This window comes from Paenibacillus jiangxiensis (assembly GCF_046098255.1).
GTDB classification, from domain to species: Bacteria; Bacillota; Bacilli; order Paenibacillales; family Paenibacillaceae; genus Paenibacillus; species Paenibacillus jiagnxiensis.
Map to the genome: position 1 here is coordinate 57,672 of NZ_JBJURI010000013.1, position 57,671 is coordinate 115,342.

General features: G+C 51.5%; 50 protein-coding genes and 2 riboswitches (2 of these 52 cut by a window edge). Of the genes, 9 read left to right on the top strand and 41 right to left on the bottom strand.

Going from position 1 to position 57,671, the window contains the following annotated elements; all coding sequences use genetic code 11:
• The 7 genes from ACI1P2_RS14080 to gcvH form a co-directional block, all read right to left on the bottom strand.
• Positions 1 to 259: the 5' end (the start) of a 50S ribosomal protein L25 gene (locus ACI1P2_RS14080; RefSeq protein ID WP_355320496.1), read on the bottom strand. Its footprint begins 374 nt before the window's first position; only the first 259 of its 633 coding nucleotides appear in the window; it begins with the start codon at positions 257 to 259; the stop codon falls past the left edge of the window.
• Positions 260 to 460: 201 nt separating this feature from the next.
• Entirely contained in the window at positions 461 to 2,860 is a 2,400-nt protein-coding gene (gene pulA, locus ACI1P2_RS14085) for a type I pullulanase (RefSeq protein WP_408976226.1), read from the bottom strand.
• A 358-nt stretch (positions 2,861 to 3,218) separates the two neighbouring features.
• Positions 3,219 to 4,364, bottom strand: a complete 1,146-nt coding sequence (locus tag ACI1P2_RS14090) for a mannitol-1-phosphate 5-dehydrogenase (RefSeq protein ID WP_355320497.1) — start codon at positions 4,362 to 4,364, stop codon at positions 3,219 to 3,221.
• Positions 4,361 to 4,795, bottom strand: coding sequence for a PTS sugar transporter subunit IIA (locus ACI1P2_RS14095; protein WP_355320498.1), 435 nt, complete (start codon positions 4,793 to 4,795; stop codon positions 4,361 to 4,363). The genes ACI1P2_RS14090 and ACI1P2_RS14095 overlap by 4 nt, the downstream gene beginning before the upstream one ends.
• Positions 4,792 to 6,870, bottom strand: a complete 2,079-nt coding sequence (locus ACI1P2_RS14100; RefSeq protein WP_355320499.1) for a BglG family transcription antiterminator — start codon at positions 6,868 to 6,870, stop codon at positions 4,792 to 4,794. Before ACI1P2_RS14100 ends, ACI1P2_RS14095 begins: the two co-directional genes overlap by 4 nt.
• 76 nt (positions 6,871 to 6,946) lie before the next feature.
• Positions 6,947 to 8,407 carry a PTS mannitol transporter subunit IICB gene (locus ACI1P2_RS14105; protein WP_355320500.1) on the bottom strand — a complete coding sequence of 487 codons (1,461 nt, stop codon included), beginning with the start codon at positions 8,405 to 8,407 and terminating at the stop codon, positions 6,947 to 6,949.
• A gap of 511 nt (positions 8,408 to 8,918) precedes the next feature.
• Entirely contained in the window at positions 8,919 to 9,314 is a 396-nt protein-coding gene (gene gcvH / locus ACI1P2_RS14110; protein ID WP_355320501.1) for a glycine cleavage system protein GcvH, read from the bottom strand.
• A 377-nt stretch (positions 9,315 to 9,691) separates the two neighbouring features.
• Positions 9,692 to 9,770: riboswitch (glycine riboswitch) on the top strand.
• A gap of 13 nt (positions 9,771 to 9,783) precedes the next feature.
• A riboswitch (glycine riboswitch) is annotated at positions 9,784 to 9,877 on the top strand.
• Between the two features lie 92 nt (positions 9,878 to 9,969).
• Here gcvH and gcvT point away from each other — a divergent pair.
• The 3 genes from gcvT to gcvPB are packed head-to-tail and all read left to right on the top strand — an operon-like array spanning position 9,970 to position 13,930.
• Positions 9,970 to 11,070: a glycine cleavage system aminomethyltransferase GcvT gene (gcvT, locus tag ACI1P2_RS14115; RefSeq protein WP_355320502.1), complete on the top strand. Its 1,101-nt coding sequence runs from the start codon at positions 9,970 to 9,972 to the stop codon at positions 11,068 to 11,070.
• A gap of 41 nt (positions 11,071 to 11,111) precedes the next feature.
• Positions 11,112 to 12,467 (top strand): aminomethyl-transferring glycine dehydrogenase subunit GcvPA, encoded by a 1,356-nt coding sequence (gene gcvPA / locus ACI1P2_RS14120; RefSeq protein ID WP_355320503.1) that lies wholly within the window; start codon positions 11,112 to 11,114, stop codon positions 12,465 to 12,467.
• Positions 12,464 to 13,930 carry an aminomethyl-transferring glycine dehydrogenase subunit GcvPB gene (gene gcvPB, locus ACI1P2_RS14125; protein WP_355320504.1) on the top strand — a complete coding sequence of 489 codons (1,467 nt, stop codon included), beginning with the start codon at positions 12,464 to 12,466 and terminating at the stop codon, positions 13,928 to 13,930. Before gcvPA ends, gcvPB begins: the two co-directional genes overlap by 4 nt.
• Before the next feature lie 112 nt (positions 13,931 to 14,042).
• On the opposite strand, the gene ACI1P2_RS14130 is transcribed toward gcvPB, so the two are convergent.
• Entirely contained in the window at positions 14,043 to 14,705 is a 663-nt protein-coding gene (locus ACI1P2_RS14130; protein ID WP_355320505.1) for a nitroreductase family protein, read from the bottom strand.
• Between the two features lie 206 nt (positions 14,706 to 14,911).
• Here ACI1P2_RS14130 and ACI1P2_RS14135 point away from each other — a divergent pair, with 206 nt between their 5' ends.
• Positions 14,912 to 15,751, top strand: a complete 840-nt coding sequence (locus tag ACI1P2_RS14135) for a helix-turn-helix transcriptional regulator (RefSeq protein WP_355320506.1) — start codon at positions 14,912 to 14,914, stop codon at positions 15,749 to 15,751.
• Between the two features lie 138 nt (positions 15,752 to 15,889).
• Here ACI1P2_RS14135 and ACI1P2_RS14140 read toward each other — a convergent pair whose 3' ends face one another.
• From ACI1P2_RS14140 to ACI1P2_RS14195, 12 genes are all read right to left on the bottom strand, one after another.
• Positions 15,890 to 16,345: a copper amine oxidase N-terminal domain-containing protein gene (locus tag ACI1P2_RS14140; protein ID WP_355320507.1), complete on the bottom strand. Its 456-nt coding sequence runs from the start codon at positions 16,343 to 16,345 to the stop codon at positions 15,890 to 15,892.
• Between the two features lie 273 nt (positions 16,346 to 16,618).
• A complete protein-coding gene (locus ACI1P2_RS14145) occupies positions 16,619 to 16,939 on the bottom strand; it encodes a hypothetical protein (RefSeq protein ID WP_355320508.1) in 321 nt (106 codons plus the stop codon).
• Positions 16,929 to 18,641, bottom strand: a complete 1,713-nt coding sequence (ptsP, locus tag ACI1P2_RS14150) for a phosphoenolpyruvate--protein phosphotransferase (RefSeq protein WP_355320509.1) — start codon at positions 18,639 to 18,641, stop codon at positions 16,929 to 16,931. Before ptsP ends, ACI1P2_RS14145 begins: the two co-directional genes overlap by 11 nt.
• A complete protein-coding gene (locus ACI1P2_RS14155) occupies positions 18,634 to 18,909 on the bottom strand; it encodes an HPr family phosphocarrier protein (protein ID WP_355320510.1) in 276 nt (91 codons plus the stop codon). Before ACI1P2_RS14155 ends, ptsP begins: the two co-directional genes overlap by 8 nt.
• Before the next feature lie 135 nt (positions 18,910 to 19,044).
• Positions 19,045 to 21,090, bottom strand: coding sequence for a glucose-specific PTS transporter subunit IIBC (gene ptsG / locus ACI1P2_RS14160; RefSeq protein WP_355320511.1), 2,046 nt, complete (start codon positions 21,088 to 21,090; stop codon positions 19,045 to 19,047).
• Between the two features lie 261 nt (positions 21,091 to 21,351).
• A complete protein-coding gene (gene glcT, locus ACI1P2_RS14165; RefSeq protein WP_355320512.1) occupies positions 21,352 to 22,200 on the bottom strand; it encodes a glucose PTS transporter transcription antiterminator GlcT in 849 nt (282 codons plus the stop codon).
• A gap of 139 nt (positions 22,201 to 22,339) precedes the next feature.
• On the bottom strand, positions 22,340 to 23,872 hold the full coding sequence (locus tag ACI1P2_RS14170) for a flotillin family protein (RefSeq protein ID WP_355320513.1): 1,533 nt from the start codon (positions 23,870 to 23,872) through the stop codon (positions 22,340 to 22,342).
• Positions 23,873 to 23,916: 44 nt separating this feature from the next.
• Complete coding sequence (locus ACI1P2_RS14175) at positions 23,917 to 24,435, bottom strand: protease (RefSeq protein ID WP_355320514.1); 519 nt, start codon at positions 24,433 to 24,435, stop codon at positions 23,917 to 23,919.
• A gap of 202 nt (positions 24,436 to 24,637) precedes the next feature.
• Positions 24,638 to 25,804: an iron-containing alcohol dehydrogenase gene (locus ACI1P2_RS14180; protein WP_355320515.1), complete on the bottom strand. Its 1,167-nt coding sequence runs from the start codon at positions 25,802 to 25,804 to the stop codon at positions 24,638 to 24,640.
• A gap of 355 nt (positions 25,805 to 26,159) precedes the next feature.
• Positions 26,160 to 27,761, bottom strand: a complete 1,602-nt coding sequence (locus tag ACI1P2_RS14185; RefSeq protein ID WP_355320516.1) for a UDP-glucose--hexose-1-phosphate uridylyltransferase — start codon at positions 27,759 to 27,761, stop codon at positions 26,160 to 26,162.
• 14 nt (positions 27,762 to 27,775) lie between these two features.
• On the bottom strand, positions 27,776 to 28,765 hold the full coding sequence (gene galE / locus ACI1P2_RS14190) for a UDP-glucose 4-epimerase GalE (RefSeq protein WP_355320517.1): 990 nt from the start codon (positions 28,763 to 28,765) through the stop codon (positions 27,776 to 27,778).
• Between the two features lie 2 nt (positions 28,766 to 28,767).
• Positions 28,768 to 29,946, bottom strand: coding sequence for a galactokinase (locus ACI1P2_RS14195; RefSeq protein ID WP_355320518.1), 1,179 nt, complete (start codon positions 29,944 to 29,946; stop codon positions 28,768 to 28,770).
• Positions 29,947 to 30,192: 246 nt separating this feature from the next.
• Here ACI1P2_RS14195 and ACI1P2_RS14200 point away from each other — a divergent pair, with 246 nt between their 5' ends.
• Positions 30,193 to 31,047: an AraC family transcriptional regulator gene (locus ACI1P2_RS14200; RefSeq protein ID WP_355320519.1), complete on the top strand. Its 855-nt coding sequence runs from the start codon at positions 30,193 to 30,195 to the stop codon at positions 31,045 to 31,047.
• An 85-nt stretch (positions 31,048 to 31,132) separates the two neighbouring features.
• On the opposite strand, the gene mgrA is transcribed toward ACI1P2_RS14200, so the two are convergent.
• From mgrA to ACI1P2_RS14215, 3 genes are all read right to left on the bottom strand, one after another.
• Positions 31,133 to 32,149 carry an L-glyceraldehyde 3-phosphate reductase gene (gene mgrA / locus ACI1P2_RS14205; protein WP_355320520.1) on the bottom strand — a complete coding sequence of 339 codons (1,017 nt, stop codon included), beginning with the start codon at positions 32,147 to 32,149 and terminating at the stop codon, positions 31,133 to 31,135.
• Positions 32,150 to 32,272: 123 nt separating this feature from the next.
• A complete protein-coding gene (locus ACI1P2_RS14210; RefSeq protein WP_355320521.1) occupies positions 32,273 to 33,019 on the bottom strand; it encodes an NAD-dependent protein deacylase in 747 nt (248 codons plus the stop codon).
• On the bottom strand, positions 33,016 to 33,819 hold the full coding sequence (locus ACI1P2_RS14215) for an HAD family hydrolase (RefSeq protein ID WP_355320522.1): 804 nt from the start codon (positions 33,817 to 33,819) through the stop codon (positions 33,016 to 33,018). The genes ACI1P2_RS14210 and ACI1P2_RS14215 overlap by 4 nt, the downstream gene beginning before the upstream one ends.
• A gap of 351 nt (positions 33,820 to 34,170) precedes the next feature.
• On the opposite strand from ACI1P2_RS14215, the gene ACI1P2_RS14220 reads away from it, so the two are divergent.
• The 3 genes from ACI1P2_RS14220 (at position 34,171) to ilvD (ending at position 37,487) form a co-directional block, all read left to right on the top strand.
• Positions 34,171 to 35,244, top strand: coding sequence for an acyltransferase family protein (locus ACI1P2_RS14220; RefSeq protein WP_355320523.1), 1,074 nt, complete (start codon positions 34,171 to 34,173; stop codon positions 35,242 to 35,244).
• Between the two features lie 107 nt (positions 35,245 to 35,351).
• The gene (locus ACI1P2_RS14225; RefSeq protein WP_355320524.1) at positions 35,352 to 35,600 is read left to right on the top strand and encodes a general stress protein; all 249 of its coding nucleotides are present in this window, start codon (positions 35,352 to 35,354) and stop codon (positions 35,598 to 35,600) included.
• A 195-nt stretch (positions 35,601 to 35,795) separates the two neighbouring features.
• Positions 35,796 to 37,487, top strand: a complete 1,692-nt coding sequence (gene ilvD / locus ACI1P2_RS14230; protein WP_355320525.1) for a dihydroxy-acid dehydratase — start codon at positions 35,796 to 35,798, stop codon at positions 37,485 to 37,487.
• Positions 37,488 to 37,649: 162 nt separating this feature from the next.
• Here the strand turns inward: ilvD and ACI1P2_RS14235 are convergent, their stop codons facing one another.
• From ACI1P2_RS14235 to ACI1P2_RS14245, 3 genes are all read right to left on the bottom strand, one after another.
• A complete protein-coding gene (locus ACI1P2_RS14235; protein ID WP_355320526.1) occupies positions 37,650 to 38,426 on the bottom strand; it encodes an AraC family transcriptional regulator in 777 nt (258 codons plus the stop codon).
• 21 nt (positions 38,427 to 38,447) lie between these two features.
• Positions 38,448 to 39,029, bottom strand: coding sequence for a LysE family translocator (locus ACI1P2_RS14240; protein WP_355320527.1), 582 nt, complete (start codon positions 39,027 to 39,029; stop codon positions 38,448 to 38,450).
• Positions 39,030 to 39,205: 176 nt separating this feature from the next.
• Positions 39,206 to 40,612, bottom strand: coding sequence for a polysaccharide deacetylase family protein (locus ACI1P2_RS14245; protein ID WP_355320574.1), 1,407 nt, complete (start codon positions 40,610 to 40,612; stop codon positions 39,206 to 39,208).
• A 200-nt stretch (positions 40,613 to 40,812) separates the two neighbouring features.
• Between ACI1P2_RS14245 and ytvI the strand changes: the two genes are divergently transcribed.
• Positions 40,813 to 41,973 carry a sporulation integral membrane protein YtvI gene (gene ytvI, locus ACI1P2_RS14250; protein ID WP_355320528.1) on the top strand — a complete coding sequence of 387 codons (1,161 nt, stop codon included), beginning with the start codon at positions 40,813 to 40,815 and terminating at the stop codon, positions 41,971 to 41,973.
• Here the strand turns inward: ytvI and ACI1P2_RS14255 are convergent.
• The 15 genes from ACI1P2_RS14255 to cymR form a co-directional block, all read right to left on the bottom strand.
• Positions 41,922 to 43,745, bottom strand: coding sequence for a peptidoglycan D,D-transpeptidase FtsI family protein (locus tag ACI1P2_RS14255; RefSeq protein ID WP_355320529.1), 1,824 nt, complete (start codon positions 43,743 to 43,745; stop codon positions 41,922 to 41,924). The genes ytvI and ACI1P2_RS14255 overlap by 52 nt on opposite strands.
• Positions 43,746 to 43,855: 110 nt before the next feature.
• Positions 43,856 to 45,997 (bottom strand): methyl-accepting chemotaxis protein, encoded by a 2,142-nt coding sequence (locus ACI1P2_RS14260; protein WP_355320530.1) that lies wholly within the window; start codon positions 45,995 to 45,997, stop codon positions 43,856 to 43,858.
• A 323-nt stretch (positions 45,998 to 46,320) separates the two neighbouring features.
• The gene (locus ACI1P2_RS14265) at positions 46,321 to 47,649 is read right to left on the bottom strand and encodes a peptidase U32 family protein (RefSeq protein ID WP_355320531.1); all 1,329 of its coding nucleotides are present in this window, start codon (positions 47,647 to 47,649) and stop codon (positions 46,321 to 46,323) included.
• 23 nt (positions 47,650 to 47,672) lie between these two features.
• Positions 47,673 to 48,602, bottom strand: a complete 930-nt coding sequence (locus ACI1P2_RS14270) for a peptidase U32 family protein (RefSeq protein WP_355320532.1) — start codon at positions 48,600 to 48,602, stop codon at positions 47,673 to 47,675.
• A gap of 12 nt (positions 48,603 to 48,614) precedes the next feature.
• Positions 48,615 to 49,664: an endolytic transglycosylase MltG gene (mltG, locus tag ACI1P2_RS14275; RefSeq protein WP_355320533.1), complete on the bottom strand. Its 1,050-nt coding sequence runs from the start codon at positions 49,662 to 49,664 to the stop codon at positions 48,615 to 48,617.
• 89 nt (positions 49,665 to 49,753) lie between these two features.
• Positions 49,754 to 50,050, bottom strand: coding sequence for a DUF1292 domain-containing protein (locus ACI1P2_RS14280; RefSeq protein WP_355320534.1), 297 nt, complete (start codon positions 50,048 to 50,050; stop codon positions 49,754 to 49,756).
• On the bottom strand, positions 50,047 to 50,352 hold the full coding sequence (locus ACI1P2_RS14285; RefSeq protein WP_355320535.1) for a DUF1292 domain-containing protein: 306 nt from the start codon (positions 50,350 to 50,352) through the stop codon (positions 50,047 to 50,049). The genes ACI1P2_RS14280 and ACI1P2_RS14285 overlap by 4 nt, the downstream gene beginning before the upstream one ends.
• A gap of 14 nt (positions 50,353 to 50,366) precedes the next feature.
• The gene (gene ruvX / locus ACI1P2_RS14290; protein WP_355320536.1) at positions 50,367 to 50,783 is read right to left on the bottom strand and encodes a Holliday junction resolvase RuvX; all 417 of its coding nucleotides are present in this window, start codon (positions 50,781 to 50,783) and stop codon (positions 50,367 to 50,369) included.
• Positions 50,780 to 51,055, bottom strand: a complete 276-nt coding sequence (locus ACI1P2_RS14295) for an IreB family regulatory phosphoprotein (protein WP_355320537.1) — start codon at positions 51,053 to 51,055, stop codon at positions 50,780 to 50,782. The genes ruvX and ACI1P2_RS14295 overlap by 4 nt, the downstream gene beginning before the upstream one ends.
• 147 nt (positions 51,056 to 51,202) lie before the next feature.
• Positions 51,203 to 53,836, bottom strand: a complete 2,634-nt coding sequence (gene alaS / locus ACI1P2_RS14300; RefSeq protein WP_355320538.1) for an alanine--tRNA ligase — start codon at positions 53,834 to 53,836, stop codon at positions 51,203 to 51,205.
• A gap of 355 nt (positions 53,837 to 54,191) precedes the next feature.
• Entirely contained in the window at positions 54,192 to 55,259 is a 1,068-nt protein-coding gene (locus ACI1P2_RS14305; protein ID WP_355320539.1) for an AI-2E family transporter, read from the bottom strand.
• A 165-nt stretch (positions 55,260 to 55,424) separates the two neighbouring features.
• Positions 55,425 to 55,634, bottom strand: coding sequence for a hypothetical protein (locus ACI1P2_RS14310; protein WP_355320540.1), 210 nt, complete (start codon positions 55,632 to 55,634; stop codon positions 55,425 to 55,427).
• Positions 55,635 to 55,643: 9 nt separating this feature from the next.
• A complete protein-coding gene (locus ACI1P2_RS14315; protein WP_355320541.1) occupies positions 55,644 to 56,165 on the bottom strand; it encodes a PRC-barrel domain-containing protein in 522 nt (173 codons plus the stop codon).
• A 129-nt stretch (positions 56,166 to 56,294) separates the two neighbouring features.
• A complete protein-coding gene (locus ACI1P2_RS14320) occupies positions 56,295 to 57,446 on the bottom strand; it encodes a cysteine desulfurase family protein (protein ID WP_355320542.1) in 1,152 nt (383 codons plus the stop codon).
• Positions 57,447 to 57,462: 16 nt separating this feature from the next.
• Positions 57,463 to 57,671, bottom strand: the end of a protein-coding gene (cymR, locus tag ACI1P2_RS14325) for a cysteine metabolism transcriptional regulator CymR (RefSeq protein WP_355320543.1). 211 nt of this gene lie beyond the right edge of the window; 209 of the gene's 420 nt are visible here — the last part of the coding sequence; its start codon lies off the right edge, out of view; it ends in the stop codon at positions 57,463 to 57,465.

Sequence of the window (57,671 nt, forward strand, 5' to 3'; positions counted from 1 at the left end):
CGTCACGCTCCTGATAATCCTTAATCAGCACCGGCACCTTGCGGCCGCCTTCCAATACAAGATCCAGCATCTCCGTACGTCCGGTCCGGATCACTTTCTTGAATTCCTTGGCATCCACACTTACCGGAGTCCCCTCCATATCGGAGCCATACACAACCGCCGGAATACGGCCATTCAATCTCAGCTTGCGCAGTTCTGAGCGTTTCGTCTCCGTTCTCGGCTCCGCCGTCAGTTGATTGCTTTTATTGCCGTTAGCCATAGTATATAACCTCCTCCAGGTTCTCTTCACAAGTGGCTGTGCCTTGATATTCGGGCGGCTGCCGCAGCGGCAAGCCTGCAAGCAAAACAAGCCCCATAAATATACCTTAACCATTTTACAGAGCGTTGACACATTTTATGCAAAAAAAAGACGCTTTTTTTCTCATAAAAGAGATAAAGCGTCTTAGCTGCTCCGGACCTGTTATACCGCTCGTACCGCCACCGATCCGCTGTGAATCATGACCCGGATAGGCTCGTTCCCGTCACCAAGCTCCAAATAGCGGTCCATATCGATATCCTTGTCCTCCCACTGGTTCAGCCTGAAAATATACCCGATCCTCCGCACATGCGGTGCCACCCGGATACGTGCTACAGCCCGTCCCTCCCTGGTCATCGTGAGTGGAACATGGCCATCCTGTACACCGGTACCCCAAACCCAGACGTTCCAGCCTTCGTACTGACCGTCCGGACGCTGGTAATACATCTCGACCGTGCGGAAGCGCCCATCCTGCTTATGGATCTTCGTCATTTCACTGTCCGTATTTCCTTCCTCATCGGAATGCTGATCATCCATGCCATCATACAGCACCATCATGGACCAGCGCGGAACCGTCACCCTGTCACCCTCAGCGATGGAAAGCGTCTCCGTGCCTGCCTGGCAATCATTAACGACAATGTGCCACCGCTCCGAATCATCAGGCAAAAACATCGTTTCATCCCGATCAGAGCCGTTATAAATTACCACTATATTTCTCCAGGTGTCCCCGTTGGCATATCCATGAAGCCGGAAGGCAACCACATGATCGGAAGCGCGCAAAATTTCCAGATGCCGCTCCACCTGTTCCCGGGTCCTCATACGGAAAGCGGGGTGGCTGCGCCGCAGCGCAATCAGTCCTTGATAATAGCGGAACACCGGCAAAAAGCGGGCTTTATTGCCCCAACGGATCGCATTGACTTCATCACCGCTGCGGTAGCTGTTGTGATCTCCATACTTGGAGCGCATCATTTCGTCGCCCGCTTGAATAAACGGAATTCCCTGGGAGGTGAGGACCATGCCGTTGGCCAGCAAGGAGCGGCGCACCGACTCTTCTTTCAGCAAATCATCCCCGTTCACCCAGCGGTACGGATCCGCGGCTTCCACCGCCTGCGCCGCACTCCGTCCATCTGCAGGCACACCCTGATTCCATTCCGGAAAAGAACACACATGGCGCAGATGGCGGGCTGTAATAATTTTATCCCACAAATTCAGATTATCGTGGGCAGTAACATAGTTGATTGTCTCGGAGGGAGCCTCGGTAAAATCGTATATAGCCCCGCGGATTCCCTGCACCACATCGTCTTCTTTGCCCCAGGCGCCGGTTGCAAATCCGGTGCCCCAGCCGTCGCTGTCGCCTTTAACCGCATTGCGGTAATTGTCGTTGAAAACGGCAAAGCCTTTGCCCCGCTGCGCTCCCTTCAGCGTTTTGTGCTGCAGGGGCGAATCGCCGCCCGTCCACGGCTCCCCGTAAATCATCATGCCTGGGAACACCTCGCTGCGCAGCTCTTTCGTGAGCTCTTCAACGGTAGGGGTATCGATCAGGCCCATCAGGTCAAAACGGAAGCCGTCCACATGATACTCCTCGGCCCAAAACCGCAGCGAATCCTTGATGAACTTGCGAACCATCGGCCGCTCGGTCGCCAGCTCATTGCCTACCCCCGAACCGTTGGTCAACCTTCCCTGCTCGTCTGTGCGGTAAAAATAACCGGGAACCACCCGTTCAAACGGCCCATCATCCACAGCAAATGTATGATTGTACACCACATCCATAATGACACCGATGCCTGCGGCATGAAGTGCCTGTACCACCTGCTTGAACTCGCGGATTCTTACGGCTGGGTCCGCAGGGTCACTGGCATAAGAGCCTTCAGGCACGTTGTAATGCTGCGGATCATAACCCCAGTTATAGCCTGAGCGGTCCCCCGCGGCCACTGCCAGCTCATTGACCGTCTTGTAATCCGGCACCGGCATCAAATGCACATGCGTAACACCAAGCTCCTGCAAATGATCGATGCCAATGCGATTGCCCTGCGCATCCTTCAGCCCTGTTTGCACAAACATCTGAAAGCCTCCTTGTCCCCCCTTAAAGGGAGCTTCCGGATCGGAGGAAAAATCCCGCACATGCAGCTCGTAAATAACGGCATCCACCGGTTCCCCATGCTGGGGGCGAACGTCATTTTTCCAGCCTGCAGGGTTGGTTTCAGCCAGATCGATAATGGCGGAACGCTGTCCGTTAGCCGAAACGGCGAAGCTGTATGGATCAGCGGCATAATGCGGCTCTAAGCCCGGCAAAGTGACAAGATACATATAAAAATAACCTTTCCAATCCCCTTGCAGCTTCAACGACCATACGCCATATTCATTCCGGGTTAGGGGAAATTCGCGGCCTCCGCTATGATCCGTTACATTACCTTGCTCATCGTATTCACCCGCATCTTCGTACAAAGACAAAACGATACGCTCCGCTGTTGGAGCCCATATGTTAAAAAGACAGTAATCCTTCGTATAGGTCAAACCAAGGTCCCGGCCATAATAAACCGGAATGAGAGATGCTTCATTTCTCATTTGCATCACCACCATTATTTTCAATACTGCGGTATCATACTCACTTTGGAAATCACATAATACCCCGATAAGCCGAATCTGTCCACTGACCAATACTACCATTTATGCTTCCTGAACCTCTTTCGTATACCTTCGCGCCAACAAATATATCAGATATTACGGACTTATTTCCTGCCGCCGTTAGCCTGTCGAATATCGAAGAGGGAATCACTCTTCTATATATTCTATGCCATGCCAAGCATTGCTGCTATAGTCCGGCATAGAGTACCGGCCACAAGCTTAGAGTCACATATGTATATACACAAAAAGCACCCAGGCGTATGAAGGGCCTGAATGCTTTTCTGCTCAGTAAATAATATTAAGCGTTTAATTCCTCGTACTTCTCCAAAATTTGGCGATGCACAGGATGATCCTGCGGAATCGACGTATAACGTGTGATTGCGGCAGCCAATCCTTCGGTGCGGATCGCTTCCTGCAGCTCTGCGGCTTCAGGATCTTCGCTGACATTGAACTTGCAGGCAGCCGCCATGCCAAGGGCAAGATGATCCGGGTTAATGCCGTATTCATAGGCTTGCAGAGCCGGACGAACAAGACGGTCGTTCGGCGACAGCTTCCGCAGCGGGGAGCGGCCCACGCGGGTGACTTCGTCAGTCAGGTTCGGGTTGCGGAAACGGTCCAAAATTTTGCTGATATATTTATCATGCTCCGCCTGATCAAAGCCGAAGCGCTTGACCAGAACAGACCCGGTTTCCTCCAGCGCCCCGCGTACGGAAGCGACCACCTTCTCGTCGGCAATGGCTGTCTGGATTGTTTCGAAACCTGCCACATAACCGAGATAAGCTGCAACACAGTGGCCTGTGTTTACGGTAAACAGCTTGCGTTCAATGTACGGCTCCAAATTGTCCACGTACAGCACTCCTTCGATTTCCGCATGGTCCGGAGCCATTTGGGAACGGTCAACCACCCACTCATAAAAAGGCTCCACCTGCACATGCAGCGGATCCTCGTGGTGCTGGATCGGCACGATCCGGTCTACCGCTGCGTTCGGGAAATATACGGAGGTCTCCGCTTTTGCGCGTACATCCTCTTCCAGCAGGGCAAATACATGCTCCTTCAGCTGCGCGCTGCCGCCGATGGCATTTTCGCAGGCGATCACATGCAGCGGGGATGCCCCGTCTGCAATTCGTTGTGTGATGCCTTTGGCAATTCCCGGTGCAATATGCTTCAGAATATTAACGCCAACCGCCGTCGTCACCAAATCCGCAGAAGCTACCGTGCTGGCTACCTCATCCACATTTTTTCCGTCAATGGCGGTTACATTGGTTACGATTTCCGTGTCCTTGGCATCATTGGCCAATTCCACAGTATACTGCTTGCGGCTGCGCAGCTCGGACACGAGTGTGTCGTTGACATCAGAGAAAATCACTTCATAGCCGGCGCGTGACAACAGCAATCCGATAAATCCGCGCCCGATATTGCCTGCTCCGAAATGGACGGCTCTCATAGTTCCATCTCACTTTCAAACAGATCGATAATTTCCTGTGCACTTGTGGCGTTGCGCAGTTTGTCCATATTCTCTTCCTCGGAGCATACCACAGCGATCCCGGTCAGAATCTCCATGTGCTCCCCTCCCTGTGCTGCGATGCCGATAACCATATATGCTTTCTCCCCGTTAAAATCCACACCCTGCGGGAATTGGATAATGGAGATGCCTGTTGAGTTGATAAATTCCTTGGATTCTTTCGTTCCGTGCGGAATCGCAAGTCCATTGCCTACATAGGTGGATACGATTTCTTCACGCTCGACCATCTTGTCAATGTACGCTTCCGTAATGTGGCCGGCGTCCAGCAGAATCTGGCCCGCCATACGGATTGCCTCGTATTTGTCACTCGCTGTTGCGTTCATTTTAACTTTGTCTGTGGACATGATGCTCATTGTATGGTCCTCCCTGTCTCTAGTTTGCTGCGGAAAAAGTCGGTCAGTTCATCTGCCATATAACTGGTGATTTCATCCCGGCTTCCGTGCTCCAGCAGCGTAATCATTTCTCCTTGAAGCAGCAATGCGCTGATTTCGCTGAGCACCTCCAAGCTCTCCTTGGACAGCTCGCGCGGCCCCAGCATTAACAGCACCTCTTTTACCGCTTCCTGTGCTCCTTCCAACTCCAACGGTTCGCTAAGTCTGTACAGCGAAAGCGAAGGCGTGCGGATGTGTCTGCTGCGTGTGTGGAACAAGGCCAGCTGTGTATCCGGAATCACCTGGCTGCCTTGCTGCTCTCTTTCGGCCAGAAGCTCTGCTACTGCTTCCGGGTCGTGCACGGTTCCCCGCCCGACCTCGGAAATGCACATGGCGTATAAAACTTCATTCATATCCATTCCCCGGTTATCCAACGGGTAGACATGAAAATTCTGCACGATCCGCACAATCTCCTGCAGACTGTCCTTGAGCCCGACCAGCCACCCCAATCCTTGGTTCGGTTCCACAGTCTGCCCTTGCCTGCCGCTTACCTTCTTGAGTGTTATGTTCTGGATAAAATGACGCAGGCGGTCACTCTCCTCCTGCGTCAGGAGTGGACTGATTTTCAGATAACGATCCTTCTCAAGGGGCAGATCGACAGTCGAAATGACCAGATCGTAATCCTCCTTGGGAATGCGGGCCGCTTCGAACCATGAAGCCCGGTCCACAATCTTGATCTGCGGGAGCTCCTTCGCCAGCCGTGTAGCCAGCAGTCGCGAAGATCCGATTCCGCTGGTGCATACGACAATGGCGCGCACCTCCCGCTGCAGCTGGCGCAGCCGCTCAATGGAAGCGCCGAAGTGCATGACCAGAAAGCCCACTTCTTCATCAGGCACATTCAGCTCGGTCATACCTGACACGGCCCCCTTGACCGCCTCGAACAGCTCGGCATAGTCCTTGCGGATCTGCTGCAGCAGCGGATTGCGAATGTCATTTCCTTCTTTCAGCCGTTTAATGACAGGCTCGACATGGGCAATCAGCCCTTCACGCAGGAGGCGATCCTCTCCAAAATGCACCCCTGCGTTCTCCTCCACCCGGCGGATCAGTTCATTCACAATTTCCAGCAGCACCAGATCATCCAGCGGCAGCAGCCTTGTCGAGCGATCCTCGGCGGAACGGAACAGATGTCTGAAATATTTTTTCTCCCGCTCATGGAACTGAAGGGACAGTGCAACCGACAATTCGGCGCATATTCGCTCTACCATAGCTGAGCGAACTTTATCCTCTTCGTCATTGGCCCCCAGGATCAGCTCCGATTCCGGCTGCTCGACCGCAAAACCCCGCCGGATACGGGCGATGGCGACAGAAAGCTGAATCAGCAGTTCCATATATTTGCTCTCGACCATGTTTTCCAGCCATTTTTCATTCGGCTGCCATAAGGCGTTCTCAACCGTCAGCATCACATCTCTGCCGATCAGCTCCATCAGCTTATCCATGGCATGGGATGAGTGTCTGGTCGAATCCTTTCCGAACAAGTCGGATTCATCGAGATGCTCCAAACCCAGCTCGGAAACGGCTCGCCTGATGTCCGTTTCCCTGCCAGTGATCTGCACACCGTATCCACGCCTGCGCACAAGAGTAAGCCCATGCTTCTCAATCCAGGACTGCAGCTCATCAAGATCATGGCTGACGGTTGCAACTGTCACCTTCAAATCAGCAGCCAGCGACATCAGCTTGATCGGCTCCCTGTCATCCAGCAGCATGCATAAGCTGTAAATCTTTCGCTCTTCTGCTGAATACTCTACCGACTCCGAGCGAAAAAGCTGCTGACGAAGCTGGAAAAGCCGAGAGGGATCGGCATCCAAATGGATTCCGATCCCGGTTTTTTTTTCCAGCTTGACCCCATGGGGCTCCAGCCATTTCTCTACCGCACTCAGCTCACGCAAAACGGTTCTCGTGCTGACATTGATGCGGGCGGCAATGTCGCCCGCAGTCACCTCTCTGGTCTGCTGCAGCAGGAATTCAAGAATTTCGCTTTGTCGTTTGGTAATATTCATCGTACCGTCCTCCCGATTTCGCTCTTGAACTGCCTGTGCGTATGACCCGAAAAACTTTATTGTAAGGCATTACGAATTATTTTTTCAGGCGTTCCACAAGTTCCTCATATTCAGGGCTTTTCAGGAAGTTGTCGATGGAAATATGCTCCGCATTCGGCGCAACCGTTTTGGCACGGTCAGTCAGCGTTTTCTGTGTGATTACGATGTCGGCATCCTGCGGAATTTCGCTGATTGCGGTGTTCGTTACGACCACATCCACGCCGGCCTGCTTCATTTTCTTGCGGAGAATGGATGCGCCCATGGCGCTCGATCCCATACCTGCGTCACAAGAGAATACGATTTTATTGACATCGGTCTTAACGACATTGTTGGAAGCCAATGCTGCTGCACGATCCGCTTCACGGTTATCGGCTGCTACGGCTGCATTACCCGTTTTGCCTTGGTTTTTCATATCTTTCATACGTTCGGATGCATCTTCCAGGCTCTCATCTGTCTGTTTGCCTGTCTTCAGCAGAATCGCGGCAACGACGAAGGAGACAACCGCCGCTACTACGACACCGGCCAGCATCGGAAGATAACCGCCTTTTGGCGTCATAATAAAGTAAGCAAAGATACTGCCTGGCGAAGGAGCAGCTACCAGACCTGCGCCTGTGAGCATGAATGTAAACGTACCTGCAACACCACCGGCCATTGCAGCCAGGATCAGAATCGGTCTCATCAGAATGTACGGGAAGTAAATCTCATGAATACCGCCAAAGAAGTGAATGATCGCTGCGCCCGGAGCGGAAGCTTTAGCCGAACCGCGGCCCAGGAAGCAGTATGCAAGCAAAATGCCAAGACCTGGTCCCGGATTGGACTCCAGCATGAACAGAATCGATTTGCCCATTTGCGAAGCTTGCTCTGTTGCAATTGGTGTCAGGATACCATGGTTAATGGCGTTGTTCAGGAACAATACTTTACCAGGTTCAATGATGATGTTGACAAGTGGGAGCAATCCTGCGTCCATCAAGAACTGAACTCCGGACGACAGCACTTTACTGATCACTTCGATTACCGGACCGATAATCGTATGTGCAAGCAGTGCCAGAATGGCACCGATAATACCTGCGGAGAAGTTGTTAACCAGCATCTCGAAGCCGGATTTGATTTTGCCTTCAACCGCTTTGTCAAACTGCTTGATTACCCATGCCGCGAACGGACCTGCGGCCATGGCGCCAAGGAACATTGGAATGTCCGCGCCGACAATGACACCGATCGTCATGATCGCGCCGACCACACCACCGCGCTGTCCGTGTACCATTGTACCACCTGTGTAACCGATCAGCAGCGGCAGCAGGTATTTGATCATCGGATCAACAAGCGTGGCAAAATTTTCGTTTGGAATCCATCCTGTTGGAATAAAGAGGGCCGTAATCAAGCCCCAGGCGATAAATGCGCCCATGTTCGGCATAACCATGCCGCTCAGGAAGCGTCCGAATTTCTGCACTCCAACGCGCAGGCCTCCGCCGCTTCCGGACTTAGCGTCCACTGAACTCATATTGAAAACCTCCTCAATGTATTGAAACCTTCAGGTTAAGGATTCGTCAAAATTCGATACGAAATAAAGGAATTTGTCGCTTTTTCTGATTTTGTCAAATCCTTAGGTAAAAGGCCTCATATCCTTTTGCTTACCTTCATCCTAATTGAAAACGGTATCTCCATCAATAAAATGAAAATGCAGTTTCGTCATGAACGTTGATGACAAAATTTAAATTTAAGATTCTCGGGGGAAGAATAGTATGCTCTAAATACGATTCATATAGTCATACCTTAATATAAACGAACTTCGCCGGTATTAACCGCAATTTCCCTGAACATTATGTCTTGGTTCCAAAGTTGTTGACCAAACGGCAAAAAGCATGGCCGCTGTATCTCACATGAGATATCAGGCTGCCATGCTTATCAATATGCTTGCAAAAACGAATATACGCTTGCATACACTTTATGTCGTTTTTTCGAAAAAAACGTAGCAAATAGGACAAATATCCTATTTTAGAGTGAATGCTTCATTAAGCCTCTTCCACAAGCCGGCTATACGCTTCTGCACTCAGCAGTTTGCTTACTGCATCATTAATGTCGCCATCCACCTGGATTTCAAGCATCCAGCCATCCTCGTACGGCGAACTGTTGACCAGCTCAGGCGAATCCTGCAGCGACCCGTTCACTTTAATCACCGTACCGCTTACTGGAGCATACAGATCGGACACCGTTTTGACAGATTCGATTGTACCCACGCTTGCGCCAGCTTCCAGAGTTCCGCCTTCCTCGGGCAGCTCGACAAACACAATGTCGCCAAGCTGATGCTGCGCAAAATCGGAGATGCCGACCAGCAAGGTTCCTTCTTCCGTAATTTTCACCCATTCATGCTCTTCACTGTACAAATAGTTTTCTTTAACTTCGCTCATGTATACCGCTCCATTTCCACTGGAATTTTCGGCCATAAAACACTTTGATGTTCCCCTAAGCTGTTCTTTCGCTTTCTCTTTTTCAACGTAAGATTAAGCCAAGCAAGATTTAAATGTCAATATTGCTTACAAAAAACCACTTCTTTTTTTCCGGATTAAAGCACTAAAGGAAGGGTAATGGCTTACATTTTGTTATCCGTCTTAAAATATGACAAATTTATTGACATATGTCCGGTGATCGCGTATTAATGGTTATAGATTGAATAGCGGATGAACGTATAGGGAGAGATTACCGATATTCCGGGAAAATGATGCGCCAAGGCGCGTCTGAACAGGACCGGGCGGATTGGCAGTGTGAAGTGTGAAGCCAGCCCCGTGCTTGCCTTGTATCCGCGGAATCAGCAGGTAACGCCGAAGGAGTAAGCCGGCAAGCGGTGAATCTCTCAGGCAAAAGGACCTTTACCGGACGCAACTCTGGAGAGAATCCGCAGCAGCGGGTCACCCAAGGGGAAACCTGTAACCAAGCAGGGCAACTCTCAGGTATCAAGGACAGAGCTGAAGAATGGAATGGCTGGAAAGCCATGTCCCCCTTCTTTGGCCTGTCCTTCTTTGCTTTTCCATAAGCTGTGCCAACTCTTTTGCGAGGTGAATTGTGTTGACCGCATTGAAAAGAACACCACTGTACCCGCTGTATGCCGGGTATCCCGGCGTGCGCTGCATTGATTTTGGCGGCTGGGAGCTGCCTGTCCAGTTTAGCGGCATCCAAAAGGAGCACGAAGCCGTACGAGAACGGGCCGGACTGTTCGATGTCTCCCATATGGGAGAGTTCAACGTAACAGGCGCTGAAGCGGTAAGCTTTCTGCAGCATGTAACCACTAACGACGTATCCAGGCTGGAAGACGGCCAGGCCCAGTACACGCTGATGTGTTACCCGGATGGAGGTGTCGTGGACGACCTGCTTGTCTACAAACGCGGCCGCGATTCCTACATGCTCGTCGTGAATGCCTCGAATATCGAGAAGGATTGGGAATGGCTGCAGCAGCATAAACCGGCCGATGTGCAAATGGAAAATGTATCAGATCAAACTGCGCTGCTTGCCCTTCAGGGTCCTGCAGCAGTAGACATCCTTACCGGCACCGTAGACAGCGATGTCACTTCACTCGGCTCCTTCCGTTTTGTTGAGCATGCCAATTTGTTCGGGGCGTCAGCACTCATATCCCGCACTGGATACACAGGAGAAGACGGCTTCGAGATCTACTGCCGTACCGAGGATGCCCCGCTGATTTGGCAGGGGCTGATGAAAGCAGGGGAAACCCACGGGCTGGTGCCCGCCGGTCTGGGTGCACGGGACACGCTGCGCTTCGAAGCGAAACTGCCGCTGTACGGCCAGGAGCTGTCTGCGACCATTTCCCCGCTGGAGGCGGGCCTGGGCTTTTTCGTCAAGCTGGATAAAGGGCCGTTTATCGGTCATGAAGCACTGCTTGCACAGAAGGAGCAAGGGACTCCACGCAAGCTCGTTGGCCTGGAAATGCTGGACCGCGGCATTCCGCGTTCACATTATCCGGTATTCGCGGAGTCGGAGCAGATTGGCGAAGTGACGACAGGAACGCAGTCCCCTACCCTGAAGCGGAATCTGGGGCTTGCGCTGATTGACAGCCATTTTGCCCAGCTTGGCACGCAGGTTGAGGTAGAAATCCGGGGCAAACGCCTCAAAGCAGAGGTTATTAAGGCACCGTTCTACAAACGAACGAAATAGAGATAACCGGAACATAACGGATATTGAGAGGAGCGCAGCCAATGAATCAGCACAGATACTTACCGATGACCAAGCAAGATCGCGCCGAGATGCTTCATACAGTCGGCGCCGACAGCATTGAGGACCTGTTCAAGGATATTCCCGAAAAAATTCGTTTCCGGGGCGAGCTGCCCGTTTCTTCAAGACTGGATGAACGGGCCCTGACCCGCCATATGTCGGCGCTAGCCGGCAGCAATGCCAGCAGCGAGACCCACGCCAGCTTTCTGGGCGCAGGCATCTATGATCACCATATTCCGTCCGTGATTAATCATGTCATTTCCCGCTCGGAATTTTATACGGCATACACCCCTTATCAGCCGGAAGTAAGCCAGGGAGAGCTGCAGGCTATTTTTGAATTCCAATCCTATATATGCGAGCTTACCGGCATGGCGGTAGCCAATGCCAGTATGTATGACGGAGCCACCGCGCTGGCCGAAGCCGGCAATCTGGCGGCAGCCGCCACACGGCGCAAGCGCCTTGTCGTATCCCGCGCCGTTCATCCTGAAGCCCGGCAGGTGCTGAACACTTACGCGCACGGCCTCAACCTGGAGATTGTTGAGGTAGGTTGCAAAAATGGCGTCACCGATCCCGAGGCGCTCGCAGCAGCGGTAACGGAGGATACCGCCGCCGTGTTGGTGCAAAATCCTAACTTCTTCGGCTCCATTGAGAATCTCCGTCCAATGGCCGACCTGATTCATGCCCAAAAAGGGCTGCTAGTGGTCAGCTCCAATCCGCTCTCACTCGGGCTGCTAGAAGCGCCAGGCAAGCTGGGAGCTGATATCGTGGTAGGCGACGCGCAGCCGCTCGGCATCTCTTCTTCGCTCGGTGGGCCGACCTGCGGTTACTTTGCCGTATCACAGGAGCATATGCGCCGCATTCCGGGAAGAATCGTCGGCCAAACGAAGGACCGCAACGGCAAGCGGGGATTTGTTCTTACCCTGCAGGCACGCGAGCAGCATATCCGCCGCGAAAAAGCGACATCAAACATCTGCTCCAATCAGGCGCTGCTTGCCCTCTCTGCGTCCGTGTATATGTCCGTCATGGGCAGAAGCGGCATGAAAGAGGTAGCCGAACTGAATCTGCATAAAAGCCGGTACGCCCTTGAACGTCTCACATCCCTGCCGGAAGTGAACGCTGCGTTCACTTCCCCGACCTTTAATGAGTTCGTGCTCGTCCTGCCGGAGAATACAGATATGCCTTCCCTGCAATCACGTCTGCTGGACGCCGGTTTTATCGGCGGTTATGATCTCGAAAGAGACTACGAAGAATACAAAAATCATATGCTGATTGCCGTAACGGAGCAAAGAACCAAAGAAGAGATTGACCAATTCGCATCGGTGCTGGAGGAATTGTTATGACTCAATCCGAACATGATATGCCGCTGATTTTTGAACTAAGCCGTCCCGGCCGTATCGCATTTTCTCTGCCCGAATGCGATGTGCCCCGCCGTCCTGCTGACGAACTTATTCCATCCGAGCTGCTGCGCAGCGAGCCTGCCGTACTGCCGGAAGTCTACGAGGTTGACGTCATCCGTCATTACACGGAGCTGTCCCGCCGCAACTTCGGCGTGGATAACGGCTTTTATCCGCTTGGCTCCTGTACAATGAAATACAATCCGAAAGTTAACGAAGACGTTGCGCGTTATTCCGGCTTTGCGAAAATCCATCCTTATCAGCCGGAAGAAAGCATTCAGGGCGCACTTGAGCTGCTGTACACACTGCAAAACGATTTGGCAGGCCTTACGGGCATGGATGCCGTCACACTGCAGCCTGCTGCCGGAGCCCACGGAGAGTGGACCGGCCTGATGATGATCCGCGCTTATCATGAAAGCCGCGGCGAACACCGCACCAAAGTAATTGTGCCTGATTCCTCGCACGGAACCAATCCGGCGAGCGCTACGGTTGCGGGCTTTGAGAGTGTCACGATCCCTTCGACCAGCAAGGGTCTTGTGGACCTGGATGCCCTGCGCGCCGCCGTTGGCAGCGACACTGCTGCTCTCATGCTGACCAACCCCAACACCCTGGGGCTGTTCGAAGAGCAGATCACGGAGATCGCGGAGATTGTGCACGAAGCCGGCGGGTTGCTTTATTACGACGGAGCCAACTCCAATGCCATCATGGGCATTACACGTCCGGGAGACATGGGCTTTGATGTCGTGCATTTGAATTTGCACAAAACGATGAGCACACCGCACGGCGGAGGCGGCCCGGGAGCCGGTCCGGTCGGTGTCAAAAAGCTGCTCGTTCCGTTTCTGCCAAAGCCCCTTGTCGTCAAAAACGAGGATGAGACATACAGCTGGGATACAGAGCAGGCCGATTCCATCGGCCGCGTCAAAGCATACTACGGCAACTTTGGCATTCTCGTCCGTGCCTATGCGTATATCCGCACCTACGGGCCAGAAGGCCTGCGTGCCGTATCGGAAGACGCTGTGCTGAATGCCAATTATATGATGCACCGGCTTGCGCCTTACTACGAGATTCCGTATCCGGGTGTCTGCAAGCATGAATTTGTCATGTCAGGCCGTGGCCTGAAAAAATACGGCGTTCGCACCCTGGACGTCGCCAAACGGCTGCTCGATTTCGGCTACCATCCGCCAACCGTATACTTCCCGCTGAATGTGGAGGAATGCATCATGATCGAGCCGACCGAAACGGAAAGCAAGGAAACGCTGGACGGCTTTATCGATACGATGATCCGCATTGCCAAGGAGGCGGAGGAGAATCCCGAGCTGGTGCTGAACGCCCCTTACACCACAACGGTCACACGCCTGGACGAAACGACCGCCGCACGCAAGCCTGTTTTGAACTGCGCCTGCAGTTAGTTCACTCTCCGTTTCTCAATGCAAAGGAGTGTCCTAAAGGTCTATTGACCTAGGACACTCCTATTTTGTTATAAAACGCTCCGGGACTAGCTGCAGCCTATCAAATTAACACTTATTTCCACTCTGCAACATCGGCAATCGGCTTTCGTGTTGAAGGGCGGCCATCAGAATCTGCCTTGCCGATGGATACCAGCATAACCGAAACGTAACGTTCCTTGTCCAATCCAAATGTTTCAGCAATGTTCTCCTTATCATACCCACCCATGGCACACGTGTCATAACCGTAAGAACGTGCAACCAGCATTAACTGCATAGCCACCAGTCCGCCATCGGTTAAGGCCACGTCTTTACGAAAATGATCCGGGGTATTGCTATAATGAATGTCAATAGCCTCAAGGATATATTCTTTCACAGATTCAGTCATTGACCCCTGTTCTACCTCTGCATTGAAAACTTCCGGCGCACTCGCAACATGCTCCAGATCGCCAAAAATTGCAATTACAGCAGATGAAGTTACTATCTGTTGTTCATTGTATTGTTGCCCATTGAATATGGCCAAAGGCAGCAATTTGGATTTAGCCTCTTCGCTTTCAAGGATTAGGAAACGCCATGACTGCAAATTATAGGACGAGGGAGCCTTGGTCGCCTTGGTTAATATATCCGTCATTTCATCACGGCTAATCTTAACAGAAGTATCGTATTTCTTAATCGACCTGCGTTCAAAAACAATTTTATCGAAATCGTTTATCCGATTTCCATGCCCATGTAGATTCATGCTTCTATTCCCCTTATTTATTGGATTGATATTCGATTGCAGTAACATCATACCGCGCGAACTAAGGGTCAACTAGTACGGTGTTTATACTACTATAAAAACTATTACCTTAACTTAACTCACGAAAATTCGCTAAAACAAATGCGTTCGTTATATGCTTCATATACAATCTATTAAGCATAGATAATTGGAAAGGGATGCGACTCATGAATGATGAATTACGGCGTAAGGAGCTTGCTGAATTTTTGAAAAACCGTCGCAACAGGACCAGACCAGAAGAAGTTGGACTGAGCAGCAATTCTAATTCTCATAGAAGAACTAAGGGCCTTCGCCGGGAGGAAGTGGCGGTTTTGTCCGGAATCTCAGTGCCTTGGTACACGTCCCTTGAACAAGGGAGAGATGTGCGTATATCAGATAGTGTCATCGAAAGCTTGGCCCGTACTTTAAAGTTAAGTCGTGATGAAAGAATCCATCTCTACGTCCTGGCGGATCGCAAGATTCCTCTAGAATCGGTTTTAGATGTGTCATATCTGCAAAAATCTAATCCTGAGCTTCAACGCATCGTTGATCAATATATGCATCTGCCAGCCTACACCATTGACGGTCAGTGGAATCTGTTAGTTTGGAATCAGGCAGCCATTGAACTATTCGGATTGCAGCCTAACAAGATGAAAAACTGTTCGGGAAATCTGATATGGTTAATGTTCAATGACCCTGTCGTACGAGGCCGTTATGCGGACTGGGAAGACTCGGCTCGAAAGCTGCTCGGAGCTTTTCGCTACACTTATGCTCGCCGGATGGAGGATCCCTACATCCGTGAAATTATTACGCAGCTTTTGGAAGTGAACGAAGATTTCAAAACGATTTGGGAACTCCATGACGTCCAGTGCTTTCGGGATGATAACCATTTTAAAATACAGCATCCCTCTGCAGGTGAAATTAATGTTTTTTCCAACCCGTTTTATGCAGCCGAATACGACGATGTTACCCTCGTTTTGTATACACCTGAAGGCGTCGCGGATCAAAAAAAGTTAATTAATCTTTGAGACAACTTGCTGTTAGACACTTTACTTGAACATAACATTTCCTATTATCAATTGCCTAAACCTCAACTTAAACGACCACCTGCTTTGAGCAGGTGGTCGTTTAAGTTACTGATATGCTCATAACTCAAATTGCTTTTTCTACTCACTAATGTTAGGAGCATCAATATATATGGCTGCATCATTTCCCTTTTTCACCCATGTCACTTTAGCCCCTAATGTCTCGGCTATAAAACGCAAGTTGACATTGAAAAACCCGTCAGTAGGATCGAGGAATGGAGGAGCTACTAATTTCTCTTCCTTTCCGTTTACAAGCGCATAATAAGAATTATGGGTTAAAACAATGGTGGTAGTACCGTTCGTTGCGGTAACTGTCTTTGTAGCTGAGTCCCAAGATACATTCATATTAAATTTTTCAAAGATAGGTCTAAAAGGTACATAGGTTACTCCTGCTGTTCCGATTCCAGCCAACACATCTAGTTTTTCATTATTTATATAAATTTCCGGATAATCTAATGATGCATAAGCCATACGCGAAGTCATTAGCATTATCGTTATGATTAAGCTGAACATAGATAATAATTTCGTTGTTTTCATTTTCCGCTGACCTCCAAAAAACGCGGCATTAGCAAAAACTCCTTATGTATTTGGTACATTACCCAATATATTACCTTCTCTATGATAAAATCAACATATTTTTTGGGTGTGTACTAGAGGAAATTACATTACCAAGAAAATATCCTTTTGTTCTTGATTAGCCCTTCTGTTACCTTGTTTCTATAAGGGAGTACTAGTAATGTTTTATTTTTTTCATCCCCGAAACCACCCACAAAAAAACTTACCTTGAACAGGTGAAGCATTCAAGGGACACTACCCTGCCAAGTGCCCGGAATTCTTCTGGAGAAGCGAAGCGTTCGCCTTTATCCCCGGATTTCTTCCACTGTCCATTTCAATCAGGAAATCCGGGGATAACAGCGATCGTAAGAAGAATCCGAGCACGCCCCAGCGATCGTAAGAAGAATCCGAGCACGCCCCAGCGATCGTAAGAAGAATCCGGGTACGCCGAATCCCGGGCACGCCCCTAAAAAAAGCCGGTATCCCCTTAGGAATACCGGCTGCTGTAAACTCAGCATGAGTATGTTTTGGAAAAAGATAAACCTTATGAAAAACGGAAAAGATTTTACCCTTCAATGCTCTGAACCAATGCAACAACCTCTTCGGCTGTCTGCATGTCCAATGCTTGTGCGGCCAGCTTCTCCATGTCCGCGCGGGACAGCTTGGAGATCTGGCTGCGGGCAGGCAGGATGGAGGTTGCGCTCATACTGAACTCATCCAGTCCCAGTCCGAGCAGCAGAGGAATAGCTGTAGCGTCCCCTGCCATCTCACCGCACATGCCAGCCCAACGTCCATTCGCATGAGCTGCGTCAATAACCATTTTGATCAGGCGCAAAATGGCCGGGTTGTATGGTTGATACAGGTAAGATACCCGTTCGTTCATGCGGTCTGCCGCCATTGTATATTGAATCAGGTCGTTGGTGCCAATGCTGAAGAAATCGACTTCCTTCGCGAATTGGTCTGCCAGCACCGCCGTTGATGGAATTTCCACCATGATGCCCACCTGAATTTCCTCAGACACCTGAACACCTTCGGAAGCAAGCTTCGCTTTCTCTTCCAGCAGGATCGCTTTGGCTTCACGGAATTCACCCAACGTAGCAATCATAGGGAACATAATACGCAGATTGCCGTACACGCTGGCTCTCAGCAAAGCGCGCAGCTGTGTCCGGAAGATATCCTGACGGTCCAGGCAGAGACGAATGGCCCGGAAGCCCAGGAACGGGTTCATTTCCTTCGGCATATCCAGATAAGGAAGCTCCTTGTCACCGCCAATATCCAGTGTGCGGACTACGACAGGCTTGCCCTCCATTTTCTCCAGAACCGTTTTGTAAGCATTGTACTGTACGTCTTCCGAAGGAAGCTTGTCGCGTCCCATGTACAGGAATTCCGTACGATACAGGCCTACACCCTCTCCACCGTTCTCAAGCACACCTGTAACGTCGTTTGGTGTACCGATATTGGCAGCCAGCTCGACGTGAACGCCGTCTGTCGAAACAGTCGCTTCGTCGCGCAGCTTGCGCCATTCTTCGCGCTGCTTATCATAAGCCTGCTGCTTTTGACGATATTCAGCAACCACTTCGTCGCTCGGATTCACGAACACCTCTCCATCCAAACCGTCCACGATAATCAGATCACCGCTTTTTGCTTGGGAAAGAACATCCTTCGTGCCGACGACAGCCGGAATTTCAAGCGAACGGGCCATAATGGCGGAATGCGATGTGCGTCCGCCAATATTTGTGGCAAAGCCTTTGACATATTTACGGTTCAATTGCGCTGTATCGGAAGGTGTCAAATCTTCTGCAAGCACAATCGTTTCTTCGCTGATTTCAGCAGGGCTCATGAACTGCAGTCCAAGCAGGTGATTCAACACACGCTTCGTTACGTCGCGCATATCAGCGGCCCGCTCTTGCAGATATTCGCTCTTCATGTTTTCAAACATGGAAATAAATTGCGATGCTGTTTCATCCAATGCAAATTCCGCATTGACTTGTTCGTTTCTGATTTTATCCTTAACCGGATCAATCAGCTCGGGATCGTTCAGAATCAGGAGGTGGGAAGCAAAAATTTCAGCCTTCTTCTCCCCCATTTCCTGAAGGGTCCGTTCCTTGATTTTCTCCAGCTCGGATTGCGACTGCGCCAATGCTGCGTCCAGCTTCGCGATTTCCGCTTCGACATCCGTTACCGTGCGTTTTTCTACAGAGTAGTTAGGATGCTCCAAGATAAACGCCTTGGCAATAGCGATGCCTGCCGAGGCAGCGATCCCGGAGATTTTAAGCATTTACTTCGCCCAGCCCTTCTTTAACCATTACATCTTCCAGCGCTTGCAGAGCTTCTGCTTCGTTGCCGCCTTCACAGATGATGTTGATTGTGTCGCCTTTTTCCAGACCCAGGGACAGTACGCCCAGGATAGATTTCAAAGTTACCTTTTTGCCGTTCGCTTCAGCAAAGGATTCTACACCGCTGAATTTTGTCGCAGTGTTCACCAGAGCTGTTGCCGGACGTGCATGGATACCGTCTTCGTCAGTGATTGTAAATGTTTTTTGCATGATGATTCTCCCACTTTCTGAATATATTATTGTAAATCTGCTGCTTGCTGATATGACATCAACCGCTTATGCCCATAGAACGCTCCCGCGGTCCTGGGACCGCTGCGGAACGTTCACTATAGAAGCAGATCGTTACTATTTTATCGTAATAATTTTATCTTCGCCAGCTTTGAGTGTTCCGCTCTTGTCCAGCGTGACTCCTGCGCCCTGCGGCAGGTTGGAGAAAATGATCGCAGAAATGATCGATTTGGCATTTTCTTTCACATACTCCAGATCCACTTTCATAATCGGCTGGCCAGCGGATACAAGGTCTCCCTCGTTCACCAGCACCTCAAAGCCCTGTCCCTTCAGCTTCACGGTATTGACACCGATATGCACCAGAACTTCCTTCCCACCATCGGACATAATGCCCACCGCATGCTTGCTCGGGAACACGTTAAACACCTTGCCGTACACCGGAGAAACAATATTGCCGTCATGCGGCAGTACCGCAAATCCGTCACCGGTCATACGCTCGGAGAATACCGGATCCGGCACTTCGGTAATCGAAAGCAGTTCCCCGTTTACTGGCATTACGATATCCTCGGTGATAATGGCTTGCCTTGCTTCACCGGCCGCTTTTTCAGCTGCAGGCTCAGGAGCGGCTGCCGGTGCAGGTGCTGGAGTGCGGCCTGCCATAATATCCTGCATTTGCGATTTAATCGTATCGGAACGTGTACCGAAAATCGCCTGCACATTGTTGCCGACCTCAAGCACCCCGGAAGCGCCAAGCTGCTTCAGACGGTTTTTGTCAACATTGGCTTTGTCGTTGACTTCAATCCGCAGGCGTGTAATACAAGCATCCAGATGCTTGATATTGGACGGACCGCCAAATGCCGTCAAAATATTGTGCGGAAGATCATCAACTGCTCCTTCGCCAACATTTTCATTCTCTTCGGCCTGCTCTTCGCGTCCAGGTGTTTTGAGATTGAACTTGCGAATGATGAAGCGGAAGCCGAAGTAGTAGATCACGGCCAGCACAAGACCAACGATAATGACATACCACCATGGTGTCCGGTTCGGCAGAATACCGAAGATCAGGAAGTCGATAAAACCGCCGGAGAACGTCATCCCGATTTTTACATTCAGCAGATACATCGTCATGAAGGACAAACCTGCAAAAATGGTATGCACTGCGAACAGCAACGGAGCTACGAACAGGAAGGAGAACTCAAGCGGCTCCGTAATACCTGTCAGGAACGAAGTCAATGCGGCGGAACCCATAATACCTGCCACATATTTCTTGTGCTCCGGTCTGGCTTCGTGGTACATGGCCAAAGCAGCGGCAGGAAGTCCGAACATCATGAACGGGAACTTACCAACCTGGAATGCGCCTGCAGTAAATGGCACGCCATCTCTCAGTTGAGCCATGAAAATGTGCTGGTCACCGCGAATGACCTGACCTGCTTTGTTGACATATTCACCGAACTCAAACCAGAACGGAGAATAGAAAATGTGGTGTAATCCGAAAGGAATCAGAGCACGTTCGATCACACCGAAAATAAATGTTGCCAGTACAGGATTCGTGTCCACCATAAAGTGGGACACCGCGTTCAGGAAGCTTTGAACCGGCGGCCAGATGACAACCAGCAGCAAGCCGATGAACAATGCGCCAACCGATGTCGCAATCGGAACAAACCGTTTGCCGGCAAAAAAGCCGAGATAAGACGGAAGTTCGATTTTGAAGAAACGGTTGTACATCGCTGCAGCCAGGATACCGATGATGATGCCGCCGAAGACACCAGTGGACAACGTTGGAATACCCAGCACTGTCGCATACCCGGTTACGGATGAAGCGAGCTGAGGAGTTACGCCAACGGCAGTACCCAGCGTCACGTTCATGATCAGATAACCGATGATGGCGGCAAGACCCGCAACACCTTCACCGTTGGCCAAACCGACGGCAACACCGACCGCAAACAGCAGTGCCAGGTTGTCAAAGACAATTTGACCGGCATTCATCATGATGGTTGCGACGGATTCAACCCAGCCGGCGCCAAGGAAAGGCATATACTGAACCAAATCCGGGTTAACCAGCGCGTTGCCGATCCCCAGCAGCAATCCTGCAGCAGGCAGGATTGCCACGGGAAGCATCAAAGCTTTACCGACACGTTGTAAAACGCCGAAAAGCTTTTTAAACATGAAACCCACATCCTTCAATATTATTCATCTCAAAACAACAACAGAAAAGAACGCAAAAAGGCATGAGCCAATAAAAGCATAAAGGTGACAACCTTGGGATGTAGCTTTCCCCCTGGAGGCTGTCTCCAATCATACTTTAATCAACTCATGCCTGATCGAATCAGTTACACGTTTTCATCTTCAATTGTTGTTTTGCTTATTGACGAAAGTCATTGTAGCACCGCTCGTCGAAAAATGCAATCCTTTTCATTACAAAAAATTTCAGCTTTCGTCCTTCCGCTGCTGCAGGCGCTGAAGGTGCATCGTAAGATAGCTTACCTCCGCCGGGTAGACGGGCTGATGAAGCCGGTTTTCCATAATCTTGGTCAACTTCCACGCCAGCATATACATTTCCGGATACTCCGCATTCAAAAGCTTGTCCAGCTTGTGCATTTCCAGAACCTTCTCGCCGCGCCGGATTCGCTCAAGCGCAAATCGCAGATGGGTCAACAGCCGGGAATAATCCAGAGAATCCGTAGGGATTTTATAATCAAGCGTCTGCTCCACGACCTGTACCAGATCCGAAATAAGCCGAGAATGCTCCTTGACCTGGGAAATATGCTGATTGGTCAAAGCGCTGTAAATATGGAGCGCGATGAAACCGATTTCGTCATTGCCCAAATCTATGTTCAGTTTGTCATGGATTTTTCGGACCGCGGATTCAGCCAGTTTATATTCCTCAGGGTAGATTTCCTTCGTCTCATACAAGAACGGATTATGAATCGTAATCCCCTGCTCTTTGCGCTTCATGGCAAAAGCAATATGATCCGTTAAAGCAATATGGATATGCTCGTTCAAGGGCGCGTTGACCTGGCCTTCAATATCATGAATGACTTCGCCGATAATTTCGATCAGCTTCTCATCCACCTGCGGAATGAGCTGCTTGTACTGCTCCTGCTCATCCTGATTTGTCAGGATAAACATTTTCTCAACGGCAGACAATGAAATCTGATCTCTGGATTTGCGGTTGAAACCGATTCCTTTTCCGATGACGACAACTTCCTGGTAATCCGGATGTATGCCTATGATGACGTTATTATTGAGTACTTTGGACACTTGTAGGCTGCTCACATTCGCACCTCTTTTTTTCATACCCACCTCTATCAGCTAAAAGTAACAAATAATAAGCTGGAGGTCAATAGAAGCTCTTTACACCAATAAAGCCGCCCTGCGGCAACCTTTTATGGTTTGCAGGGCGGCTTTATTGCTCTTATTCCTTGGTTGACGATAATTCGCCGGCCGTTGCAGCTGCCTCGCTGCCCGCTGCAGGCACTGGCACAGGTTGTGCCGTTTTTGGCTTGGTCAACCCCTGGATCAGCGCTTCCAAATCAATTCCGGATACACTTTTCAGCATTTCAGGAGCCGTGGACATCAGCTCGGTGACATAATTGCTAACACGTGCCGCGCCTTCTCCCTTGCCTGTATCGACCACCGTCAGCTTGTCAATGGAGGAAATCGGAGCCGCGACACGTCCAGCCAGCTCAGGCAGCATTTTGACGATAATGTCGAGAACGGCTGCCTCGCCGAACTTCTGGAAGGCTTCCGCCAGCTTTTCCTTCGCCTCTGCCTCAGCAAGCCCGCGCAGACGGATGACCTCCGCGTCGGCCGAGCCTTTGGCCAACTCTGCATCTGCCATTGCCTGGCCTTCCAACCGCTTCTGTTCCGCCGTTGCCTGGGCCTGTTTTTCAATGGAGTATTGCACCGCATCCGCTTCACGCATTTTGCGGGCTTTATCCGCCTCTGCAGCCTGCTCAACCGCGTAACGGTCTGCCTCCGCTTTTTTCTTCACTTCAGCATCATACTGCTTTTCACGCACAAGAATCTCTTTTTCCTGCAGGTCGATTTCCCGTTCCTTACGCACAAGCTCTACCTTCATCTGCTCTTCCACCGCAGTTTGCTTGGCGCGGGCTTCCTGTATGTGATATGCCTGATCCGCTTCCGCTTTGGCTGTGTCCTGCTCTTTTTTAAAGGCAGCTACCTTAAGCTCTTTCTCTTTCTCCGCTTCAGCAATATTGGTATCACGCAACAGTTCAGCCTTTTGTCCTTCCTGTTCCGCCTGCGCCTTCTGAATCCTGGCATCCCGCACCGCTTCGGCTTCCGCAATCTCCGCATCCCGCTTGACCGCCGCAATCCGCGGTTTACCGAGCGCATCCAGATACCCGTGCTTGTCACGAACGTCCTTGATGGTAAAAGAGACGATCTGCAGCCCCATTTTCTTAAGATCACGGGCCGCAACTCCCTGCACCTCCTGGGCGAAACGATCACGGTTCCGGTATACTTCTTCCACGGTCATGGAACCGAGGATCGCCCGCAGATGACCTTCAAGCACCTCTTGGGCCTCGCCCTTCAGCGCTTCAAGCGGTTTGCCGATAAACTGCTCCGCAGCCGTCGCCACATCTTCAATGGAGCTCCCTACTTTGATGATGGCAACTCCGTCCGCGATGACCGGCACCCCTTGCTCTGTGTACACCTCAGGTGTAGTCACATCCAGCTTGTGGGACAGCAGGGAAATAAACTCGGACTGCTGAAAAATCGGCCATATAAAAGCGCCCCCGCCCCGCACAATTTTAATTTTCCGACCGGACTCATCCTCTGAAATATTTTTATTGCCCAGAAAAGAACCCGTCACAATCATGGCCTCATCCGGCCCCACCGTCTTGTACCTTGCCCAAAAGGCAATACCCAGAACGACAATAACCGCAACTACAATCCCCGGAATCAGAAAAATATCCCATGCTTCCATGCAAACCCGCCCTTTCTGTTTATGTAGATTAAGAGCCTAACACACTACATCTCCAGCCCGGATACATTTACTACTCCATCGCTCACCTTAACCACCACAATGCGTGTACCTGCTGAAAGCGGCATGCCGTCAAAACTGGAGGCCGTATGGATCGTATTGGAAGCGCCAAACTTGATCATAACCTCGCCGTAGCCGTTCCCGGGAACCGGAATGGTCACCTCCCCGATCTTTCCCTCCAGTTCCCGCATGGAAAAACCGGTGGAAGTTTCGCTATTGGCTGCAGGGATGACAAAACCGAAGAATACCAGCAAGGCAGCCGCGACAGCGATGAGCAGTGATATCGCCAGAACGGCTCCACTTCCCAAGGAAGTGTATTTTGACAGCAGAATGCCGGCTCCTCCAAACGCTGTACCCGCTCCGGCTACAACGATTGGCTTGAGCCAGTCAAATCCGGGAAATTCAAAGGACGCTTCAAGCCAGTCTCCTAGAACATCACCAATAAACACAGTTATTAGAGTAAAAAGAACACCGCCGATCAAAAAACACCAAAACACCGTTTCCATCCGATTTCCTCCTTCCGCCGCTTGTGTAGGCCTATAACAATATATACGTATAAAGCAGACATAGGTTTCAGGATTTTCCTGAATTGCCATCTCGGACGGGGTAATAGCTTGCTTTGGCAATCTTCAAATGACAAAAAAAAGACTGCTCTCAGCAAATAAATAACTGAGAACAGCCTGACTGCTCATCGATATGGATTGAAAACTACAGGGAGGCCTTATAGATGGCAACAAGATCCTCGCGCTGCAGCTGCTTGAAGCCGCCAAAAGGACCGAAACGCTCCATCGCTTTGTCCGCCATCAGTTCGATATCCTGATCACCAATGTCATAATCCGCCAGACGGCTCGGTGCGCCAATGGAGGTCCAGAAATCACGCAACGCCTGAATGCCCTCTTCGCCGACCTGTTCATCGCTCTTGCCTTCCGGATTCACGTTGAACACATTGACCGCAAGCCGTTTATAACGCTCCGGCTTCACATGCAGGTTATGCTTCATCCAGTTCGGGAAGATAATCGCAAGTCCACCGCCGTGCGGAATATCATATAGAGCGGAAAGCTCATGCTCAATTTTATGGGTTGCCCAATCCCCCGTGAGTCCCATGCTCAGGAAGCCGTTCAGCGCCATTGTGCCGCAGTACATAATCGTCTCGCGCAGCTCGTAGTTTTCAAGATCCTCTACAAGCTTTGGCGCTGTATCAATCACGGTGCGCAGCACGGTTTCACACCAGCCCAGCTGCACCGGCGTATTCGTTTCCAGGTGGAAATAATGCTCCAGAACGTGTGACATGATATCAACCACACCGTATACCGTCTGATCTTTAGGCAGCGTGAATGTAAAGGTTGGGTCGAGAATGGAAAAAGCCGGATAGGCAAGTGGACTGCCCCAGCCTAACTTTTCCTGCGTAGCCTCATTTGTAATAACCGATCCGCTGTTCATTTCGGAGCCGGTCGCGGCCATCGTCAGCACCGTGCCGAACGGAAGCGCATCCTGGGGAACAGCTTTATGCTCAACAAAATCCCACATATCTCCATCATATTTGGCACCGACAGCAATCGCCTTGACACAGTCGATCACACTGCCTCCCCCAACCGCCAAAATCAGCTCGATATGATTTGCCTTGCACAGCTCCACACCTTTATGTACTGTGGACAGGCGCGGGTTCGGTTCAACACCTGGAAGCTCGGTTACTTCCGCATCGCTTTCACGAAGCAGACCGATCACCTGATCATACAGACCGCTGCGTTTAATGCTGCCGCCTCCATATACAAGAAGCACACGTTTACCGTATTTCGGAACCTCGCGTTTGAGCATTTCAAGCTGGCCTCTGCCGAAGATTAAACGGGTCGGATTTCGAAATTCAAATGCTTTCATCGAAACGCTCGCCTCCTATGTTTGAGTTTGATTAGTTTTCTTCTACACACTTTAAGTTCGTGTTCAAAAAGTCAGGTTTTCAGCACCGAGAAGGTTGGATGAAGCTAGGGACTGAGGAGCGGAGCGTACCTGGGGTACGTGAGCACCGGAAGGCCCGGCTGAATTCAAGATTCGATGTCGAATCTGCATCCCGACTTACTTCGTGATCAAAAGATGACTTTTTGAACTACCTATTTAATATTATATTCCTGTCGAAAACGATAAACAAATTGTTCCCTTCGCAAAAAAGAAAACCGCATGCATACGGGACTTGTCCCCGTGCAAAAGCGGCTTTCCGTTTATTATATTTCTGCAGTCAGACCGGAAGATAACCAAGACTCGCAAGAAAACGGCGGAATGCCTCTTGCCCCTCTTCGTCTCTTTTGAACACCCCGGCATGCTCCAGAATCGTGCTGAATTTCAATCCGACCTCGTTTTGCAGCAGGCGTACGGCCTCTTCTTTGTCCATATTCCGTCCATATTTCCCCATTAATTCCTCGATCCAGACGGCATGCTTATGCAGCGGATTGTCATCCTGTGACTCAGCATTTGCAAGGTCCGTATTTCTCGCCAAAATATCCGCGATGGCATCCAATTCTTCTTTCAACCGGCCCGGAAGAATGGCAAGGCCCATTACCTCGATCAGGCCGATGTTTTCTTTTTTCAGATGATGCATCTCCCGATGCGGGTGGAATATTCCTTCCGGATGCTGCTCGCTGGTCCGGTTGTTCCGCAGCACAAGATCCATTTCATAGCTGCCGTCCAGCCCGCGGCGCACAATCGGCGTCACCGTATTATGCGGCACCTGTTCCCCGTCGGCTTCAGTGAAGGCCAGCACATCTGCAGAAGGATCGCTGTACTGTTTCCATGCTTCGTATAAAGCATCGCCTGCTTCCAGCAACTGCTGCGGATCGGCAGAGGTAAAGCGCACCACCGACATCGGCCATTTCACAACAGCAGCCTGCACACCCGGATAGGAAGGATGTGTGAACACCTGCTCTTTTTCCGCTTTTTGGATCGCAAACGTATGGCGCCCTCCCTGAAAATGGTCATGGGTCAGTATCGATCCGCCCACGATCGGCAGGTCCGCATTCGAGCCGATAAAATAATGCGGAAATGAATCAGTAAACGACAGCAGCCGTTTGAGCGTATCACGTGTCAATTTCATGGGCACATGATCATGATGGAATACGATACAGTGCTCGTTGTAGTATACATACGGCGAGTATTGGAAAAACCACGGCTCTCCGTTCATATCCAGCGGGATAATGCGCAGGTTTTGCCGCGCCGGATGGTTCAGCCGTCCCGCGTAACCGACATTTTCCCTGCAGAGCTGGCATTTTGGGTATACAGGCGGCGGCAGCAGCTTCGCCATGGCAATTTCCTCAGGGCTCTTCTCCGGCTTGGACAGATTGATGGTAATTTCCATCTCTCCATATGGAGTCGTCTGCTTCCAGTATACATTTTTGTTGACACGATCCATCCGGATGTAGTTGGAGTCTATAGACAACCGGTAAAACCAATCGGTCGCCGCCTCAACTCCCCCTTCTGCCGTCTTCTCTCGGAATGACCGCACCACCTCCGACGGTCTGGCCATCAGCATACCCATAATTTTGGCATCCAGCAGATCCCGGTACGTATCGGTGTTCTCAGGAATCAGCCCGATCTCATAGCCATAATCAATCAAAACATCCAGCGCAGGCTGCGGGCTGTCAAGCACGGCAGCATCTGCCTCCCCTGCAAAGGGCTCATCAAAGCCGAACCGTTCCAGCAGCAGATTGCGGCTGTAATCGATATCGGCCTCTTCAATTAATCCGCGGACAGCCGCAAAAGCGGTCAGGCGCTCAATGGCCTGAAGGGCCGCCTCCTGCAGCCCGGACTGCTCTTCAGACACAGAAGTCTTCACTTCGTCAGTCATGGTGTAGCTCCTTCCTAGTTGTCACCATATCCGCTCGGATGGGACTGATGCCAGTTCCAGGCGCCACGGATAATGTCCTCAAGCTTCGTACGGCTCGGCGTCCAGCCCAGTACACTGCGGGCTTTATCCGAGGAAGCCACCAGCACTGCCGGATCACCGGCACGCCGCGCCTCCATAACTACCGGTATATCCAGCCCTGTCACCTGTTTCGCCGTTTCGATCACCTGTTTGACTGAAAAGCCCTGGCCGTTGCCGAGGTTGAAAATATCGCTGTTATTGCCCTTGCGCAGGTAATCCACCGCGCGCAGATGGGCATCAGCCAGGTCGCTGACATGAATATAGTCACGGATGCAGGTGCCGTCTGGGGTCTCATAGTCTTCCCCAAACACCGAGATATGAGGCCGCTGCTTCAGTGCCCCCTGCAGCACGAGCGGAATGAGATGGCTCTCCGGACGGTGATCCTCGCCGATTTTGCCGCTCTCGTGTGCACCCGCTGCGTTGAAATAACGGAGAGACACATACTTGATGCCCAGCACCTTGTCAAACCAGGCCATCATACGCTCCATCATGAGCTTGGTTTCACCATATACGTTGGTTGGCTCTGTGCGGTCTCCTTCTTCAATCGGCACCTTCTCGGGCTCGCCGTAGGTTGCTGCCGTGGAAGAGAATACGATTTTGGACACGCCCGCTTCCTTCATCGCTTCAAGCAGGCACAGCGTCCCAAATACGTTGTTGTCATAGTATTTGCCCGGGTTCTGCATGCTTTCCCCGACCAGTGAATTTGCCGCAAAGTGAATGACCGCATCAATCTCATTTTCCTTGAATACCTTGGCCAGCAGCTCTTTGTCTCGCAGATCCCCCTCATACAGCTTGCCGCCAAGCAGCGCGCCGCGATGGCCTGTCTGCAGGTTATCCACAACTACAACATCCTCGCCTCTGTCCAGCAGGGCCGCCACTGTATGAGAACCGATATAACCAGCTCCACCTGTTACCAAAATCGCCATCGTCACATGTCTCCTTTCAGTTCATTAACTCCGTCGCCCACTCCGCAAACGTAAAAGCTGGCTTCAAGTCCTGTACGAGTTCGGTAGGCCTCCCCGACCTGTTTTACAAACTCGTCCACATCTCCCTCATTCACCAGAGAAACCGTACAGCCGCCGAAGCCGGCGCCCGTCATACGTGACCCGAGCGTTCCCGGGATACGGCGCGCTTCCTCAACCATCACATCCAGCTCCTTGCAGCTGACCTCATAGAGGTCCCGCAGGGAATCGTGGGACGCATTCATCAGCTGTCCGAATGTGACCAGGTCATTGCTGCCCAGAGCCTCCACCGAGGCCAGCACACGAGCGTTTTCTTCAACCACATGCTGGGCGCGTCTTCTGACCGTCTCATCCACGATCAGGTTCTCCAGCGCCTTGAACTGCTCCTCGGTGAGCTGTGCCAGATATTCCAGCGACGGCATCTCCTTGCGCAAAATGTTCAGGGCTTCGACGCATTGGGTGCGGCGTTCGTTATATGCGGAATCCACCAGCCCCCGGCGTTTATTCGTATTGCCGATAATCAATTTATAACTGCCTGTTTTAAACGGTACTTTCTTGTATTCCAGCGTATCACACATCAACAGGATCGCATGATCCTTGGCGCCGTTGGCTACGGCAAACTGGTCCATAATGCCGCAGTTCACGCCGACATAACGGTTCTCGGCCCGTTGGGAGAGCAGGGCGATTTCAACCGTGTCCGTTGCCTGTCCCTCAAGAGACAGCAGCGTATAAGCTGTAACTACCTCAATAGATGCTGAAGAAGACAATCCCGCACCGTTTGGAATTTCGCCGTGGAACAGCAAGTCGTACCCGCTGGAGAGCTCAACACCTTTTTCCTTCAGCTCAACGATCACCCCGACCGGGTAGTCCACCCACTCGCCTGTTTTCTGCTTGCCGGCGTCTTTGACAGGTATTACCGCTTCATATTCAAAATTGCTGGAAGCAAAATGCAGCTCGTCGTCATCCCTTGCCCGTACCACCAGTGTCGTTCCGAATTCCAGCGCCGCAGGCAGCACATATCCGCCGTTATAATCGATATGCTCCCCGATCAGGTTGACCCTGCCAGGCGCCTGAAACAGGCGGACAGGATGGGCACTGTCCCCGTATTTTTGCTTAAATTGTTCTGTCAGTTCATGTGTATTCACGTTTTATCCACCCCACTGCAATAATCAGTTCGTGCATCATGCGCGGCTTCAGCACCACCGGGAACCCGATCGTGTCGGTGCAGCAGCATTTGAATATCCTTCTTTATGTAGACAGTATAAATGAAAAACTCCCCCGATGTAATGCAGCCATGTGTTGAACATATGGATAAATGTGACCTTGGACAGTACAATGGAGATGATCGCAACCTGAGTCCCAGATTTATTTTTTGGAAAGGAGAAGGCGTTATGGATCATCCGGCCCATACTTATTCCGTAGCTTCCAATCCGGTGTATTACGAGCACAGCCCGCTTCATGTGCTGTTCGCCGGGGAAAGCCAGACGAAGCCGGGACATGCGCTTGGTCCCAAGCTGTATGATTATTATCTGCTTCATTTCGTGGAATCCGGACAAGGCCGCTTCCGGACTGAGCAACGGACATATCGCCTGAGCGCCGGAGACTGCTTTCTGATCCATCCGGGCCAGTTGGTCAGCTATGCATCCAATACGGACGATCCCTGGCGGTACAGGTGGTTCGCTTTTACCGGCAACGAAGCAGGCCGTCTTATTGAGGAAGCCGGATTCGGAATTGATGCGCCGATATTCAAGGCTTCTGGAGACAGCCGGATTCCGCAATGGATTCACGCCATGCAGCACGCATTTTTCAGCAGAAAAACCAGCTCCCATCCCGCGTCCATCGGCTATCTGTACCTGATCCTTGCCGAGGCGGGGGAGCATCTGACGGAAGCGGCCAAGCTGCCCGGTCCTGATTCACAGGTCAGGATCACGGTCAAACAAATGATTCAGTATATGTCCACACAGTATGCCCATCCCGTGTCCATCGAACAGATGGCCGTCAGCCTTGGCTACAACCGGGCCTACTTGTCCCGCATTTTCAAAAAGGAAACCGGCCTGTCGCCGGTAACCTATCTGCTCAAGCTGCGGATCGACAAGTCGCGGCAGCTTCTGCGTGAACGGCCGGAGCTGTCCATCGAGCAGGTCGCTGCCTCGGTTGGGCTGCCGGACGCTCTTTATTTCTCCCGCCAATTCCGGCGCTTCTATGGGCAGTCCCCAACAGAATACCGCATAGCTGTCGGCAAATAAGTTAAATAAGCTGCACCCGGCAGATAAAGGGGCAGCCCGCTCTCATTGGCGGGCTGCTTTCACGGACGCCTTCCAAGGCCGTCCTTTATTTATGTCCTTCCTGGCCCCCGGCGGGCTGCAGGATGGAATCAATTCTCTCCAGTTCATCCTTTGTGAATTCCAGGTTTGATAGAGCTGCAATGTTCTCTTCAATCTGCGACACCCTGCTCGCGCCGATTAAAGCCGAGGTTACACGCTCGCCGCGAAGCACCCAGGCCAGCGCAAACTGGGCAAGGCTCTGCCCGCGCGCAACAGCCATCTGGTTCAGGGCGCGTATTTTGCGGATCGCGTCCGGGGTAATATGTTCTTTATTTAAAAAGACCGACGTCCCTGCAGCGCGCGAATCCTCCGGTATCCCGTTCAAGTACTTGTTCGTCAGCATTCCCTGGGCAAGTGGACAAAAGGCGATGCTTCCGATCCCGTTCTCATCCAGCACATCCTGCAATCCGTGTTCAATCCAGCGGTCCAGCAGCGAATACTTCGGCTGATGGATCAGCAGAGGCGTGCCCAATTCCTTCAGAATACGGCTCGCTTCAGCAGTCTGTTCAGCATTGTAATTCGACACGCCCACATACAGCGCCTTACCTGACCGGACGATGTGGTCAAGGGCCATCATCGTCTCCTCCAGCGGAGTTTCCGGGTCGAAGCGGTGGGAATAGAAAATATCCACATAGTCCAGCCCCATCCGCTTCAGGCTCTGATCCAGGCTGGAGATCAAATATTTACGCGACCCCCACTCGCCGTAAGGACCGGGCCACATATAATAACCGGCCTTTGTGGAGATCACTAGCTCGTCACGGTACGGCTTCAGATCGCTGGCGAGCACCTGACCGAAAAATTGCTCCGCTGAGCCGGGCGGAGGTCCGTAGTTATTCGCCAGATCAAAGTGGGTAATGCCCAAATCAAACGCCCGGGTAACCATGCTGCGTCCGTTCTCGGCGCTGTTGATCCCGCCGAAATTATGCCATAATCCCAGTGAAATAGCCGGCAGCTTCAGCCCGGATTTTCCGGTACGGTTGTATTTCATGCCTTCATAGCGGTCATCGCTAGCCAAGTAAACCATACCCATCCCTGCCTCTCTGACTCTGAATTAGTAACTGATAAAATGCTTTCCAGGTTCATTTTCATCATAGCTCTTCCGGCCGGTCTTTGACAAGAAACCGATTACACTCTCTCTTCTCCAGGCTCAGCCTGCCGACAGAATCGCCGCAACCCGCTCCATCACCTGTCCTATGGGATCGGTAATCAACAGATTTGCCTTTGCATCGTAAGGAGTCGGATCGGCATTCATAAGCACGGTCCTCGCCCCTCTAAAATAAGTAACCAGAGACGCTGCCGGCTGAACCGTCAAGGAGGTTCCCCCGATGATCAGCAGATCCGCCCGGGAAATGGCTTCAACGGAATTGTAAAGCGTCTCCTGGTTCAGCTCCTCCTCATATAAAACGACATCCGGCTTGATGATTGCACCGTCATGCTGACAGCGTGGAACCGTATCCTCTGCCGCCATAACTTCCTCCAGACTGTAAAAGCGTGCGCATTTCATACAGTAATTCCGGTGCACGGAGCCATGAAGCTCCAGCACCCGGCTGCTGCCCGCCTTCTGGTGGAGTCCATCAATGTTCTGCGTGACGATCGCCTGCAGCCTGCCCTCCTTTTCAAGGCCGGCCAGCAGCCGGTGACAGCCGTTCGGCTCAGCGGCAGGGTGCAGCATTTTGCTGCGGTAAAAAGCAAAAAAAACGTCCGGATGCTCCATAAAAAACGTTCTGCTCAGCATCACTTCCGGCGGATAGGGCAGCTGCTCTTCCTGCCGGTAAAGCCCCGCGGCAGACCTGAAATCAGGGATGCCGCTTTCCGTAGACGTTCCCGCCCCCCCGAAAAATACAATATTGCGGCTTTCGCCGATCCATTGTGCCAGCCTTTCCTCCGGCTTCATCCTTTATCCGCCTCCATGACATTGAACTCGCTATAATATTTTACCTTCAAATCCTCATAGCTGTGAAAAATGATGTCCGCATCCGCCAGATGCTCTGTCAGCTCAGGGTCGGGGGCAAAGCCCAGCGTCATCCTCACACCGGCATGCTTTCCCATCTGCATATCCCCATTGCTGTCCCCTATGACCACCGTTTCGGCCGGGGTTACACCCAGTTCTTCACAGGCTTTCAGCACCATATCCGGCGAAGGCTTCCCTTCCCTGACATCATCATAACCGATTACCGACCCAAAATGGCGGCGAAAGCCGAGCCAGCGCAGATGCTCCTCCGCTTCCTTCCCGCCGTCCGAAGTGACGACACCCAGCTTCAGCCCGGCTGCCCGGCATTGTTCAAGAAAGGCGGACAGCCCCGGAAAAGCCTGAGCGGGCCGGTGGCGGTGGAGATCGGACATGGCCGTTTTGCTGAAATGCCTGACCTGCATCACCGCCTCATCCCATGGCACCCCGGCAGCGTAGAGCTGCCACGCCAGCAGGCCGGTCGTTTCTTCGACCGTGCCCATGGCGAGCGGTCCGCGCATATCGTAGCTGGTGACACGCCCTTCCCGGTCAAGCACGGTGCCCAAAAGCCGCTCCTTGCCCCCGATAAATTCAGCCCCGATCATGGCCAGATACTGTTCCATCATATTCAGGACGGAGCTCGTCCATGGTCCCCACATCTGCAAAAAATGCAGCAGCGTCCCGTCTTTATCCAACAGGATGGCCCGGCAGGGCTCAACATGTGTCCCAACCTGAAGCTCGGGCATGCTTTTCCTCCTTTGCGGCGGTATCTCTTTCACGATTCCTGCACTGGACGATTCTCCCCAATTATAACTCACCTTTCCGCAAAACCATATCAAGGTGACATGTTAAGAGCGGTCCAGAAACGAAGCGCAGCAAGCTTTATCAAAAGCGTATCACCATGGCAATAGGCGGGTCAAATTCAGGGATCAAGCACTCTTACCAGCTCCCTCCATAAAACAGACACAATTCAGGAAAATGTGAGCGTTTGCTGTTGTGAATATTATCACAATTCCCGTTGCCGGGATATCGTATGTTTGGAATATAAGATTTTTAGAAAATACGGCGGCTGTGACGACCGTATGGAGGGAAAACATATGAACGGCGGGTCGGTCCGGAGTGGAGATGCTTTTTTTCTGAATTTAAGGTTTTTATTGATCGTATGTGTGTTTGCTGCCAATGCGCTTGAGCCTTTAATAAATGTCAGCAGTCTGGCAGACCGTTGGTATACCTGGATTTTTATGTTTCACATGCCGCTGTTTGTGTGGGTGACCGGTTATTTTGCCCGTCCGAGCCTGAAAGGTGAAACGGGTGTTAAAGTGCTGCTGCAGATTATGGTTCAATACATCATTTTTCAAACCCTGTACTCCCTGCTTGATGCCGCTTTCTTCCACGTGCAGGGGGTACATCATTCCTTTTTTGCTCCCTATTTGCTGCTGTGGTTCCTCGCCAGCCATTTCTGTTGGAGACTGCTCCTGTTGGCCATGCGGCGGCTGTCGCCGCCTGTACAGGTGGCCATCTCCATTGTACTGGGGACCCTTGCCGGATACATCCCCTTTGAGGGGACGTGGCTGAGCATATCCAGAACCTTTGTGTTTCTGCCTTTTTTTGTGCTCGGCTTTCATATAACTTATGAAAAAATATCATCTCTCCTGGCCCCACGCTTCAGAACTGCCGCTATTGCGGGGTCCCTGCTGCTGCTCGCTGCAGCGGTCTGGACATCTGCCCATCTGCAAACAGGGTGGCTGTATGGAAGCATGACTTACGCAGAGCTGGGCCACGTAGAATGGTTCGCAGGCTTATTCCGGATCGGCACCTACCTGCTGCAGCTCGCAGCGTCGGCTGCCTTCCTTGGATTCGTGCCTTTTGCTGCCGGCTGGCTGTCCCGGTTAGGAAGCCGGACTTTATATGTGTTTCTGCTGCACGGATTTATTATTCGTGGGGCCGCCGTATCGGGAATATACGCTTATATCCATACAACCTTTGGAATCATATGCATCATGGTGACAGCCTGCCTGCTGAGCATCCTGCTCGCCCTGCCTGCAGTCAAGCGTACTGCGCATCCGTTAATAGAGCCTAATGTGGGTTGGCTGTTCATACACACCAACAGAATTGCTGAGCATTTCCCAAAAAGCCGGGGCGAATCAAACCGCATGCAGCCAAAATCCTGAAATTAGCCATACGCCTTCCTTTCCGGAATTGTTTCAGGAAGCATGGGCAGTGGTAAGTAAAGGATGCGCGCAACAAAAACCACTTTTTAACAAGGAGTGAATTTGTTATGGCACGAAATCAGGATCATGGTAAAATGAGCCGTGAAGAGGCAGGACGTAAAGGCGGAGAGGCGACTTCCAAAAATCATGATAAAGAATTTTATCAGGAAATTGGACGTAAAGGTGGAGAAGCCACCGCCGAATCCCATGATAGAGAGTTTTATCAGGAGATCGGGCGCAAAGGTGGAGAAGCGACAGCTGAATCTCACGATAAAGAGTTTTATAAAGAAATCGGACGCAAGGGCGGTCAAAACTGATCGCGCTCGTCTCCCCGGAAGCTTGTCCCGCAGCAGCGGTGACAGGCTTCTTTTTTTGAGCAAAGCTCTTTCATCTTCTGTAATATATATAGAAAAAAAGCCACAGTTATGGTAGACTTTCTAGAAACCATTCACCGCTTTCAAGCGTTGCTTTACAGCGCTGAACCAATATAGGAATTTGGGAGGACAGACTTCATGACAGCTAACAAGAAGAAGATGCGATCAGATATGATCAAAAAAGGCTTTGACCGTGCGCCTCACCGCAGCCTGCTGCGGGCGGCGGGGGTAAAGGAAGAAGATTTCGACAAGCCGTTCATTGCCGTGTGCAACTCCTACATTGATATTGTTCCCGGACATGTTCATTTGCAGGAATTCGGCAAAATCGTAAAAGAAGCCATTCGCGAGGCAGGCGGTGTGCCTTTCGAATTCAATACGATCGGTGTGGACGACGGGATTGCCATGGGACATATCGGAATGCGTTATTCCCTGCCGAGCCGTGAAATTATCGCTGACTCCCTCGAAACGGTGGTATCCGCACACTGGTTCGACGGTATGGTCTGTATCCCCAACTGTGACAAAATCACTCCCGGTATGATGATGGGCGCCCTGCGCGTCAACATTCCGACCATCTTCGTCAGCGGCGGACCGATGAAAGCGGGTAAAGACAGAAACGGCCGTTCCATCTCCCTGACTTCCGTATTTGAAGGCGTCGGTGCCTACCAGGCTGGTAAAATTGACGACCAAAGCCTGCTGGAGCTTGAACAATACGGCTGTCCAACCTGCGGCTCCTGCTCCGGTATGTTTACAGCGAACTCCATGAACTGTCTGGCCGAAGCCCTCGGTCTGGCGCTTCCCGGCAACGGAACCATTCTGGCTGTTGCTCCTGAACGCAAAGAATTTGTTAAGCGCTCTGCAGAGCAACTCATGGAACTGATCAAAATGGATCTGAAGCCACGTGACATCGTGACTAAAGAAGCGATTGACAACGCCTTCGCGCTTGATATGGCCATGGGCGGCTCCACGAACACGGTGCTGCATACCCTTGCATTGGCTAATGAAGCGGAAGTCGACTATCCGATCGAACGCATCAATGAAGTTGCCAACCGTGTGCCACATCTGTCCAAACTGGCTCCCGCTTCCGATTATCACATCGAGGACGTTCACAATGCCGGTGGCGTAAGCGCCGTGCTGAATGAACTGTTGAAAAAGCCGGGCGCACTTCATCCGGACTGCATCACCGTTACCGGCAAAACACTGCGTGAGAACGTGCAGGATCAGCCGATACTTGACGAGAATGTTATCCACCACCTTGACAATCCTTATTCCGAGCGCGGCGGACTTGCCGTACTGTTCGGCAATCTCGCTCCGGAAGGCTCCATTATCAAGGTTGGTGCCGTGGATCCGTCCGTCGGCGGATACCATAGAGGCCCTGCCATTTGCTTTGATTCTCAGGAAGATGCGCTGGCTGGCATCGCCAACGGCAAAGTTAAAGAAGGTCATGTAGTCGTTATCCGCTACGAAGGACCGAAGGGCGGACCGGGCATGCCGGAAATGCTGGCTCCAACCTCCCAGATCGTCGGTATGGGTCTTGGCGCCAAGGTCGGCCTGATTACGGACGGACGCTTCTCCGGCGCTTCCCGTGGCATCTCCATCGGCCATATCTCTCCGGAGGCGGCTGAGGGTGGACCAATCGCTTTCGTGGAAGACGGTGACTTCATCGAGCTGGATCTTAACAACCGCACCATTCAGCTTGAGATCAGCGACGAGGAATTTGCCAGCCGCCGCGCCAATTGGAAAGGCTTCGAGCCAAAAGTAAAAACAGGCTACCTGGCCAGATATTCCAAGCTTGTAACGAATGCCAGCAACGGCGGTATCATGAAAATTTAACTATCAAACAGCCCTTTCGCTTCCCACAGGAAGCGGAAGGGCTTTGTTTTTACTGCCGGGCGCCTCCTCGTTCGCTTGCAGAACATGCTGAAAGGCCAACCAGTAATGATCTGGTTGACCTTTCTCGCAAAGGAGGAAACATCGTCCGGCCCCTCCCATCTGTTATTTTAACTGCATCGCATACTCGTAGGCCGTAATGCCGAACACCCGCTTAAAATGTTTGTTCAAATGAGCAAGATCCACAAATCCGCATGCAACTACAGCCAAGTAAATGTCCCGGTGCAGCTCAATCTGACGTCTGGCATGCTCGACCTTCATGTTCAGAAAGAACTGATAAGGGGATATGCCAGTCTGGATCTTAAACTCACGGATAAATTGATATTTTGACAGACCAAACACCCTGCTGAGATCCTCCAGCTTCAGAACATCATGAATACTGTTGGACATGATCTCTTTAGCTCTCTTGACAAAGGCTTTATCTGACCTTCTCCGGGGCACATCCATATTAACACCCGCTAGGATGTGCAGCAGATCGTACAGCAGTTCACTGATCAGTGACTCTTCCCTGCCGCTCTGGATACTACGGCTGATGTTCAGAATCCTCCGCGCCAGCCTGATATCGTACACAAGGGGGGTTCTGAAGCGCAGCTCCTTGGGGCCGAGAATTTCCGGGCAGAGCTCCGGTTTGATATACAGTATGACATAATCAATTCCTGCCCGGTCATAAGCGCTCCCGTCATGGTACTGCTCCGGGTTAAACAGCATGACCCCGCTCCTGTGTGAAGACAGAAAATGACCGTCAAGATTATATTGCTGAATTCCGCGCAGGGTAACCCCTACCGCGTATTCTTCGTGAGCATGCCTTTTATAGGTAAAATCTGTGAAGCTGGCAGACAAGGCCAGAACATCCGCCGATTTCTTATAAAGGAATTTTTCCATGATGCCGTATACCTCCGGAGCCTAGATGATTCCCGATACCATAATGGCTGAGTATACCAGGAACGCGGCCAAGATAATATTCAGAATTTTATGGTGCCGATTCAGCACGTGTCTGAGCATTCCTCCAAAAACAGCCCAGCTTGCAAAGGCCATGAATCCGATTATGGTAACGATCCCTGCGAACAGGATCATGGCGGAAACCGTAGTATAGTAGGGCATTACATAACCAGGAAGCACGGTGAGCGTAAACAGTATGGCCTTCGGATTTACAAATTGCATCACGAAACCGGGGAAGAATCCAAGGACAGGAATGGAGTCATCTTCCAAACTGCCCATCCTGAAAATCAGGTAAGCGAGATAGAGCATATAGACACTGCCAATGATCCGCATTGCGTTCATAAGCCCGGGAACAACCTCTCCCATCAGATGATTCAATAAAGCAGAACCGGCAAGCAGCAGCCCAAAAGCTAAAGTCGCCCCCCATACATAAGCCATCGTCTTTCGGGTTCCGTAATGCCTTGCAGTAGATAATATAACAATATTGGTGGGCCCGGGAGTAAGGGTAACGATAATGCAGTAAAGGAGAAAGGATGTAATATTCATAGTGCCTCCTGGAGTAGTTGTTGCCTGTATCATACTCCTGGGCACTAATTATGCTATAGTACATTATTGCAGACAGGACCAATATCCGTTAATGCTTGATTCCCGGCAAAAAGGGACCTCCCGGCAGCCGTCATATGCTGACTTCCGGAAAGTCCCTCTCAAGTTAAGCAACTGCTTCAAGCAATCGTGCTTGTCGTGCTGTTTACCGTCTGGGCAGAAGCGGTACCCATCCCCATCTCTTCCGCAGGCTCGGAGAGCGGATGATCTTTCAGACTCATACCGGATCTTGCTGAATCATTCTTCAGGAAACGGCCTATTAATACAGAGGCCGGCATGACGATTAGCTTCGGCATGAGTAAAGCGGAGCGATGCTTCAGCCTTTCCTGCCCGGACGGATGAATGACGCTAAGCAGCAGCCGTAGATACAGTGTCGAGGAGACAGCGAACAGGCCGCGGGGAAGATCGCGGATGATAAAACCAAGTTTCTCCGCACCGCGATTGATCATGCTCACACCGTAAATGGCTTTGACTCCTTTAAGCAGGGAATCATCAGCAACTTTTGCCGCCAGATCCGGGAGCTGCTTCTCGACGGAACGGATCATTTGTATCGCTACATGCATTGGCGTCTTGGCCGTGGACCCGATCCGGTACAGCCTTTCATTATCAAAATGCAGTTCAAGCACCTCATCCCCTTTAACGAGCGAGGAGCCATCGGCAAAGTCTACAGGCTGTCCCTGGTATTTGCGCCGTCTGTAATGCAGCATTGGCTCCTGCGGATTTACCGGCTCAAGCCGGAACAGGGCGTGAAATGCGCGTTCATACAGCAGCCAGCCTCGGACTACAGCTTTTTTAAACCAGCCTACAGAAGTGGTCATTTCCATTGCACCTCCTGCCAACTCGTCTATCCGTACGCTGCGCAGACCTCTGCGCCCGGCCTCAACCAGCACCCGCTCCAGCGCAATCAGCATATTTTTGGGAGCGTCCGCATTGGCACCAAGCGTCCTGCCGCAATCATGCAGCAGCATAACCTCCCCACCGCGCAGCTTTTGCAGCATTCTTCGGGTCAAGCGGTCCTCCCCCGTCTTGACGCGCCAATCACCAAACATGGAAGACCAGAGAACGATGCGGCGACCGTTCGATTTGGCGAAGTCGAACAGATTCACAATGCCCCAGGGTGGACGGTAATAGGCCGTACGTTCGCCGGTGACCTCATGGATGATTCGCTCTGTACATAAAATCTGTTTGCGCACGGTCGCCGGACGCATAAACCAGTTGGATTTATGTACATAATTGTGAATACCAATCAGGTGCCCCTCTTCATGGATTCTCCGCAATATGGCCGGGTGCCGCTCTGCATTCGCGCCCACGACAAAGAATGTCGCCTTGGCATCAAAGCGCTGCAGCAAATCCAGCAATTGAGGGGTATAAACGGGATCAGGCCCGTCATCGAAGGTAAGAGCGAAGGCATGCTCCTCATTCTTTCCCCGGCGGAATACCCGAAAGCCGAACAGGCGGCTTATGATTCCGGGTATAAAAGCGTAAAATGATGTAATGTAAAATAGCCATAGCAGTACATTCTGCAGCACGTCTTATTCCCCACTTCTCTATTTTGACATAGCGTGCCGTTAGCCTATTTCAATCCACGCTCCTGTGTAAGGAGCGACCTGAGGAAAACTCACTAACTTTATTTTAACATAAAAGGTTAGAAAATTAGGCTGAACTTATATAAATGGTGTACAATATACAAAAATGATTTACCCAAAAAAAGGAGTCGTTGTATTTTATGCTGCCTCTTTATAAAAAGTATTGGCGCACCGCCTTCGATATAGCTCTGATTGCGCTGACCGTCTATCTGATTTTGTTCATATCCAGCCAGTTGTACCATATTGCGGCCCCAGTCTTTCTCTCGTTCCTCGTATTCTGGTGCATTGAACCGCTGGCCCGCTACCTTAACAAAAAGGGGATGCGCAAGCCGTTTGCTTCCGCCATTTCCGTACTGCTGTTTGTTGTTATCCTGCTCGCTTTATTTTTCGGACTGGGGCTGATCATCGTGACACAGCTCGCGAGCTTGGCCGATGATCTGCCGCGGTACACCACCATAGTGCAGCAGGCGTTTGTGAATCTGACAACCTTTTTGCAGGGTAAAATCGCCAGCTTGCCGCCATCGATCACACAGAACATCAACGATTATTTCGATACGGCCACGAAGCTGGCCTCAACCTGGGGAACCAGTGCGCTGCAGCGGATCGTTGCCTTTCTCGGCTCCTTCTCCACCTTCATCACCAACTTTGGGGTTGCCATTATCCTGGCATTCTTTCTCAGCATGGAAATTGATCTGTGGAAAGTTATCGTGCGCAAAAAAACACCACATACGATTAAAACAGCGACAAGCTTTTTCAGAAATCACGTATTAAAGGCGATCGGGTCTTACATAAAAGCTCAGGCTATGCTTGTATCCATTACGTTTATCATTATTTTTCTCGGCCTGCTCATTCTTGGTACAGGCAATGCCTTCACGATTGCCATCATAGCGGCGGTATTTGATATTCTCCCGCTGCTTGGCGTTCCGGTCATCCTGATTCCATGGGCCGTCTATCTGTTCATTATCGGCAATACCGGCCTTGCCATCGGGCTGCTGGTGCTTTTGGCCGTCACCATGCTTGTTCGCCAGCTGGCCGAGCCGAAGATTGCAGGCAATTCCATCGGCGTGACGTCGGCCTACCTGATGCTGTCGTTCATGTTCATCTCACTTTCGATCTTCGGGGTGGCCGGCCTGATCCTCTCCCCCATTCTGCTTATATTGATCAAGGAGCTGTGGCAGCAGGGGTATCTGCAGCAATGGATTCGTTTTCCGAAAGAAGAATTTGACGAGCCACCGTTTCTGGCCAAACTTCAGGAAGAAGAAACGCCACCTTCCGAGGAAGCAAGCAAATCCATGACTTGACCAAACAGCTTAGTAGCCTGATTCGGCGTATCTGCCGGAACATTCTGCACAAGGACGGCCACCGCATAACGCGGTTTTTCCACCGGGCCATATCCGATAAACCATTGATTATTGACCGCCCTGCCGGCCTGTCCGGTCTGGGCGGTTCCTGATTTTCCGGCAAGCCTCCATTTGGCGGAGGCCAATCCCTTGCCGGTTCCCTCCTGTACCACCTTCTCCATCCAGTGCAGCAGAGTGTGCGCAGTGTGCGGATGTATTGTTCCTTTCGCAGGCAGAGCATGAGCGGGAAGCTCTAGAAGGGTGCCTCCGTTCGCATATTGTATGCGGCGCACCAGCCGCGGCGAGCGCACCTCTCCGTTATGAAGCAGTGTAACAACCAGATTGGCTGCCTGTAACGGAGTCATTCTCACATCCCGCTGCCCGATGGCTGTCTGCACCCGCGCACCTGTGTCATCAGCCTTGATCCGGTTGTCAAATATGCGGCCCGCCTCTTCGCCATCGAACAGACGGAGCTGCTTCATCCCCGCCAGATTCTCACCCTGCCAGCCAATCTGCCGCCCCAGGCCAAGAGCTTCGGCCATCTGTGTCAGCTGCCTGGAGCTTAAGCGTTCCGCCAGCTTGGCGAACACGGTGTTGCAGGATTCCGCAAAGCCTTGCTCAAGGGACAGTGTCCCGTGGCCCTCTTCCTTCCAGCAGGCCAGGCCATAGGCTCCATATTCTCCGTGGCAGTGAAAGGTTTCACCCACCTTGGCAACTCCAGCTTCCAGGGCGGCGGCGGCCGTTACAATTTTAAAAATGGAACCGGGCACGGCGGCCTTCACAGCACGGTTGGACCAATCGGAGGCCTGCGGATTGACATGCCGGGGGTCGTAAAAGGGACGCGAAACCATCGCTAGCACATCCGCGTTGCCGGCATCCAGCACTACCACAGCCCCTTCCTTCATCGGGCTGTGCTCCGTCAGGTTTTCGATTTTGCGCTGTAGGGCAAGATCGATGGTCGTTTGCACCTGCAGCGGATAATAGCTGTTGGAGGGCTTGCTCATGCGCAACCCCGTGTCCTGGAGCGTATGACGCTGCGCATCCACCAAATGGGATATGATGGTTTCTCCTTCCCCTTTCAGCAACGGCTGCAGAGCTTTTTCCAGGCCGGATGCTCCTGACTCCGTACGATATGCATCCTCAGGGCGTTCGTAAAGAAAACCGAGCCACTGCATGCCGTTTGCTGCCCTGTCGTATCTTTTTCTGTACGGCACAGCTTCAATGGCCCCGGGGGCAAGCCGGGCAACGTAGGCGGCATCCTGCTCGGACAGCTCGACAGGCAGACCGCTGCTGTCCTTCCAGATCAGAGGCGAGCCGAGGCCCTGCCAGCGGCGGAGAAGCTCAGCCGCATCGGTATGAAGAATCCGGGCCAGCTGTTTAAGGCTGTCATCCTGCTTCACGGGTCCTCCGGGAAACAGCACAGGCACCCTGACCCAGGTGCCTGTTATGCTGTGCCCGGACCTGTCCGTAAAGTCTCCCCGGCCGGCATTCACAACTATCCCCTCCTGCCGCTGAATCACGGCTTGCTCCCTGACAGTCCGGCTTCCGTTAGGGACCGTGCTGCGCCCGAAAACGGTCTGAATCCACCCTAATCGGATAATAAGAATGACTATGAGGATGGAAAGTACGGCCGTTACATATTGGATCCGCTGGTGTCGTTCGCTCCGGTTCGTCTGGTGCTGCAATCTCGGCCCGCCTCCTGTAAGCTGATCTTGGGAATAGTATGTCCCCATGCCGTTGCAGTCAAACGCCCGCCTCCCCTAAATATCCCCGAACACGGAAAGGAGCAGCCCACAGCAGAAAAATCTGCTTGAGAGCTGCTCCATGTAACATTAACCGGAAATTATATTCTGAAGTTGGACAAGGTTTGCTGCAGGCTGCCAGATACGTTCTCAAGCTTCTCGGACAATTGAACGAGTTGGCTGGCAACGTTCTCCTGCTCACTGCTGAGCGAGGCTACCTCCTCCGAGGTGGCGGAGGATTGCTCTGCTACCGCGCTGACGTTGCCCATGGCATCGGACAATACTTCCTGTGATTGATTCAGTTCTTCAATCGAACCGGTCACCGCCGTCAGACTTCCGATGAAATCCTTCATCTGCTGCTGCACGGACTGGAAGATTTCCGAGGTTTCCTCGACAGCTTCAATTTGCTGCCTGAACAAAGGATACGCCTCCGTTAACGCTTCCACCGTTTCATTCATTTCGGAAACGATATTATCAATGATGCCGCCAGCCATAATAATGGACTGCCGCGATTGATCGGCCAGCTGCCGGATTTCATCCGCCACCACCATAAATCCGCGTCCGGCTGCTCCTGCCCGTGCCGCCTCAATGGTCGCATTCAGGGACAAAATATTCGTCTGCTTCGTAATGTTCTGCAGAGCATCCAGCACCTGGAACACCGTTGAAGTGGTTCCTTTCAGCTTGTCCACTTTCGCGACGAGCGAGCGTGTCGTTTCTTCCGTTACCTTGGTCTTGCTCATCAACTGCTTAAGCTGCTCGCTGCCTGTTTCACTGGAGCGCCCAACATCCCGCGCAGCCTCTCCCATTCCGGTATTGTGGGCAATAACGATCTCCATCTGGCGCGTAATATTGTCGGTCAGCGTATTGCCGCGCTCCGCTTCCGTAGCGAGACTGGAGGCTCCGTTCGCAATTTCCTCGGTCGCAACGGCAATTTCCCTTGCGGAAATGGCGGTCTTTTTGGAAGCATCGCTCAGTTCGGAGGCTGTCAGCAGAACGTCCTTGGCTGTTGAATTCGTCTGCTGAACCAGTCCGGTAATTTGTTCCATCATCTCGTTAAAGCTTGTAGAGAGCTGACCGATTTCATCCCTGGAGCGGTAATCGGTGCGAACGCCAAGATTTCCTTTGGCACCTTCGTTCATCAGATCCTTCATCCGCTTCAGCGGGCGGCCGATCATGCGCACCATCCACCAGCCGAGCAGCACGGCCACGATTGCAGCCGCAATCACAAACACCCAGGTGAGAATCAGAATGCCTTTGGTGCTTTGCAGCAGTGCGGATACAGGTACGATTCCGTTCAGGATCCATTGGGAGGTGCCAAGCGTCGTATGAACGGACAGCACTTCCTGATCCTTGCCATTGAAATTCACACTTACCGTATCACTGCCCATAGGATCTTTTAAATCCTTTATATAATCCAGAGTCTGCCCGTTTCCCACCAGATCCTTCTGGCTTGACGCCACCGGGATGCCCTCCTTGGTCACAAGATGGATGGCTCCGCCTTCTCCCAGATTCAGGCCCTCCAGCTGCTCTTCAAGAGAGCTCAGCTTGAGATCCATCACCAGCACATACTTGGAGCCGAGCACGGAAAGATCATTCATGGAACGGACCAAACGGTACGTCTTGATGCTTGAGCTGCTGACCTCTGTTGGCAGCCATCGAACGCCTGTATTTTGCAGCATTTCATTGAACCACGGTTCTGTTCTCACATCTTTTTTGTTACCCGTTCCCATGATGACCCCCTTCGGATCTTCAGGGTACAAATAAATGGAGTCGATCGCTTTATTGTTAAACGCCACGTTGGTCAGCTTCTTGGTCACGGAGTCTGTCGCCATGAACGCATCATAGGAAGAAACATCCGGATTGTTCACCTTCCGCAGCAGATCGGCAATTTCCGTGTCAAAGAAGATTTGGGTTGAGGTATCCAGAAAACGTTCCAAAATAATATCCAGCTTTTCGGACGTCTGGTTTACCGTCTGCTGATAAGCGAGCGCGGCATTCTGCTCAATCGTATTGCGAGCGGTTGCATAAGATATCGTGCCCAAACTGACTACCGCAATCATGATCGTGATAAAGAAAATCAAAAACAGTTTCATCCCGACCGATTTCACCGGATTCGCTTCTTTGATCAAGGACATGTATTCCTTGGGTGATTTTTTAAAACCCGCGCTGCCTTTTCTTTTGCCAGGGTCTTCTTCCCCACGCTTGGCCATTCCTTTCATTCGCTCGGGAAGCTTCCAATTCATCTTAATTGAAGGGAATTTCAGCTTGCTTTTTGGGTTTTGAACTGCGGCTTTCTTTGCGGTGCCTTGCGGTTCTTTAGTTTTTTTCTCTCTTTTTGGCGTTATGCCCATTTCTCTCACCTGCCGGATGTTATTCATTCCCCACACTATCCTTAACACTAACACTCTCTTTATGTATTTAACGATATTATACGACAAAAGTCCGTCTTGTCAGCCTTTATTGCCAAAATAAACTAAAACTTTTTTCCTATAAAAATATTAAAAAAAGAGGCCTCCCGACCGATATAGGAGAACCTCAAACCATATTTTTTCAGAATAAATGTTCTTTATTTCCGCTTCCGCATCATATCAAAATAGGAAACTGGCTGATCTACGATCATCTTTACCGGCTGCAGCGGATGACGGGCCGCGTTCAGCTCGTTGCCTTCTTCATCCCACAGCTTGCCTACCGTTTGCTTGAAGAACGTGCCCCCAGGCCCGAAAAATTCAACCTGCTGTCCCGGCTTGAAATGGTTGCGCTGCTGAATCGTCGCCAAACGTGTCTCGGGATTATAATCGAGTACCAATCCGGCAAAGTCATACGGTACAGCCTTCTCTTCCGGCTCGTAAATATGATCCTCATGATCCGGCGTATCATAGAAAAAGCCGGTGTTCAGCGGACGGTTGGCCGCTTTGTTAATTTCCTCGACCCACTCCGGCTTCAACACGTAGTTGTCCGGATCAGCCATGTACGAATCAATCGCCTGGCGGTATACATTGATCACCGTCGCCACGTAATGGATGGATTTCATCCGTCCTTCCACTTTAAAGCTGTCCACACCGACATCAATCAGATCCGGGATATGCTCGATCATGCACAGGTCCTTGGAACCCATGCTAAACGGATTATCCTGTTCATCATACAGCGGGAGTTGGTTAACTCCAAGGTTAAATTGCTCCAGCACACGGTTATCTCTGGCTTCTTCCTCGGATACCCATACCGCAGAAGGACGAGCATCTTCAAAAAGATCATATTTCCAGCGGCAGGACTGGCAGCAGCCCCCCCGGTTGGAGTCCCGATCTGTAAAGTGGTTGGACAGCACACACCGCCCGGAGAAGGAAGAGCACATCGCACCATGAATGAACGCCTCAATCTCGATATCCACATGCTCCTTGATTTCCGCGATTTCGTCCATGCTCGTCTCCCGGCCCAGCACAACGCGCGGCAGACCTTCCTCTTTCCAAAACTTCACAGCCTGCCAGTTCAGCGTCGATTGCTGTGTGCTCAGGTGCACCTCCAGCTCGGGCACGGCTTTGCGGGCCACTTGAATGATGGCAGGATCCGCAGCAATGATAGCGGAAATCCCCACCTCATGCAGCTTGCGCAAATACGCTTCAATACCTTCAACATCCTCATTATGGGCATAAATATTCGTAGCGACGAACACTTTGGCACCATATTTTTTGGCAAACTCGACGCCTTCCTTCATTTCCTCGAAACTGAAATTGTCGGCATTGGAGCGAAGGCCATAGTGCTGGCCGCCAATGTAAACGGCGTCTGCCCCATAGTGAATGGCAAATTTCAGCTTTTCCAGATTGCCGGCCGGTGCGAGCAGCTCCGGCTTATCCAGACGATAACGTTTGCCCTCATATTTACGTTTTGTTAAGGTCCCCATCGTTTTGTTCACCCCTTTGTTTTTTAATAGACCTGTTCTTTATAGAAAAATCCGAAAGAAAGCTCTCTTTCCGGGTCCTGCAGTCTGCGCACTTCATCTAGCCATGCTTCATCATAAGCATAGTCTTCCGGATGGTTATAATAGCTGTCGATAGCCGTACGGTAAGCTTTAACCACAGCCTCGTTATAAGGTGTCGGCTTTAGAAGCCCTTCAATTTTGAAGCTATGGACTCCTGCTGCCATCAGCAAATGAAGGTCTTCGATAATGCATATATCATCTGAGCTCATAATATGAGTTCCGTTGACATCCTCATAGATCGGAAACTTCTCTTCCCGGCGCTCTGCCTCAATCAGGAACAAATGACGTTCCTTCCCGAGATCTCCTTCCACCGGTCTGCCCTGATGCTTCATATAACTGGCCACAAGGCTCCGCTTGGAATGGTAAATATTCGTCATCCCGTGCACCTGCACTTGGGCTTCAAGCTGCAGATGGGGAATCATATCAGTAATCTCATCCATGTTGAGCTCCCGTGCCAGCACGACGCGGGATGCTCCCTTTTCCCCCCAATAATTAGCGGTAGAGTAGTTGGTTGAGGTCATTTCCGCATTCCAGAACAGCGCGATATGGGGAGCATACTCCTTCACGGCTGCAAGAACGGACGGGTCATTAAACTCGACCGCATCCACCCCTATGGAACCGAGCAACTGTACATAACCCGGAATTTCGCGGAGCAGGTCATTAGTCATCAGGTTATTCATGGAAACATATACTTTGGCACTGCGCGCATGCGCGGCCTCAACAGTAGCTTTGATCTCTTCGGGTGTAAAGCTGCCCGCCAGACGCATACCGAACCGGTCTTCTCCGATCAGCAGCGCGTCCGCGCCTGCATCCAGCATCTGCACAGCCTCCCCCGGTGAAGCTGCCGTTACAAGCAGTTCGGGTTTATCAGCCACTTGGCTTACCTCCTATTGTGTCACATTTTGACTTTTTTTGATATTGTTTAAATGTTCCTGATACGTCTTGGCGAATAAGTGCTCCTGGGAGCCGTCCTTTTTCGTAACATAGAAAAAATAATCCGTCTTGGCCGGCTCCAGCGCCGCCTGAATGGAGCTTAAACTCGGGCTGGCAATCGGGCCTGCGGGCAGACCCTCATTCGTATACGTATTATAAGGCGAGTCTACTTCCAGATCTTTAAACAGCAGCCGTTCCTTCTGCTTATTCAACATATATTGAACGGTTGCATCAATTTCAAGCTTTTGCCCTTTTTCCAGCCGGTTATAAATAACCCCTGCGACAATCGGACGCTCGGAATCTACAACAACCTCACGCTCCACCAGTGAAGCGACGGTAAGCAGTTCATGAAGTGTTTCATGGCGCTCCTCAAGCTTTTGCTCCAAATTGGGGATACTGTCCAGCTCTTTCTGAGTCTGCTCCAGCATGGCCGTCATCATTTCTTTCACCGAACTGCCCTTGGGCAGCTCATAGGTTTCCGGGAACAGATAGCCTTCCAGCTTGTAGCGCAGCTGCTTGTCCTCCGGGATATGCGCCAGCAGAGGCATGTCAAATTGTGCGGGGTCATTCGCGAGCTTCAGAAACTCTTCCTTGTCAGCAATGCCTTCCTGCTGCAATCTATCGGCGATTTGCAGCACCGTGAAACCTTCAGGAACGGTAAACCGGATCATCTCCTCAGGCACTACATCTCCGCTGGACAGCTTGGCAATCAATTGCTCGTATGTCATCCCCGGCTGTGCTTCGTACTTGCCGGCCTGAAAGTTGCTGCCTTGCTTCGTAAGTTTTAAGTAGGCTTTAAAAACATTAGAATTTCGAATAAGTCCTTTTTGCTCAAGCAGATCTGCAATCTGTGATGTTCTCATCCCCTGCTCCACGGTAAACGCGACGGTTCCCGCTTGCTGTTGGACAGGCTGCATCATTTGCCGAAGATAGAGTGCCGCTCCTGCCACGACAAGTAATAAGACGAGCAGGAGCAACACCCCGGTCCTAGCCTTGCGCTTCAAATTATCCAACCCCTTCACAACCAAAAAGAGCGGACAAGTCCGCCCTTTCCGGGTTATCATTCACTCTAAAGTCATTTCAAAACTATGGGCTATTCCGGGAATGTGCACTCATCGTACAGCTCCGCAATATCCTCCCACTCGTCATCGTCTTCGATGACGGTCAGCTCGGGCACATCGCCTTTCCATACCACCCTGAAAAGCTCATACTCCCCAGCGGCAGCATTCTGTTCGCGCAGAACCGCATATGCCTGTCCGCCTACCTCAAATTCGGCCTCCAGCGTGTAAGGAACAGAATGTCCTTCCCCGTCCTCAAGTTCCACTTGGGAACCGAAGGCCTCCTTCAATCCGGTCGTCCAGGTCAAATCCTCACGGGAATACATCGTCATTTCTCAAAATCCTCGTCATCTGCTTCTACAAAGGTATTAAATGTTTCTTCAACAATTTCCCATTCGGCATCATCCGTAATCGGGTACAATTTAATATCGTCACCGTCTTCCTCATACCGGAAGGCGTACACATCGGTTTCATCTTCTTCAGGTTCGACCGGTGCAACCATCATATATTTGGCATCAGAGCCATCCACTTCGAATTTCATGATGACCTCGAATTCTTCTTCGTTGCCCTCTTCGTCGTCGATATAAATAATTTCCGGCTGCTCTTCTTCCAGGTCCAATCGATTATCCGCCATCTGCGAAATCCCCCTCACCTTTTAATGTTAGCATCCAAATAGTTTTGCAAAATCAAGCTTGCGGCCATTTTGTCAACAACCTGCTTCCGCTTCTTCCGGCTGACGTCCGCTTCCAGCAGCGTCCGCTCTGCGGCGACGGTTGTAAGCCGCTCATCCCAAAGGTGAACGGGGATGTTCAGTAACTCGCGTAATCTTCCGGCAAAAGCCATTGCAATTTCGCCCCGTGGGCCAACGGTTCCGTTCATGTTCTTCGGCAGACCGACAACAATCTCGGAAACCCCGTTGTCCCGCACCACTTCGGCAATCTTGCCATACTCGCTCTCGTCCTTACGCCGTTCGATAACTTCAAATCCCTGGGCGGTCCAGCCGAAGGGATCGCTCATGGCGACGCCGATCCTGCGGTCCCCATAATCCAGACCCATTACTTTCATTCCGTCTTCCCCTGACGATGGCTGGCCAAATAAGAACGAACCAGTTCTTCGATCAGCTCATCACGTTCTTTCTTGCGCACCAGACTTCTGGCGTTGTTGTGCCGGGGAATATAAGCCGGATCCCCCGACAGCAGGTAACCGACGATCTGATTGATGGGATTGTATTCCTTCTCGACCAGAGCATCGTATACCGTCAGCAGTATTTCCTGCGCCGACGCTTCCTTCTCGTCGGCCTTGACGTTGAACTTCACCGTCTTATCCATGGAATCCATGTAGACACCTCGCTTCCACAAAAACATGACACACATGTTTATGCCAGCTATTCCTTTATATCATACCATAACCTGGTGCCTGCAAGGAAACAAACGGCCCGAATTTCCCAGATTTCTGTATATTTTTCAGAACTGCGGCTGATTTGCTCAGCTTCCGGAAGCCTCGGTCACCAGCTCGACAGCACGGGCAAGCGCTTCATCAAGCTTGGAGGCATCGCGCCCTCCTGCCTGAGCCATATCCGGACGGCCGCCGCCTCCCCCGCCGCAGATAGCCGCAATTTCTTTGACCAGCTTGCCAGCATGAAGGCCGGCCTTGACCTGTTCGGCAGGTACAGCTACGACAAAGTTTACTTTATCCTCCATCGCTGCTCCAAGCACAAGCACAGCGGACGGCAGCTTGCCTTTCAGTTCATCGGCGATCGCACGCAGGTTATCCATCGTAGATGCTTGCACTCGAACGGCCAGCAGCTGCGTATTTCCTGCCTGCACTACCTTATCGGTTAATTGTCCGGCCTCGATAGCGCTCAGCTTGCCCTGCAGCGATTCGTTCTCGCGGCTGAGCTCTTTGATCTGCTGGTGCAGCCCCTCAATCCGTTTCGGCACTTCATTGACGTTCGATTTCAGAAGCGTCGCAGCCGTCTTCAGCAGCTCAAGCTGGCCTTCCGAATACTCGTACGCATAACGTCCGGTCACAGCTTCAATTCTGCGCACACCGGAGCCGATTCCGCTCTCGCTCACCAGCTTAAATAGCCCGATTTGCGAAGTGTTGCCCACATGACAGCCGCCGCAGAGCTCAATGCTATAATCTCCCGCTTTGACAACCCGCACAATATCCCCGTACTTTTCACCGAAGAGGGCCATCGCTCCCAGCGCCTTGGCTTCGTCAATCGGCATCAGGTCAATGGTGACCTTGTCCTGGCTCCAAATATGGCTGTTGACTCTGCGCTCGATATCCGCAAGCTCCTCGTCTGAGATGCTGCCAAAATGCGAAAAGTCGAAACGCAGGCGCGAGGCCTCAACCAGGGATCCGGCCTGATTCACATGCTCGCCCAGCACCTCTTTCAGCGCTTTATGAAGAAGGTGTGTGGCGGTATGGTTTTTCTCGATATCCTGGCGGGCTTCAGCATCTACTTCCGCCCGTACGGTATCGCCCACGCGCAGCTCGCCCGCCTGCACCAGAATCTGATGGACATGCTGGCCCTGTGGCGCTTTGCTCATACCCTCAACTTTTGCAGTCACTGCTGCACCATGCAGCACCCCGCGGTCGCTCACTTGTCCGCCGCTTTCCGCATAAAACGGTGTAATATCCAGGACAATCTGCGCTTCCTGGCCCTCGCTTACAGTATCCACCATGGCATCCTCGTGAATAATGGCAAGCACTTTGGACTCCGTCACGAGGTCATTATATCCAACAAAATCACTTTTAACCGTCAGCTCGGAGAGCGCTCCGCCCTGTACCTTCATGCTGCCGCTATTCTGGCGTGCCGCGCGTGCGCGATCGCGCTGCTCCTGCATCGCCTGGTCGAAACCTTCGCGGTCAACGGTTAAACCGTGCTCGCTGGCATAGTCCTCCGTGAGGTCGAACGGAAATCCGTAAGTATCATACAGCTTGAAAGCATCTGCACCGCTGATAATCGTATGGCCCGCCGCTTTTGCCTGCTCGCTGATCTCAGCCAGAATGGCAAGGCCGTCGCTCAGCGTTTCGTGGAAGCGCTCCTCTTCCGTTTTGATCACCTTCACAATGAAGTCGCGTTTGTCCACAACCTCCGGATAGTAGACTCCCATCACATCACCGACGGTTTTAACCAATTCGTACATAAACGGCCGATCCAGCCCCAGCATCTTGCCGTAGCGGACAGCGCGCCGCAGCAGACGGCGGATTACGTAGCCGCGTCCTTCATTGGAAGGAAGCACCCCGTCGCCTACGGCGAAAGTTACGGTACGGATATGATCCGCTATAACCTTGAGGGCTACATCCTTCTCAGGATCCTCGTTGTATTTAACACCGGCCATGGCGGCCGTCTTCTGAATCATCGGCTGGAATAGGTCTGTATCAAAGTTGGAGTTCACATCCTGCAGGATGGAAGCCAGACGCTCCAGACCTGCGCCTGTATCGATATTTTTATTGGGAAGCGGCGTATAGCTGCCGTCCTTGTTATGGTTGAACTGGGAAAATACAAGGTTCCATACTTCCAGATAGCGTTCATTCTCTCCGCCCGGATACATTTCCGGGTCCGACATGTCGCTGCCATAAGCTTCGCCGCGGTCATAGAAGATTTCAGTACACGGACCGCACGGCCCCTCACCGATATCCCAGAAGTTGTCTTCCAGCTTAATAATCCGCTCTGCAGGCAGGCCGATTTTCTCGTTCCAGTATTTGTAGGCCTCTTCATCCTCCGGATAGACCGTGACCGACAGCCGCTCAGGATCAAAGCCGATCCACTTTGGACTCGTCAGGAATTCCCACGCCCAGGTAATTACTTCTTCTTTAAAATAATCCCCGATGGAGAAGTTGCCCAGCATCTCGAAAAATGTATGATGTCTGCGCGTTTTGCCGACATTCTCAATGTCATTAGTACGGATGCATTTCTGGGAATTCGCGATACGCGGATTTTCAGGCTTGACACGTCCATCAAAATAAGGCTTTAAAGGCGCCATGCCCGCATTAATCCACAACAGCGTAGGGTCGTTATGCGGTACAAGCGAAGCGCTCGGTTCAATCGCATGCCCTTTTTCCTTAAAAAACTCCAGCCATTTGGAGCGAATTTCACTGGCTTTCATAACACATGCCTCCATCGGTTCAAAATTAGATAAGGTAAAAACAGAAAAACGCCCCTGAAAAAATCAGGGACGAATATATCGCGGTACCACCCTGGTTATCGCCGCCTCTGCCTGGGCATAAGCAAACGATCGCCTTATATGGACCGGTAACGGGGTCCTGCCGGCGGGGATGAGCCGCACTCCGAAATGAGCTTTCCGCCGTTATCTGACACAGGCTCTTGCAGCCTTCACGGAAGAACCTGTGAAGAAGCCCGCTCTCTGGGAAAGAACCCCGGCGTACTTAATTTCATCAACGTTTTATCCTGTAAACATACATAACTAATTATACTTGCGGGTATAGGCAATGTCAATAAATTCAAACTGTTTTCCGCTTAATATAATAGGCGAAAAGCCGCTGCACTACTACCTTGAGCACAGCCATGACCGGCACGGCCAAAATCAGGCCCGGAATGCCTGCAATCTCCCCGCCTACCAGAAGCGCAAAAATAATTGCGAGCGGATGCAGGTGCAGCGTCCGGCCTACCACCTGCGGCGACACCACATTACTCTCCAGGATTTGGCATATGACATTTACGATAACGACCATGATCACCATTTTCATCGATATCGTTGAAGCCATAATGACGGCAGGTGCTGCACCGAGAAAGGGCCCCAGATAAGGAATGATATTAAAGATCGCCACTATACTGGCCAGCAGCAAAGCATAGGGCATTCCTGCAATCATGTATCCCACATAAGCGAGTGCGCCGATAATGACACATACGAGAAATTGGCCCCTGATGTAGTGCCCAAGTGCCGTATCGATTTCCTTCAGCATCACAACGATCCCCTTGCGATGTGCCCCTGGCAGAATCGACACCACCGCCCGCTCGAACACATCAAAATCCTTTAGAATATAAAAGATCAGAAACGGCACGATGAAAATATTGAGCAGCGTATTGATCATGCCGCCGATATTATCCATAATGCCCGTAATCACTGTGGAAATACGGTTTTCCAGTTGAAAAACCCATTGATTCATTCCGCTGCGCACGCCGCCGGGCATCATTGGATTGTCCAGATCGGACAGAAGCCCCTGCGCATGCATCGTTATTTCAGGCAAATGCTCATTTAATTCTTCCAGCTGCTCAATAAGCATGGGAATGATGTTCATCAGCACAACTCCAAGGCTGGTCAGGAAAAAGGCATAAATGAGCAAAACCGCCACTCCCCTTGGTACCTTCCTGCCACTGAGCATATTCACGACAGGGTTAAGGACATAGGAAATAATCATAGCCACGGCAAAGGGCGCGATAATCGTTTTTAAAAAACGGTATGTAGTGAAAAACAGCGGACGCAGGAGCCACAGGAAATATAAAATCATCAAACCGAGCAGCAGCAGCACACCGTAACGGAAAAATCTGTTTTTGGCTAAATGCTCCATCTTCTGCTTCACCTTCTTTTTGGGACTTGCTCTCCGATTCAGTATATGCGGAAGCAGACCGGATTAACCCCCATCCCTCCTGCCAAAAAAAGCGCTTGTTCTTCCGGTATCCGGCAGAACAAGCGCTTGTAAACCTCAGCAATACGAAGCCGGCAGCGCAAAGTTTCAAGAGGATGCGTGTGCCTGCGGGAATTCCTGGGTATATTCCTCCCCAAAAAACAGATCGTCCAGCGAACTGAGCGTTCCGTCTTCTTCGACCTGGTAAACAGACATTTTATCGCCGATTACCTGCAGTTCAATGTAACAGCCCCAGCAATAAAACTGGTGGGAGCCGATTTTGCCTATATCTTTGGAATTACAATTTGGACATTTCATAAATTCACCCTATCCGTTAACAGAATATATAACCTTCTCCAATCGCTGCTCGCTGAGCGGGGGAACCATAATGGCATTCTCTCCGATGGACATGCCGTCGGTGCAGGGCAGCCATTTCCGCCCTTCGATCAAGTCCGAAACGAAACCCTCGCTGATTTCAATCCCTTTTACCTTGTTTCCCAATTCCTGGTCAAAATAAACATCGGTGACATGTCCAAGCATAAGTCCCTCCTCCGTCAAAATGGACAGATCCTTAAGCTTGCTGCCGCCAAGAAGGTAAGTATAATGTATGTCGTCGGCTTCCGTCTTGCGGACAGCCTGCTGATTGCGAATCATTACGGCATCTTCTCCGTACGCTACGATGTCTTCCCAATCAACGGTCTTGACGTGGGAGGAAAAAAGGCTTTTCCCTTCCAGCTCAATCCCTTTAATGGTCCAGTCCGCCGTAAGTATAAAATCATGTATTTTGCCAATCTGCTTGCCGTCCTCCACATCGAACACAGCAAGACCGATCATCTCCTGAAGCTTCATGCCGGGTACCTCCTCATCATTCATATTCCGAACATGCGTTGAAGTCTTGCTCTTGTATGCAACAGCTTTGACGTTCGGCTGATGAAATGGAAAACCGTGCTATCCTCCTTTCAATGTCCGGAGCTTCCCCTAATGCCTATTACGCAGCCTTTGCGATATGGTTGCAATTTTTTCTGCCGTGTATTCCATTTCTTCCGTAGTATTACCCAAACCGAAGCTGAAACGAATCGCGGAACGCAGAATATCTTCGGGAAGATTCATGGCCTTCAGTACATGAGACAGCTCAATAGAGCCGGAGGTGCATGCGGAGCCACTTGCCGCCGCGATCCCTTCCATATCCAGATTCATCAGCATCGTCTCCGTGCTGCAGCCTGGAAAGCTGAGATTCACAATGTGGGGCAGGAAATGCTCACTGCTGCCATTCACCGTAAATCCGTCACTGCCAAGTCTCTGCTCCAGTCCGTTCAGAAGCGTTTCGCGGAGCGACAGATCGTGCTCTCTCCGTTCATGTACTGCAGCGGTTGCAATAGCGGCAGCTTTCGCAAAACCGGCGATACCTGCCATATTTTCCGTGCCTGCCCGCCGCTGCTTCTCCTGCAATCCTCCGTACTGACGGGGCTGAAGAACTGTGCCGCGGCGCACATACAAGGCTCCGATCCCCTGCGGACCGTTGATTTTATGTGCCGACACACTCAACAGATCCACCGGCAAATCACGGCATGAGATCGGCAGCGCCCCGAAGGCTTGTACAGCATCAACATGAAACAGGATGCCTCGGCTATGGGCCAAATCCCCCACTTCAATAACAGGCTGAACTGTTCCAACTTCATTATTCGCATACATCATGCTGATAAGAAACGTATCCGGCCGGATGGCCGCCTCCACCTCTTCCGGATGCACACGCCCGGTATGGTCCACAGGCACATAAGTCACTTCGTAGCCCAGACGCTCCAGCTCCGCACAGCTGTGGAGAACCGCATGGTGTTCTATTGCCGTTGTTATGATATGACCGCTCCTGCGCCCTTTGGCGAAGGCCGCTCCAAATAGGGCCAGGTTATCGCTTTCCGTGCCGCCTGACGTAAAAGTCACTTCTTCCGGCAGACACCCTAAAGAAGCCGCAACGACGTCACGTGCTTCGCTGACGGTGCGCTTGGAGGCACGACCGAAAGCGTGCACGCTAGAAGCGTTGCCAAATTGGCCGGTCATGGTGTCCATCATGGTCTGCGCAACCTCAGGATGTACAGGAGTCGATGCGGCATGGTCCAAATAAATACGTTTCATCGCTAGCCACCTCGTATCAGATGTAGAACATGTAGTTATCTGCCTGATCCTTTTCCTGATAGGTTATCAAGTCCTTAAGCGTCGTTGAATCCAGCACGCCAGCAATGCTGTCACGGATGCGCAGCCACAAATCCCGCTTCGCCGGATCGTCCTCCTCCGTAAAATCAACGGGTGAAATCGGTCCCTCAAGCACGCGGATTATATCTCCTGCAGTGACTTCGGCCG

Bases quoted from the DNA above. Each gene is read 5' to 3' on its own strand.
- ACI1P2_RS14185 (WP_355320516.1), bottom strand. From the start codon at position 27,761: ATGACTGACGAAGTGAAGACTTCTGTGTCTGAAGAGCAGTCCGGGCTG.
- gcvPB (WP_355320504.1), top strand. From the start codon at position 12,464: ATGACTCAATCCGAACATGATATGCCGCTGATTTTTGAACTAAGCCGT.
- ACI1P2_RS14305 (WP_355320539.1), bottom strand. From the start codon at position 55,259: ATGGAGCATTTAGCCAAAAACAGATTTTTCCGTTACGGTGTGCTGCTG.
- ptsG (WP_355320511.1), bottom strand. From the start codon at position 21,090: ATGTTTAAAAAGCTTTTCGGCGTTTTACAACGTGTCGGTAAAGCTTTG.
- ACI1P2_RS14295 (WP_355320537.1), bottom strand. From the start codon at position 51,055: ATGGATTCCATGGATAAGACGGTGAAGTTCAACGTCAAGGCCGACGAG.
- ACI1P2_RS14235 (WP_355320526.1), bottom strand. From the start codon at position 38,426: ATGGAAAAATTCCTTTATAAGAAATCGGCGGATGTTCTGGCCTTGTCT.
- ACI1P2_RS14280 (WP_355320534.1), bottom strand. From the start codon at position 50,050: ATGACGATGTATTCCCGTGAGGATTTGACCTGGACGACCGGATTGAAG.
- ACI1P2_RS14140 (WP_355320507.1), bottom strand. From the start codon at position 16,345: ATGAAAACAACGAAATTATTATCTATGTTCAGCTTAATCATAACGATA.
- alaS (WP_355320538.1), bottom strand. From the start codon at position 53,836: ATGAAAGCCAGTGAAATTCGCTCCAAATGGCTGGAGTTTTTTAAGGAA.
- ruvX (WP_355320536.1), bottom strand. From the start codon at position 50,783: ATGAAAGTAATGGGTCTGGATTATGGGGACCGCAGGATCGGCGTCGCC.
- ACI1P2_RS14175 (WP_355320514.1), bottom strand. From the start codon at position 24,435: ATGGAAACGGTGTTTTGGTGTTTTTTGATCGGCGGTGTTCTTTTTACT.
- ACI1P2_RS14155 (WP_355320510.1), bottom strand. From the start codon at position 18,909: ATGCAAAAAACATTTACAATCACTGACGAAGACGGTATCCATGCACGT.
- ACI1P2_RS14170 (WP_355320513.1), bottom strand. From the start codon at position 23,872: ATGGAAGCATGGGATATTTTTCTGATTCCGGGGATTGTAGTTGCGGTT.
- ptsP (WP_355320509.1), bottom strand. From the start codon at position 18,641: ATGCTTAAAATCTCCGGGATCGCTGCCTCGGCAGGCATCGCTATTGCC.
- ACI1P2_RS14285 (WP_355320535.1), bottom strand. From the start codon at position 50,352: ATGGCGGATAATCGATTGGACCTGGAAGAAGAGCAGCCGGAAATTATT.
- gcvPA (WP_355320503.1), top strand. From the start codon at position 11,112: ATGAATCAGCACAGATACTTACCGATGACCAAGCAAGATCGCGCCGAG.
- ACI1P2_RS14220 (WP_355320523.1), top strand. From the start codon at position 34,171: ATGAACGGCGGGTCGGTCCGGAGTGGAGATGCTTTTTTTCTGAATTTA.
- pulA (WP_408976226.1), bottom strand. From the start codon at position 2,860: ATGAGAAATGAAGCATCTCTCATTCCGGTTTATTATGGCCGGGACCTT.
- ACI1P2_RS14210 (WP_355320521.1), bottom strand. From the start codon at position 33,019: ATGAAGCCGGAGGAAAGGCTGGCACAATGGATCGGCGAAAGCCGCAAT.
- ACI1P2_RS14310 (WP_355320540.1), bottom strand. From the start codon at position 55,634: ATGAAATGTCCAAATTGTAATTCCAAAGATATAGGCAAAATCGGCTCC.
- ACI1P2_RS14180 (WP_355320515.1), bottom strand. From the start codon at position 25,804: ATGAAAGCATTTGAATTTCGAAATCCGACCCGTTTAATCTTCGGCAGA.
- ACI1P2_RS14105 (WP_355320500.1), bottom strand. From the start codon at position 8,407: ATGAGTTCAGTGGACGCTAAGTCCGGAAGCGGCGGAGGCCTGCGCGTT.
- ACI1P2_RS14090 (WP_355320497.1), bottom strand. From the start codon at position 4,364: ATGAGAGCCGTCCATTTCGGAGCAGGCAATATCGGGCGCGGATTTATC.
- ytvI (WP_355320528.1), top strand. From the start codon at position 40,813: ATGCTGCCTCTTTATAAAAAGTATTGGCGCACCGCCTTCGATATAGCT.
- mgrA (WP_355320520.1), bottom strand. From the start codon at position 32,149: ATGGTTTACTTGGCTAGCGATGACCGCTATGAAGGCATGAAATACAAC.
- galE (WP_355320517.1), bottom strand. From the start codon at position 28,765: ATGGCGATTTTGGTAACAGGTGGAGCTGGTTATATCGGTTCTCATACA.
- ACI1P2_RS14255 (WP_355320529.1), bottom strand. From the start codon at position 43,745: ATGGGGACATACTATTCCCAAGATCAGCTTACAGGAGGCGGGCCGAGA.
- ACI1P2_RS14265 (WP_355320531.1), bottom strand. From the start codon at position 47,649: ATGGGGACCTTAACAAAACGTAAATATGAGGGCAAACGTTATCGTCTG.
- ACI1P2_RS14095 (WP_355320498.1), bottom strand. From the start codon at position 4,795: ATGAGCATCATGTCCACAGACAAAGTTAAAATGAACGCAACAGCGAGT.
- ACI1P2_RS14225 (WP_355320524.1), top strand. From the start codon at position 35,352: ATGGCACGAAATCAGGATCATGGTAAAATGAGCCGTGAAGAGGCAGGA.
- ACI1P2_RS14100 (WP_355320499.1), bottom strand. From the start codon at position 6,870: ATGAATATTACCAAACGACAAAGCGAAATTCTTGAATTCCTGCTGCAG.
- ACI1P2_RS14320 (WP_355320542.1), bottom strand. From the start codon at position 57,446: ATGAAACGTATTTATTTGGACCATGCCGCATCGACTCCTGTACATCCT.
- ilvD (WP_355320525.1), top strand. From the start codon at position 35,796: ATGACAGCTAACAAGAAGAAGATGCGATCAGATATGATCAAAAAAGGC.
- ACI1P2_RS14260 (WP_355320530.1), bottom strand. From the start codon at position 45,997: ATGAATTGGAAGCTTCCCGAGCGAATGAAAGGAATGGCCAAGCGTGGG.
- ACI1P2_RS14240 (WP_355320527.1), bottom strand. From the start codon at position 39,029: ATGAATATTACATCCTTTCTCCTTTACTGCATTATCGTTACCCTTACT.
- ACI1P2_RS14200 (WP_355320519.1), top strand. From the start codon at position 30,193: ATGGATCATCCGGCCCATACTTATTCCGTAGCTTCCAATCCGGTGTAT.
- ACI1P2_RS14215 (WP_355320522.1), bottom strand. From the start codon at position 33,819: ATGCCCGAGCTTCAGGTTGGGACACATGTTGAGCCCTGCCGGGCCATC.
- ACI1P2_RS14130 (WP_355320505.1), bottom strand. From the start codon at position 14,705: ATGAATCTACATGGGCATGGAAATCGGATAAACGATTTCGATAAAATT.
- gcvH (WP_355320501.1), bottom strand. From the start codon at position 9,314: ATGAGCGAAGTTAAAGAAAACTATTTGTACAGTGAAGAGCATGAATGG.
- ACI1P2_RS14315 (WP_355320541.1), bottom strand. From the start codon at position 56,165: ATGAAGCTTCAGGAGATGATCGGTCTTGCTGTGTTCGATGTGGAGGAC.
- ACI1P2_RS14135 (WP_355320506.1), top strand. From the start codon at position 14,912: ATGAATGATGAATTACGGCGTAAGGAGCTTGCTGAATTTTTGAAAAAC.